61 protein-coding genes (1 of these 61 only partly in view) are annotated in these 54,288 nt (G+C 72.1%); 29 read left to right on the forward strand and 32 right to left on the reverse strand.

Annotated features, from left to right (window positions below; all coding sequences use genetic code 11):
* Positions 1-36 precede the first annotated feature (36 nt).
* Complete coding sequence (locus ASC82_RS24995; protein WP_003953493.1) at positions 37-519, reverse strand: CarD family transcriptional regulator; 483 nt, start codon at positions 517-519, stop codon at positions 37-39.
* Positions 520-1,159: 640 nt separating this feature from the next.
* Between ASC82_RS24995 and ASC82_RS25000 the strand changes: the two genes are divergently transcribed.
* Entirely contained in the window at positions 1,160-1,795 is a 636-nt protein-coding gene (locus ASC82_RS25000) for a hypothetical protein (RefSeq protein ID WP_056652199.1), read from the forward strand.
* A gap of 96 nt (positions 1,796-1,891) precedes the next feature.
* On the opposite strand, the gene ASC82_RS25005 is transcribed toward ASC82_RS25000, so the two are convergent.
* Positions 1,892-2,572 carry a response regulator transcription factor gene (locus ASC82_RS25005; protein ID WP_017242433.1) on the reverse strand — a complete coding sequence of 227 codons (681 nt, stop codon included), beginning with the start codon at positions 2,570-2,572 and terminating at the stop codon, positions 1,892-1,894.
* Positions 2,569-3,798, reverse strand: coding sequence for an ATP-binding protein (locus ASC82_RS25010; RefSeq protein ID WP_056652202.1), 1,230 nt, complete (start codon positions 3,796-3,798; stop codon positions 2,569-2,571). The genes ASC82_RS25005 and ASC82_RS25010 overlap by 4 nt, the downstream gene beginning before the upstream one ends.
* Positions 3,799-4,063: 265 nt before the next feature.
* Between ASC82_RS25010 and phoU the strand changes: the two genes are divergently transcribed.
* On the forward strand, positions 4,064-4,744 hold the full coding sequence (gene phoU / locus ASC82_RS25015) for a phosphate signaling complex protein PhoU (protein WP_024756335.1): 681 nt from the start codon (positions 4,064-4,066) through the stop codon (positions 4,742-4,744).
* Between the two features lie 92 nt (positions 4,745-4,836).
* The gene (locus ASC82_RS30715) at positions 4,837-4,989 is read left to right on the forward strand and encodes a hypothetical protein (protein ID WP_199862603.1); all 153 of its coding nucleotides are present in this window, start codon (positions 4,837-4,839) and stop codon (positions 4,987-4,989) included.
* 76 nt (positions 4,990-5,065) lie between these two features.
* On the opposite strand, the gene ASC82_RS25020 is transcribed toward ASC82_RS30715, so the two are convergent.
* The 3 genes from ASC82_RS25020 to ASC82_RS25030 all read right to left on the reverse strand — a co-directional run bounded on the left by ASC82_RS25020 (position 5,066) and on the right by ASC82_RS25030 (position 7,429).
* Positions 5,066-5,551: a GNAT family N-acetyltransferase gene (locus tag ASC82_RS25020; RefSeq protein ID WP_056652205.1), complete on the reverse strand. Its 486-nt coding sequence runs from the start codon at positions 5,549-5,551 to the stop codon at positions 5,066-5,068.
* Positions 5,552-5,654: 103 nt separating this feature from the next.
* Positions 5,655-6,008 carry a hypothetical protein gene (locus tag ASC82_RS25025; RefSeq protein ID WP_056652209.1) on the reverse strand — a complete coding sequence of 118 codons (354 nt, stop codon included), beginning with the start codon at positions 6,006-6,008 and terminating at the stop codon, positions 5,655-5,657.
* 155 nt (positions 6,009-6,163) lie between these two features.
* Positions 6,164-7,429, reverse strand: a complete 1,266-nt coding sequence (locus ASC82_RS25030; RefSeq protein ID WP_056652212.1) for a serine hydrolase domain-containing protein — start codon at positions 7,427-7,429, stop codon at positions 6,164-6,166.
* A gap of 156 nt (positions 7,430-7,585) precedes the next feature.
* On the opposite strand from ASC82_RS25030, the gene ASC82_RS25035 reads away from it, so the two are divergent.
* The gene (locus tag ASC82_RS25035; RefSeq protein WP_242427764.1) at positions 7,586-8,791 is read left to right on the forward strand and encodes a sensor histidine kinase; all 1,206 of its coding nucleotides are present in this window, start codon (positions 7,586-7,588) and stop codon (positions 8,789-8,791) included.
* Positions 8,782-9,447, forward strand: a complete 666-nt coding sequence (locus ASC82_RS25040; RefSeq protein ID WP_056652215.1) for a response regulator transcription factor — start codon at positions 8,782-8,784, stop codon at positions 9,445-9,447. Before ASC82_RS25035 ends, ASC82_RS25040 begins: the two co-directional genes overlap by 10 nt.
* A gap of 94 nt (positions 9,448-9,541) precedes the next feature.
* On the opposite strand, the gene ASC82_RS25045 is transcribed toward ASC82_RS25040, so the two are convergent.
* Positions 9,542-10,300 (reverse strand): phosphoglyceromutase, encoded by a 759-nt coding sequence (locus tag ASC82_RS25045; RefSeq protein ID WP_030222333.1) that lies wholly within the window; start codon positions 10,298-10,300, stop codon positions 9,542-9,544.
* A gap of 126 nt (positions 10,301-10,426) precedes the next feature.
* Here ASC82_RS25045 and ASC82_RS25050 point away from each other — a divergent pair, with 126 nt between their 5' ends.
* A complete protein-coding gene (locus ASC82_RS25050; RefSeq protein ID WP_056652218.1) occupies positions 10,427-11,758 on the forward strand; it encodes an MFS transporter in 1,332 nt (443 codons plus the stop codon).
* A gap of 46 nt (positions 11,759-11,804) precedes the next feature.
* Here ASC82_RS25050 and ASC82_RS25055 read toward each other — a convergent pair whose 3' ends face one another.
* Positions 11,805-12,722 carry an MBL fold metallo-hydrolase gene (locus ASC82_RS25055; protein WP_056652223.1) on the reverse strand — a complete coding sequence of 306 codons (918 nt, stop codon included), beginning with the start codon at positions 12,720-12,722 and terminating at the stop codon, positions 11,805-11,807.
* A 104-nt stretch (positions 12,723-12,826) separates the two neighbouring features.
* On the opposite strand from ASC82_RS25055, the gene ASC82_RS25060 reads away from it, so the two are divergent.
* The gene (locus ASC82_RS25060) at positions 12,827-13,849 is read left to right on the forward strand and encodes an AraC family transcriptional regulator (protein WP_056652226.1); all 1,023 of its coding nucleotides are present in this window, start codon (positions 12,827-12,829) and stop codon (positions 13,847-13,849) included.
* Here the strand turns inward: ASC82_RS25060 and ASC82_RS25065 are convergent.
* The 3 genes from ASC82_RS25065 to mshA form a co-directional block, all read right to left on the reverse strand.
* Entirely contained in the window at positions 13,836-15,548 is a 1,713-nt protein-coding gene (locus tag ASC82_RS25065; RefSeq protein ID WP_107105957.1) for a glycosyl hydrolase family 28-related protein, read from the reverse strand. The genes ASC82_RS25060 and ASC82_RS25065 overlap by 14 nt on opposite strands.
* A gap of 85 nt (positions 15,549-15,633) precedes the next feature.
* Positions 15,634-16,152, reverse strand: coding sequence for a YbjN domain-containing protein (locus tag ASC82_RS25070; RefSeq protein WP_024756327.1), 519 nt, complete (start codon positions 16,150-16,152; stop codon positions 15,634-15,636).
* Positions 16,145-17,512 (reverse strand): D-inositol-3-phosphate glycosyltransferase, encoded by a 1,368-nt coding sequence (gene mshA, locus ASC82_RS25075; protein WP_056652229.1) that lies wholly within the window; start codon positions 17,510-17,512, stop codon positions 16,145-16,147. Before mshA ends, ASC82_RS25070 begins: the two co-directional genes overlap by 8 nt.
* Positions 17,513-17,794: 282 nt before the next feature.
* Here mshA and ASC82_RS25080 point away from each other — a divergent pair, with 282 nt between their 5' ends.
* The 3 genes from ASC82_RS25080 to ASC82_RS25090 all read left to right on the forward strand — a co-directional run bounded on the left by ASC82_RS25080 (position 17,795) and on the right by ASC82_RS25090 (position 21,673).
* The gene (locus tag ASC82_RS25080; protein ID WP_056652233.1) at positions 17,795-18,589 is read left to right on the forward strand and encodes a hypothetical protein; all 795 of its coding nucleotides are present in this window, start codon (positions 17,795-17,797) and stop codon (positions 18,587-18,589) included.
* A gap of 297 nt (positions 18,590-18,886) precedes the next feature.
* Positions 18,887-19,936, forward strand: coding sequence for a C40 family peptidase (locus ASC82_RS25085; RefSeq protein ID WP_056652235.1), 1,050 nt, complete (start codon positions 18,887-18,889; stop codon positions 19,934-19,936).
* Between the two features lie 495 nt (positions 19,937-20,431).
* Positions 20,432-21,673, forward strand: coding sequence for a PP2C family protein-serine/threonine phosphatase (locus ASC82_RS25090; RefSeq protein WP_056652239.1), 1,242 nt, complete (start codon positions 20,432-20,434; stop codon positions 21,671-21,673).
* A 40-nt stretch (positions 21,674-21,713) separates the two neighbouring features.
* Here ASC82_RS25090 and ASC82_RS25095 read toward each other — a convergent pair whose 3' ends face one another.
* The 3 genes from ASC82_RS25095 to ASC82_RS25105 form a co-directional block, all read right to left on the reverse strand.
* Entirely contained in the window at positions 21,714-22,058 is a 345-nt protein-coding gene (locus tag ASC82_RS25095; protein WP_024756322.1) for a DUF2516 family protein, read from the reverse strand.
* Positions 22,059-22,162: 104 nt separating this feature from the next.
* Positions 22,163-22,762 (reverse strand): hypothetical protein, encoded by a 600-nt coding sequence (locus ASC82_RS25100; protein ID WP_056652241.1) that lies wholly within the window; start codon positions 22,760-22,762, stop codon positions 22,163-22,165.
* A gap of 31 nt (positions 22,763-22,793) precedes the next feature.
* Positions 22,794-23,234 (reverse strand): helix-turn-helix transcriptional regulator, encoded by a 441-nt coding sequence (locus tag ASC82_RS25105; RefSeq protein WP_056652243.1) that lies wholly within the window; start codon positions 23,232-23,234, stop codon positions 22,794-22,796.
* A gap of 87 nt (positions 23,235-23,321) precedes the next feature.
* Here ASC82_RS25105 and ASC82_RS25110 point away from each other — a divergent pair, with 87 nt between their 5' ends.
* The 3 genes from ASC82_RS25110 (at position 23,322) to ASC82_RS25120 (ending at position 24,995) form a co-directional block, all read left to right on the forward strand.
* Complete coding sequence (locus tag ASC82_RS25110) at positions 23,322-23,717, forward strand: helix-turn-helix transcriptional regulator (RefSeq protein WP_056652553.1); 396 nt, start codon at positions 23,322-23,324, stop codon at positions 23,715-23,717.
* A gap of 146 nt (positions 23,718-23,863) precedes the next feature.
* Entirely contained in the window at positions 23,864-24,280 is a 417-nt protein-coding gene (locus ASC82_RS25115; RefSeq protein ID WP_056652246.1) for a VOC family protein, read from the forward strand.
* 250 nt (positions 24,281-24,530) lie between these two features.
* Positions 24,531-24,995: a DinB family protein gene (locus ASC82_RS25120; protein WP_242427776.1), complete on the forward strand. Its 465-nt coding sequence runs from the start codon at positions 24,531-24,533 to the stop codon at positions 24,993-24,995.
* A 7-nt stretch (positions 24,996-25,002) separates the two neighbouring features.
* Here the strand turns inward: ASC82_RS25120 and ASC82_RS25125 are convergent, their stop codons facing one another.
* Complete coding sequence (locus ASC82_RS25125; RefSeq protein ID WP_056652250.1) at positions 25,003-25,506, reverse strand: hypothetical protein; 504 nt, start codon at positions 25,504-25,506, stop codon at positions 25,003-25,005.
* A 99-nt stretch (positions 25,507-25,605) separates the two neighbouring features.
* Between ASC82_RS25125 and ASC82_RS25130 the strand changes: the two genes are divergently transcribed.
* From ASC82_RS25130 to ASC82_RS25145, 4 genes are all read left to right on the forward strand, one after another.
* Positions 25,606-26,091, forward strand: a complete 486-nt coding sequence (locus tag ASC82_RS25130) for a MarR family winged helix-turn-helix transcriptional regulator (protein WP_056652253.1) — start codon at positions 25,606-25,608, stop codon at positions 26,089-26,091.
* A gap of 100 nt (positions 26,092-26,191) precedes the next feature.
* Positions 26,192-27,667 (forward strand): MFS transporter, encoded by a 1,476-nt coding sequence (locus ASC82_RS25135; RefSeq protein WP_056652256.1) that lies wholly within the window; start codon positions 26,192-26,194, stop codon positions 27,665-27,667.
* A gap of 10 nt (positions 27,668-27,677) precedes the next feature.
* Positions 27,678-28,688 carry a WYL domain-containing protein gene (locus ASC82_RS25140; RefSeq protein WP_056652259.1) on the forward strand — a complete coding sequence of 337 codons (1,011 nt, stop codon included), beginning with the start codon at positions 27,678-27,680 and terminating at the stop codon, positions 28,686-28,688.
* Positions 28,654-28,869: a hypothetical protein gene (locus tag ASC82_RS25145; RefSeq protein ID WP_056652262.1), complete on the forward strand. Its 216-nt coding sequence runs from the start codon at positions 28,654-28,656 to the stop codon at positions 28,867-28,869. The genes ASC82_RS25140 and ASC82_RS25145 overlap by 35 nt, the downstream gene beginning before the upstream one ends.
* 2 nt (positions 28,870-28,871) lie before the next feature.
* On the opposite strand, the gene ASC82_RS25150 is transcribed toward ASC82_RS25145, so the two are convergent.
* Together ASC82_RS25150 and ASC82_RS25155 are read right to left on the reverse strand one after the other, a co-directional pair.
* Positions 28,872-30,116, reverse strand: a complete 1,245-nt coding sequence (locus tag ASC82_RS25150) for a GNAT family N-acetyltransferase (protein WP_056652265.1) — start codon at positions 30,114-30,116, stop codon at positions 28,872-28,874.
* A gap of 108 nt (positions 30,117-30,224) precedes the next feature.
* Entirely contained in the window at positions 30,225-30,701 is a 477-nt protein-coding gene (locus tag ASC82_RS25155) for an ABC transporter substrate-binding protein (protein WP_242427777.1), read from the reverse strand.
* Positions 30,702-31,118: 417 nt separating this feature from the next.
* On the opposite strand from ASC82_RS25155, the gene dtd reads away from it, so the two are divergent.
* Positions 31,119-31,544 (forward strand): D-aminoacyl-tRNA deacylase, encoded by a 426-nt coding sequence (dtd, locus tag ASC82_RS25160; protein ID WP_056652268.1) that lies wholly within the window; start codon positions 31,119-31,121, stop codon positions 31,542-31,544.
* A gap of 14 nt (positions 31,545-31,558) precedes the next feature.
* On the opposite strand, the gene ASC82_RS25165 is transcribed toward dtd, so the two are convergent.
* From ASC82_RS25165 to ASC82_RS25190, 6 genes are all read right to left on the reverse strand, one after another.
* Complete coding sequence (locus ASC82_RS25165; RefSeq protein WP_056652270.1) at positions 31,559-32,524, reverse strand: glycine cleavage T C-terminal barrel domain-containing protein; 966 nt, start codon at positions 32,522-32,524, stop codon at positions 31,559-31,561.
* Between the two features lie 10 nt (positions 32,525-32,534).
* The gene (locus tag ASC82_RS25170; RefSeq protein WP_056652273.1) at positions 32,535-32,972 is read right to left on the reverse strand and encodes a transcriptional repressor; all 438 of its coding nucleotides are present in this window, start codon (positions 32,970-32,972) and stop codon (positions 32,535-32,537) included.
* A 42-nt stretch (positions 32,973-33,014) separates the two neighbouring features.
* Positions 33,015-33,587 carry an FABP family protein gene (locus ASC82_RS25175; protein WP_056652277.1) on the reverse strand — a complete coding sequence of 191 codons (573 nt, stop codon included), beginning with the start codon at positions 33,585-33,587 and terminating at the stop codon, positions 33,015-33,017.
* A 235-nt stretch (positions 33,588-33,822) separates the two neighbouring features.
* The gene (locus ASC82_RS25180) at positions 33,823-34,782 is read right to left on the reverse strand and encodes a hypothetical protein (protein ID WP_079039456.1); all 960 of its coding nucleotides are present in this window, start codon (positions 34,780-34,782) and stop codon (positions 33,823-33,825) included.
* Positions 34,779-35,627 carry a hypothetical protein gene (locus ASC82_RS25185; RefSeq protein WP_242427765.1) on the reverse strand — a complete coding sequence of 283 codons (849 nt, stop codon included), beginning with the start codon at positions 35,625-35,627 and terminating at the stop codon, positions 34,779-34,781. The genes ASC82_RS25180 and ASC82_RS25185 overlap by 4 nt, the downstream gene beginning before the upstream one ends.
* Positions 35,628-35,644: 17 nt before the next feature.
* The gene (locus tag ASC82_RS25190) at positions 35,645-36,382 is read right to left on the reverse strand and encodes a hypothetical protein (protein WP_107105958.1); all 738 of its coding nucleotides are present in this window, start codon (positions 36,380-36,382) and stop codon (positions 35,645-35,647) included.
* 189 nt (positions 36,383-36,571) lie between these two features.
* Between ASC82_RS25190 and ASC82_RS25195 the strand changes: the two genes are divergently transcribed.
* Entirely contained in the window at positions 36,572-36,934 is a 363-nt protein-coding gene (locus tag ASC82_RS25195; protein WP_024756301.1) for a DsrE family protein, read from the forward strand.
* Between the two features lie 94 nt (positions 36,935-37,028).
* Here the strand turns inward: ASC82_RS25195 and ASC82_RS25200 are convergent, their stop codons facing one another.
* The 7 genes from ASC82_RS25200 to ASC82_RS25230 form a co-directional block, all read right to left on the reverse strand.
* Positions 37,029-37,289 carry a DUF3099 domain-containing protein gene (locus ASC82_RS25200; protein ID WP_024756300.1) on the reverse strand — a complete coding sequence of 87 codons (261 nt, stop codon included), beginning with the start codon at positions 37,287-37,289 and terminating at the stop codon, positions 37,029-37,031.
* A 147-nt stretch (positions 37,290-37,436) separates the two neighbouring features.
* Positions 37,437-37,724: a DUF1416 domain-containing protein gene (locus tag ASC82_RS25205; protein WP_017242395.1), complete on the reverse strand. Its 288-nt coding sequence runs from the start codon at positions 37,722-37,724 to the stop codon at positions 37,437-37,439.
* 53 nt (positions 37,725-37,777) lie between these two features.
* Complete coding sequence (locus ASC82_RS25210) at positions 37,778-38,623, reverse strand: sulfurtransferase (protein ID WP_056652280.1); 846 nt, start codon at positions 38,621-38,623, stop codon at positions 37,778-37,780.
* Positions 38,624-39,060: 437 nt separating this feature from the next.
* Positions 39,061-39,747, reverse strand: coding sequence for a DUF2993 domain-containing protein (locus tag ASC82_RS25215; RefSeq protein WP_056652281.1), 687 nt, complete (start codon positions 39,745-39,747; stop codon positions 39,061-39,063).
* Between the two features lie 116 nt (positions 39,748-39,863).
* Complete coding sequence (locus tag ASC82_RS25220) at positions 39,864-41,006, reverse strand: hypothetical protein (protein WP_056652286.1); 1,143 nt, start codon at positions 41,004-41,006, stop codon at positions 39,864-39,866.
* Positions 41,007-41,016: 10 nt separating this feature from the next.
* Complete coding sequence (locus ASC82_RS25225) at positions 41,017-41,271, reverse strand: MoaD/ThiS family protein (protein WP_024756296.1); 255 nt, start codon at positions 41,269-41,271, stop codon at positions 41,017-41,019.
* A 45-nt stretch (positions 41,272-41,316) separates the two neighbouring features.
* Positions 41,317-42,096: an alpha/beta fold hydrolase gene (locus ASC82_RS25230; protein WP_242427766.1), complete on the reverse strand. Its 780-nt coding sequence runs from the start codon at positions 42,094-42,096 to the stop codon at positions 41,317-41,319.
* Positions 42,097-42,417: 321 nt separating this feature from the next.
* Here ASC82_RS25230 and ASC82_RS25235 point away from each other — a divergent pair, with 321 nt between their 5' ends.
* The 5 genes from ASC82_RS25235 to ASC82_RS25255 all read left to right on the forward strand — a co-directional run bounded on the left by ASC82_RS25235 (position 42,418) and on the right by ASC82_RS25255 (position 47,785).
* On the forward strand, positions 42,418-43,266 hold the full coding sequence (locus ASC82_RS25235; protein ID WP_024756294.1) for a response regulator transcription factor: 849 nt from the start codon (positions 42,418-42,420) through the stop codon (positions 43,264-43,266).
* Between the two features lie 24 nt (positions 43,267-43,290).
* Positions 43,291-44,316, forward strand: coding sequence for a LacI family DNA-binding transcriptional regulator (locus tag ASC82_RS25240; RefSeq protein WP_024756293.1), 1,026 nt, complete (start codon positions 43,291-43,293; stop codon positions 44,314-44,316).
* 120 nt (positions 44,317-44,436) lie between these two features.
* Entirely contained in the window at positions 44,437-45,564 is a 1,128-nt protein-coding gene (locus ASC82_RS25245; protein WP_056652291.1) for a trypsin-like peptidase domain-containing protein, read from the forward strand.
* A 44-nt stretch (positions 45,565-45,608) separates the two neighbouring features.
* Entirely contained in the window at positions 45,609-46,340 is a 732-nt protein-coding gene (locus ASC82_RS25250) for a response regulator transcription factor (RefSeq protein WP_056652294.1), read from the forward strand.
* Complete coding sequence (locus ASC82_RS25255) at positions 46,337-47,785, forward strand: HAMP domain-containing sensor histidine kinase (RefSeq protein ID WP_056652297.1); 1,449 nt, start codon at positions 46,337-46,339, stop codon at positions 47,783-47,785. Before ASC82_RS25250 ends, ASC82_RS25255 begins: the two co-directional genes overlap by 4 nt.
* Here ASC82_RS25255 and ASC82_RS25260 read toward each other — a convergent pair.
* Positions 47,750-48,604: a phosphatidylinositol-specific phospholipase C gene (locus ASC82_RS25260; RefSeq protein WP_056652299.1), complete on the reverse strand. Its 855-nt coding sequence runs from the start codon at positions 48,602-48,604 to the stop codon at positions 47,750-47,752. The genes ASC82_RS25255 and ASC82_RS25260 overlap by 36 nt on opposite strands.
* Positions 48,605-48,733: 129 nt before the next feature.
* Positions 48,734-50,587 (reverse strand): bifunctional metallophosphatase/5'-nucleotidase, encoded by a 1,854-nt coding sequence (locus tag ASC82_RS25265; RefSeq protein WP_056652302.1) that lies wholly within the window; start codon positions 50,585-50,587, stop codon positions 48,734-48,736.
* Between the two features lie 163 nt (positions 50,588-50,750).
* On the opposite strand from ASC82_RS25265, the gene mshD reads away from it, so the two are divergent.
* From mshD to ASC82_RS25290, 5 genes are all read left to right on the forward strand, one after another.
* Complete coding sequence (mshD, locus tag ASC82_RS25270; RefSeq protein WP_056652305.1) at positions 50,751-51,677, forward strand: mycothiol synthase; 927 nt, start codon at positions 50,751-50,753, stop codon at positions 51,675-51,677.
* 90 nt (positions 51,678-51,767) lie between these two features.
* A complete protein-coding gene (locus tag ASC82_RS25275) occupies positions 51,768-52,151 on the forward strand; it encodes a GntR family transcriptional regulator (RefSeq protein WP_056652571.1) in 384 nt (127 codons plus the stop codon).
* On the forward strand, positions 52,148-52,996 hold the full coding sequence (locus tag ASC82_RS25280; protein ID WP_056652308.1) for an ABC transporter ATP-binding protein: 849 nt from the start codon (positions 52,148-52,150) through the stop codon (positions 52,994-52,996). The genes ASC82_RS25275 and ASC82_RS25280 overlap by 4 nt, the downstream gene beginning before the upstream one ends.
* Positions 52,993-53,961: an ABC transporter permease subunit gene (locus ASC82_RS25285; protein ID WP_107105960.1), complete on the forward strand. Its 969-nt coding sequence runs from the start codon at positions 52,993-52,995 to the stop codon at positions 53,959-53,961. Before ASC82_RS25280 ends, ASC82_RS25285 begins: the two co-directional genes overlap by 4 nt.
* Positions 53,962-54,184: 223 nt before the next feature.
* A protein-coding gene (locus ASC82_RS25290) for an RNA degradosome polyphosphate kinase (RefSeq protein WP_056652311.1) crosses the window boundary here: on the forward strand, positions 54,185-54,288 show its 5' portion. The gene runs 2,179 nt beyond the window's last position; only the first 104 of its 2,283 coding nucleotides appear in the window; the start codon lies at positions 54,185-54,187; its stop codon lies off the right edge, out of view.

Consider the following 54,288-nt stretch of genomic DNA (forward strand, 5'->3'; position numbering starts at 1 on the left):
CCCGGAGGGATCCGGAGCGATTCAGAGCGCGCTCACTCAGGACGCGAGGACCTCGTCGAGGAGAGCCTCGGCCTTGTCCTCGTTCGTGTTCTCCGCGAGAGCCAGCTCGCTCACCAGGATCTGCCGAGCCTTGGCAAGCATCCGCTTCTCACCGGCGGACAGCCCGCGCTCGCGCTCCCGGCGCCACAGGTCGCGCACTACTTCGGCGACCTTGATGACATCGCCGGAGGCGAGCTTCTCGAGATTTGCCTTGTAGCGACGGGACCAGTTCGTCGGCTCTTCGGCGTACGGCGCGCGCAGCACCTCGAAGACCCGGTCCAGCCCGTCCTGACCGACCACGTCGCGAACACCGACGAACTCCGCATTGTCCGCCGGCACACGAACCGTCAGGTCGCCCTGCGCGACCTTGAGCACCAAGTAGGTCTTGTCCACGCCTTTGATCTGGCGAGTTTCGATGGCCTCGATCAGCGCGGCCCCGTGATGGGGATAGACCACGGTGTCGCCAACCTTGAACGTCATGTGACAGGTACCCCTTCCGTGGCTATCCAGGGTAACACGGATACTGCTTCTTCTGAATGGCGTTTTCGCAGGTCAGAGCATATCTCGGGGCTTGACAACAGCATCACGAACGTGCTGCGGAGGGCTTCCGGAAGGCGGTATTCGCAGGTCGGAGCGGCTGTGCGGACGGAGAGAAACGCGCACGTTACACGTACCTGGAGCCCCTCCAAGGAGGGGCGATGTCCCGGTTTGTCGGGTTCGGAGCGTGCTTCTTCGCGTACTCCGTTCGAGGATCGCCCACCCGTACGGATGTACGCCGGGGTGATTCCCGAATTGATCAGCGTGACGGCGGTCCATGATTTTCCGGAGCGGGGCTCCGGGGAATGCGGGGCGGCCCCCGAATTGATCAAGGCGGTTATGTGAACAACAGGTCAATGGGTCGCGATCCGGCCACGGCGAGTCGCTGAGAGCGACGGTCGGACACCCCTCGGAACCGCCCGGTAGCGGCCCGTAGGCCGCCCCTGGCGCCACCCCGAGGCCGGTTAGGGGCGGGTCGGGTGCGGGACGGAGAGTGCGGCTCGGTAACCTAAGCGCGCTGACACACCTTTAGCTCGTCCTTAGTCCTCCAGCCTGTCCGTTCGTCCTAGGAGATGCCGCCGCCGTGAGCCGCAGCCTTCGACGCGGCGCCCTCGCCGCTACTGCCATCGTGTTCTCCATCGCCGCGCTGTCCGCCTGTGCCGCGGGCAACGACGCGCAGACGCTCGGCATCAAGCCGGACAACGCAGCCGTCACGGTGGACGACGTCAAGATCCAGAACGCGCTCGTCATCACGCAGCCGCACCAGGGCGTGAAGGGCCCGGCCGCCGTCTCGGCCACCGTCTTCAACAACGGCAGCACGCCGCAGACCCTCGACGCGATCACCCTCCCGGGCACGACCGCGACGGTGAAGCTGACGCCCGCCGCGGGCGGCGCCGGCCCGATCACCATCCCGTCGCTCGGCTCCGTCGTGATCGGCGGCAAGGGCAACGCCACCGCCGTCATCGAGAACGGCACCGAGGCCACCAAGAACGGCGACGCGCAGCGGGTCGTCTTCAAGCTGAGCAAGACCGGCGACGTGGGCATCAGCGCCTTCGTCGTCCCGTCGACGAGCTACTTCAAGGAGTTCGGCCCGTCGATCGTCCCCGCTCCCCCGGGCTCCTCGCCGACCGCCTCGGCGCCGGCCGAGGGCGAGCACGGCAGCGGCGAGGGCGAGCACGGCGCCGAGCCCTCGGGCGAGGCGACGACCGCCGGTCACTGACCGCGGCAGCAGGACATGCGTGAAGGGGCGCCCCCGGCCGGGGGCGCCCCTTCACGCGTAACGCGTACCTCACAAGCCCGTGCTCACAAGCTCTTCCTACGGCTCGAACTTGTAGCCCAGGCCGCGGACCGTCACCAGGTAGCGCGGGGCGCCCGGGTCGGGCTCGATCTTGGCGCGGAGGCGCTTCACGTGGACGTCGAGGGTCTTGGTGTCGCCGACGTAGTCCGCGCCCCAGACCCGGTCGATGAGCTGCATACGGGTCAGCACGCGGCCCGCGTTGCGCAGCAGCATCTCCAGGAGGTCGAACTCCTTCAGCGGCAGGTCGACCTTGCCGCCCGAGACCGTCACCACGTGACGGTCGACGTCCATGCGGACCGGGCCGGCCTCCAGGGCCGCCGGGGTGACCTCCTCCGGCTCCCCGCGGCGGCGGAGCACCGCGCGGATGCGGGCGACCAGCTCCCGCGAGGAGAAGGGCTTCGTCACGTAGTCGTCGGCTCCTATTTCCAGGCCGACGACCTTGTCGATCTCGCTGTCCTTGGCGGTCACCATGATCACCGGGACGTTCGAGCGGCCGCGCAGCTGGCGGCACACCTCGGTACCGGGCAGCCCCGGAAGCATCAGGTCGAGGAGGACGAGGTCGGCTCCATTGCGCTCGAACTCGTCGAGGCCGTCGGGCCCGGTCGCCGCCACGGCGACCTCGAAGCCTTCCTTGCGGAGCATGTACGACAGGGCGTCGCTGAAGGATTCCTCATCCTCGACGACGAGCACTCGGGTCACGGAAGGACCTCCGGGGCGGGAAGCGGTTCGGTCATGAGATCTGGGGTGGGAGAAGAGACGGGCCGGCGGTCCCGCGCGGAGCCCGCCTCGGGCAGCCGCAGGGTGAAGGTGGAGCCCTGACCCTCGGTGCTCCATACGGTGACCTCCCCGCCGTGCGAGGCGGCCACGTGCTTGACGATGGCGAGGCCGAGCCCCGTACCACCGGTCGCACGGGAGCGGGCCGGGTCGACGCGGTAGAAGCGCTCGAAGATGCGCTCCTTGTCCTTGTCGGGGATGCCGATGCCCTGGTCGGTGACGGCTATTTCGATCAGGTCGCCGCCGGGCGCGGCGATCTTGCGTGCCGCGATGCCGACGCGGGTGTGGGCGGGTGAGTAGTTGACCGCGTTCTCGACGAGGTTGCCGAGGGCGGCGGCGAGCTGGCCGCGGCTCCCCCAGACGCGCAGGTCGGCGGCGCCGCCGGAGACCATGGTGATCTGCTTGGTGGAGGCGGTGTGCCGGGAGCGGTCGATCGCCTCGACGACGAGCTCGTCCACGGACACCGGCTCGGAGTCCTCCAGCGGGTCGTCGTTCTGCACGCGGGAGAGGTCGATGAGCTCCTGTACGAGGTTGGTGAGGCGGGTCGCCTCGATCTGCATGCGGCCGGCGAAGCGGGTGACCGCCTCGGGGTCGTCCGAGGCGTCCATGACCGCCTCGGAGAGCAGGGAGAGCGCGCCCGTGGGCGTCTTGAGCTCATGGCTCACGTTGGCCACGAAGTCACGCCGTACCGCTTCGATGCGGCGGGCCTCGGTGAGGTCCTCGACCAGGAGCAGGACCAGCCGCGAGCCCAGTGGCGCGACCCGGGCGGAGACGGCGAGGGCCTCGCCGCGTCCGGTGCCGCGCCGGGCCAGGTCCAGTTCGACCTGTCGTATCTCCCCGTCGCGGCGGGTGTCGCGGGCCATGTTGAGCATGGGCTCGACGGCCAGCTTCCCGCCCCGGACCAGGCCGAGGGCGTACGCCGCCGAACTGGCCTTGACCACGGAGTCGCTCTCGTCGAGGACGACCGCGGAGGAGCGCAGTACGGAAAGGACGGTGTCGACGCCGGGCGGAAGCACGGCGTCGGTGTGCAGGGAGGTTCGGGTGGGCCGCGCCTGGTCGCGCTCGCTCCAGCGGAACGCCAGCATGGCGATCACGCCGGTGCACACGCCGGCGATCGCTGCCAATGCGGCGACCGCCGCGTTCACGTCCATGCCCTCAAGGTTATGCGGCACGACGGACACTCTCCCAGCCGTCCGAGTGGCTCCTCGAACAGTCGTCGCCCAGAGTTCACCGTGGAGACGGTGGTGATTCATTTGCTGCGACGGCTGCGGTGGCGTGCGTCGCCCAGAGTTCACCTAGAGGAAAGTGTCGATTCACATGAGGGGGTGGAACCGGACGCGTAGGGGGCCGAACGTGGGAGCGTGGGGGTCCGAAGCCCCACCCGGACCCCGGAGCTTTGCGTAGAGAGGGACATCCATGCGGGACGCGTACCACGAGGAACTGGACTCGATCGGCGAGAGCCTGGTCGAGATGGCCCGACTCGTCGGATCGGCGATCGGGCGGGCCACGACGGCGATGCTCGACGCGGACCTGAAGCTCGCGGAGAGCGTGATCGCGGCGGACCAGAAGGTCGACGACCTCCAGCACGATCTGGAGGCCCGCGCGATAGCGCTGCTCGCGCGGCAGCAGCCGGTGGCGACGGACCTGCGGATCGTGGTGACCTCGCTCCGGATGAGCGCGGACCTGGAGCGCTCCGGCGACCTCGCGCAGCACGTGGCGAAGCTGGCGCGGCTGCGGTTCCCGGACACCGCGGTGCCGCGGGACCTGCACGCGACCATCCTGGAGATGGGACAGCTGGCGCAGCGCCTGATGGCGAAGGCGGCGGAGGTCATCATCACGAAGGACGTCGACCTGGCGCTCCAGCTGGAGCAGGACGACGACGAGATGGACCTGCTGCACCGGACGCTGTTCCAGCACCTGATGGACGACCGCTGGCGGCACGGCATCGAGACGGCGGTGGACGTGACGCTCCTCGGCCGGTACTACGAGCGGTTCGCGGACCACGCGGTGTCGGTGGCGAAGCGTGTCGTCTACCTGGTGACGGGTGAGCACGCGGACGAGCTGCAGGCGGCGGACGCGCCGGTGGAGGGCGCGTAGGCGCACGGGGCGCCGATGCGCCGTTGATGCGCCGGTCCGAGTGGGCATGCAATGGGGGGAGGCGACGCGCGCCTCGAAAGGGAGGGACCCCCATGGCCGATTCCCCTATGACGACCGACCCCCAGCAGGAGGCCCCGCGCGGGACGGAGTTCCTGCCTGTCCTCGGCGCCTGCGGCTGCGGCTCGGGCTGCGGCTGCGGCTGCCAGTCGGGCGGACCGTGCCAGTGCGGGGGCTGCTCGGGCTGACCGGTCGGGGAGGAGAGGGGGAACCCCCTCTCCTCCCCGGGCTCCGCGAACCTCCCGAACTCCCGCCCCGGGCGCCTCAGACGTCGATCACGCCGACGGTCTGACCGCCGCTGCTCTCGCCGGTCGTGCGGAAGCCGAGCTTGCGGTAGAACTCGCCGGGCCCGTCCTCGCCGGGTTCCCAGGTCACGTACAGCAGCTCCGTGCCGCGCCGGCGCAGCTCGTCGCGCAGCGACTCGACGGCGAAGCGCCCGTACCCCTTGCCCTGCCCGTCGGCGGTGATGTTGAGCCGCCAGAGCCCGCTGCGGCGGTCGGTGGGGTCCTTCTTCTCGTTCCACGGGATGTCGAGGAAGGCCATCAGGAAGCCGACGAGCTCGTCGCCGTCGAAGATCAGCCGGGGCCAGGCCGCCTCCCCGAAGGCGTACGCCTCGGCCAGGGACTTCACCACGGGGGCGACGTTGCGCTCCTGGTGGGGGTGGACGCGCAGCGCGAGGGCGGCGTCGATGTTCTCGGGGGTGACGGGCGCGAGGCGGAGGGATGTGCGGGGCGACTGTGGCGTGCTCATGACCCGGAACGGTAAGGGATCCGGCGCGCCGCCCGCCCGCGATTTTCGCAGCTCAACGGCCCCCTGGCCGGTCGGCGAGGGGGCCGTCGAAGCGCGCTCTCCCCTAGTTGGGGAGGAACAGGACCGAGCGGAGCGTGAGGCGGTCCGTGGCGGGGCGGCCGTGCGGGCGGAGGGTCCAGGTGTCGCCGGTGCAGTCGGGCCCGGTGAAGACGACCGCGTACTCGTCGGTGTCGTTGTGCGGCGCGAAGGCGGGCGCGGAGGCACCCGGGTCGGCGGCCTCGGGGATCGTGACGCACTCCGCGGTCGCCGGGTCGTACAGCGTGGCGGTCTGCACCTCGCCGCTCAGCCCGACGTACCGGTAGTGGAACTCGCCGGTGGCGGCGTGGGCGGGCGTGGCCAGGGTGGCGGTGAGGGCAAGGGCGCCGCAAGCGGCGGCGACGGAGTGCCGGATACGCACGAGGACTCTCGTTTCGTGAGAGGGAGCTGGTCACGGCAGACCTACCGCGCCGCGCGTCCCGTATGCGCCGCCCCCGAGCCGTAAGGTTTCGCCCTCACTCGTCCGGCGCAGCACACAGCCCGGTGGCCCGGAGCGGGCGGGAACGCCGCGGGCGGTCACTCTCCCCGTCTGTTGCCGGAGGTGTCGCACAGCGCGCGGTCGACGAGGTCGGCGGCGGCCTTGTGGTGCCGGAGCGCTGTGGCGAAGTCGTTGTAGCTGGTGGTCATGGAGACGGTGACGGCGCGGCCGCCGTCGCCGGTGACGCCGTTCAGGGTGATGTAGCCGGCTTCGCCCCCTTCGTGGTTCCAGTAGGTGCCGCCGCAGCTCAGGGGGCGGTTGACCAAGCCGAGGCCGTAGCGGCCGCCGGGCCAGATCACCTCGAACTGCTTGGCGACCGGGACGGTGTCCCGCATCTCGGCCATGCGCGCCTCGGACAGCAGCCTGCCGCCCAGCAGTCCCCGGAAGAACCGGTTGACGTCCGCCGTGGTGGACACGTAGCCGCCGAGGTCGGGAACGATCTGTTCGGTGACGTCGGTCCGTTCACCGGAGGCGAAGACCTGGTAGCCGCGGGCGTGCGGGCGACGGAGGGTGGGCGTGTTGCCCGACAGGTAGGTGTGGTGCATGCCGAGCGGTTTCAGGATCCGGCTCTCCACCTCCTCCCGCCACGGTCGGCCGGTGACCTTCTCCACGATCATGCCGAGGACGACGTAGCCGGTGTTGGAGTAGCTCCAGCCGGTGCCGGGCCGGAAGTCCGGGGGGTGCTTCATGGCCCGGGCGACGATCTGTTCGGGGGTGTAGGTGTCGTAGCGGTGCCGGTAGTAGTCCTGCGGGGTGTCGAAGCCGGGAAGGTCGTCGTGGAGGCCGCTGGTGTTCTGCAGGAGCTGCCGCACGGTGATCTTCCGTCCGTCGTTGCCGTTGCCGTCGATCACTCCGGGCAGCCGGCGGTCCACCGTGTCGTCCAGAGAGAGCCGCCCCTCGTCGACCAGCCGCAGGACCACGGTGGCCATGAGCGCCTTGCCGGTACTGGCGATCCGGAAGTAGCCGTCGCGGGGCACCGGGCGGTTCGTGCCCGCCACGGCGACGCCCGCGGCGGAGACCAGGTCCCGGCCGGAGGCGGTGGTCACCCGCGCTTGGACGCCGGTGATCCCCCGGGCCTGGAGGGCGGCGGTGTCCCGGCGCAGGTCCTCCTGCCGGTAGCCGGGCGCGGAGGGCGGTGCGGCCGCGGCGCCGTCCGCGGGCCGGGCGGCCGCGGCGGCGGCGACTGTGCCGAGTAAGGCCGCCGCGACGGCCGGCCACCACCGGCCGATCCGGCGATGACGCTGCGGGGAACGCTGCGGGGACGGGTGGTGCTTCGGCGCGGAGGCCGGGGTCGTGGATCTCATGGGCCTCACGCTAGGCAAGCGTGGCGTTACGGGTCGCTACCGTGGGCTGCCCCTCGAAACCTACAGCCGGCTGTAGTGCCACAGGGGGCGCCCGGCACGTACCGTGGCGCGTCCGAGGGCCCGTCCCGGTCCCGTACGACGGCCGAAGGCGAGCCAGTGCGCGGTGTGAACGGCAAGGCCCGAGCACGGTCGGTCCAGGCCTTGGTCCAGGCCCTGGTCCAGGCCTTGGTTCAGGCCTTGGTCCAAGCCGGACGCAGCGGTCGCTACCTGCTCGGCACCCTGCTGACCGCGACGGTGACGCTCGTGGCGGCGCCCCTGCTGTGCTTACCGTCGCTGACGGCTCCCTGGGCGGAGCGCCACCGTCGCCGCGCCGGGGCACTGCTGGGCCGGCCGGTGGAGCCGCGCCCGCGTTCCCCGCGCCGCGACCTCGGGTGGCTCGCGACGCAGTTGGCCACCGGGCTGCCGGCGGGCGTGCTCGCCCTGTTGTGCCTGGGCAACCTGCTCCTCGTCCTGGTCATCACCGTGGGGTGGTGGGCCTTTCCCGCGTCGGATCCGGCACGCCTGCCGCTGCTCGGTGTCCATGTCGACAGCTGGGCCCTCGCGCTGACGGCCGGTCCGGCGCAGTTCCTGATCCTGGCGGCGTCGGCGGCCATCGCCCTGCCCCCGCTCGCGCGGGTACACGCGAGGTGCTGCCTGGCGGTGACGGCGCCGACTGCCGCGGAGCGACTGGCCGCACGTGTCGGCGAACTCACCCGGACGCGCGCGGACGTCCTGCGGGCGCACGGCGCGGAACTCCGCCGGATCGAACGCGACCTGCACGACGGCACCCAGGCCCGGCTGGTGGCCATCGCCATGCGTCTCGCCGTGGCCGGGGAGATCCTCCCCCGGGACCCCGAAGCGGCCGCCGTGCTCGTACGGCAGACCCGAGCCGAGACCGAGGAGGCCATGACCGAGCTGCGTTCCGTCATCCGCACCGTCTACCCTCCGGTCCTGGCCGACCAGGGCCTCGTCGGCGCACTCCGCGCCCTGGCCACCAGGGCCGGCGTGCCGACCCGCATCGACATCGGCGAGCTCGGTGAGGTCCCTGCCGCGGTCGAAGCGGTCGCCTACTTCGCGGTCACCGAGGCGCTGTCGAACATCGCCCGGCACAGCCGGGCCACCGAGGCCGCCGTCCGCGTCACCCGTGACGGAGCACTGTTGTCCGCGGAGATCACCGACGACGGGGCCGGCGGAGCGGACGCGTCCAGAGGCAGCGGCCTGGACGGAATCCGCCGCCGCGCCGCCGCCCTGGACGGCACCATGAGGCTCGGCAGCCCGCCGGGCGGGCCGACCGTCGTCACCGTGGAGCTGCCGTGCGTGTAGTCATCGCCGAGGACAACGTCCTGCTGGCCTCCGGACTCGAACTCCTGCTGGGCTCCCAGGGCTTCGAGGTCGCCGCGATCACGGTCGACGCCACCGGCTTCCTCGCCGCCGTCGAGACCCACCGGCCGGACGTCACCATCGTCGACGTGCGGCTGCCCCCGACCTTCCGCGACGAGGGCATCCGCGCCGCCCTCCGGGCCCGCCGCGACCGCCCCGGACTTCCCGTCCTGGTCCTGTCCCAGTACGTCGAGCAGGAATACGCCGGCCGTCTCCTCTCCGACACCCGCGGCGGCATCGGCTATCTGCTCAAGGACCGGGTGAGCCGCATCGCCGAGTTCACCGACGCCCTGCGTCGCGTGGCCGCCGGCGGCACCGCCATGGACCCCGAGGTCATCGCCCAGCTCCTCGCCGTCCGCGGCGATCCCGTCGACGCGCTCACCCCCCGCGAACGCGAGGTGCTGGCCCTGATGGCCGAAGGGCACGACAACACCACGATCTCCCAGCGGCTGTTCGTCACCGACAACGCCGTCCACAAGCACATTGGCAGCGTCTTCCTCAAACTCGGCCTGTCGGCCGGCGACAGCGGCCACCGCCGCGTCCGCGCCGTCCTGGCCTACCTCCGCCGGCACGGCGGCCCCGAACCCGGCCCCCCGTGACACGAAGGAGCCCCCTGCCTGCGGTTTCTCCGCAGGCAGGGGGCTCCTTCGTGTCAGAGCTCAGTCAGGGCCACAGCAAGGGCCAGGGCAAGGGCTACTTCTTGCCCTGGTTCTTCACGGCCTCGATCGCCGCGGCGGCGGCGTCCGGGTCGAGGTAGGTGCCGCCCGGGTTGAGGGGCTTGAAGTTCTCGTCGAGCTCGTAGGACAGGGGGATGCCGGTCGGGATGTTGAGGCCCGCGATGTCGGCGTCCGAGATGCCGTCGAGGTGCTTGACCAGGGCGCGGAGGCTGTTGCCGTGGGCCGCGACCAGGACCGTACGGCCGGCGAGGAGGTCCGGGACGATGTTGTCGTACCAGTACGGGAGCATCCGCTCGACGACGTCCTTGAGGCACTCCGTCTGCGGGCGCAGCTCCGGCGGGATCGTCGCGTAGCGCGCGTCGTGGGCCTGCGAGTACTCGTTGTCGTCGGCGAGGGCCGGCGGCGGGGTGTCGTACGAGCGGCGCCACAGCATGAACTGCTCCTCGCCGAACTCGGCGAGGGTCTGGGCCTTGTCCTTGCCCTGGAGGGCGCCGTAGTGGCGCTCGTTCAGCCGCCAGGAGCGGTTGACCGGGATCCAGTGGCGGTCCGCGGACTCCAGCGCGAGCTGCGCCGTGCGGATGGCGCGCTTCTGGAGGGAGGTGTGCAGCACGTCGGGCAGCAGGCCGGCGTCCTTGAGCAGCTCGCCGCCGCGCGTCGCCTCCTTCTCGCCCTTCGCGGTGAGGTTCACGTCCACCCATCCGGTGAACAGGTTCTTCTCGTTCCACTCGCTCTCGCCGTGGCGGAGGAGGATCAGCTTGTACGGTGCGTCGGCCATGCGTACGAGCCTAATAGACCGCCGACGATTGACGCGCGTCGTCAATTCGCTGGCGTCCGGCACCTGAGATACGTAAGTTACGAGGGCCGTGATAGGGGCTTACAAGTAGCAAGGGGCCGGCCACACATGTCCATCGATTCGCTCAGACGATCAGCTCGCGCGACGGTTTCCGGGTTCCCCCGGGGCTTCTGGTGGCTCTGGCTGTCGACCTTGGTCAACCGGACCGGGGCCTTCGTCCTGACTTTCCTCTCCTTGTACCTGACGCAGGAGCTCGGGCACTCCGCCTGGTTCGCCGGGCTCGTCGTCGCCCTCCACGGCCTCGGCGGCGTCGCCGGCTCGCCCCTCGGCGGCGCGCTCACCGACCGCTGGGGCCGCCGCCCCACCATGGTCACGATGCACCTGGCCGCCGCCGCCTGCGCCGCCGCCCTCGCCGTCGTCACCAGCGCCTGGGCCGTCGCCACCGTCGTCCTCCTCATGGGCGTCGCCATGCAGGCCGTCCGGCCGTCCATCAACGCCACGATCGCCGACATGGTCCCCGCCCACGACGTGCGCCGGGCGTACGCCCTCAACTACTGGGCCCTCAACCTCGGCTTCGCCATCGCCTCCATCGCCGGCGGCGCCGCCGCCTTCCTCGGCTACCGCACCCTCTTCGTCGTCGACGCCGTCGCCACCGTCCTGTGCGCCGTCATCGTCTTCCTGCGCCTCCCCGAGACCCGCCCCGAGGCCGCCGTCGACAAGTGCGGCGAGCCCGTCGCCGAAGAGAAGGTCAGCATGCTGACCGTGCTCCGCGACGCCCCCTTCCGCACGCTCGTCCTCCTCAACCTCCTCGTCTGCGTCGTCTTCACCGCCCCCTGGATCGGCCTCCCGCTGACCATGGCCGGCCAGGGCCTGCCCCCGTCCTCCTTCGGCATGGTCATCGCCGTCAACGGCATCGTGATCGTCGGTTTCCAGCTCCTCGTCAACAAGCTGACCGACAAGCGCTCCCCCGTCGTCCTCCTCACGCTCTCCGCGCTCCTCTTCGCCCTCGGCACCGGCGCCACCGCCCTCGCCGGCTCCTCCGTGGCCTTCGCCGCGACCGTGATCGTCTGGACCGTCGGCGAGATGATCCACGTCCCGACGAACGCCGCCGCCACCGCCCGCCTCGCCCCCGAGCACGCCCGCGGCCGCTACCAGGGCGTCATGGGCATGTCCTGGGCCGTCGCCGGGTTCATCGCCCCCATCGCGGCCGGCGCGATCGTCGGCGGTCCCGGCCCCGACGTCCTGTGGACGGCGACCGCCGTCATCGGCGTCCTCGCCGCCGTCGGGTACTCCCTCCGGCTGCGGAAGGCCCTCGCGGACGACGACGAGACCACGGAGACCGAGATCCGTACGGCAGTTACGACAGTTACGGCGGTTACGGCGGTGAAGAGCGCCGACCCCTCGGACGCCGCCGCCGGGCAGGCCTCCGTCAACGCCTGACCCCCGCCCCGTACACGGCGCCTCACCCCGCCCCGTACACGGCGCCTCACCCCGTCCCGTACGCCGCCCACCGTACGAGGCCGAACCCCTCCCCCTCCCTGCGCACTTCGGCGGCACCGGCCCCGCCGAAGTGCGCGGGCACGACCAGCTCCCGCTCGTCGGCGGCCCGTTCGAGGATCCGGCGGCGGCTGACCGCCGCCCCGCCCGGGTCCAGGCAGAAGCAGCTGGCGCAGGACGGTTCGAGGATCTGCACGGGGCTGTGCAGCAGGTCGCCGACGAAGACCGCCCGGTCTCCCCCGGACGCGAGCCGCAGGACCGCCGAGCCGGGCGTGTGGCCCGGCGCCGCCTCCAGGGTCAGGTTCCCGTCGACGCGGTGCACGCCCTCCCACAGCCGCACCTGCCCCGCACGGTGGACCGGCGCGACGCTCTCCTCGTAGACGAGCCGGTCCTCCTCCTGGAGGCCGTTGCCGTAACCGTTCCGCGGGCCGTAGTGGAAGTCGTCGGCGGCCGGTACGAGGTACTCGGCGTTCGGGAAGGTCGGCACCCACTCCCCCGCCACGTCCCGCGTGTTCCAGCCGACGTGGTCGGCGTGCAGATGGGTGTTGACGACGACGTCGACGTCCTCGGGGCGGATCCCCGCCCGCTCCAGCCGGCCCAGGAAGCCGTCCCGCCGCCGGTGGAAGTGCGGCGAGTCCGGCCGCTCCCGCCCGTCGCCCACCCCCGTGTCGACCAGCACCGTCCGGCCCCCGCTCCGCAGCACCCAGCTCTGCAGCGCCATGACCGCGCTGTCGCTGTCCGGCGCCCAGTGGTCCGGCGCGAGCCACTCCTCGTTGTCCTTCCACACCTCCGCCCCGGCCCCCGGGACGATGCCCCGGGCCGGACCGAACGGGCCCTGCCACTCGACGACCCGGATGACCTCGACGTCTCCCAGCACCATGCGCTGCGCGCTCTCGCTGCTCTTCATGGTGACGAGCCTAGGGAGAGGAGGTGAGCCGATCGATGCCTCTTCTGCTCGTTCCGATACGCAATCAGCTCAACGGGGAGGCCGTGGGGCTAATCTGACGCCTCATGGATCTGGTGAGCGACGCGATCTCGGCCGTACGCGTCGGGCGGCCCTCCTCCGACCGCGTACGGGTCGGCGGCACCTGGTGCGCCCGGCTGGACCCGTACGACGGCGCCGGCTTCCACGTCGTCCTGAAGGGCGGCTGCTGGCTGCTGCCCGACGGCGGCGAGCCGGTCGCGCTCGGCGCCGGGGACGCGGTGCTGCTGCCGCACGGCACGGGGCACGTCATCGCCGACTCGCCCGCCGACGCGGCGACCGTGGCGCGGGCTGTGCCGTTCACCCGGTGGGCCGACCGGGCCCTGCCGCAACCTCCACTGCCGGAGCCCGCCCTGCCGCGAGCGCCCCTCCCGCAGCCTCCACTGCCGGAGCCCGCCCTGCCGCAGCCTCCCCGCCCCGCTTTCCAGACAGGCGAGCGCGAGGTGGAGATGCTCTGCGGCAAGTACCGCCTCGACCACGGCCGCGCGCACCCGCTCCTGGCCGAGCTGCCCCCGCTCGTCCACCTGCCGAACCGCGTCGGCCGCCACCCCGAGCTCCGCGCCGCCGTCGACCTGCTCGGCGGCGAGCTGGGCGAGCCGGCCGAGCGGCGGCCCGGCTCCGCCGTCGCGCTGCCCAGCCTGCTCGACCTGCTGCTCGTCTACATGATCCGGTCCTGGCTGGCCGAGGCCACGGACGGCGCCTGGCCGGCCGCGCTCGGCGACCCCGTGACCGCCGCCGCCCTGCGGGCGCTGCACTCCGACCCGGCCGCGCCCTGGACCAACGACCGGCTCGCCGCCGAGGCGGGCGTCTCCCGGCCCACCCTGGCCCGCCGCTTCACCGCCCTGGTCGGCCGGCCCCCGATGGCGTACCTGACGTGGTGGCGCCTCACGCGCGCCGCCGCCCTGCTCCGGGACACTCCGGACCCGCTGGCGACGGTCGCCCGCCGCGTCGGCTACGCCAGCCCGTACGCCCTCTCGCACGCCTTCCTCCGCGAGTTCGGCACGACCCCGGGCCGGTACCGGAGCGGCGCGGAGGCCGCTAGCTCCGGCTGAGCGCCCGCTGGGCCTCGTACAGGTTCCGCGGACGCACCGACTCCGGGCTCCCGTACGCCTCCACGCGCGCGTGCAGGTCGCCCGCGAAGTCCGGGACGTCGGTCTGGTCGAACTCGCGCACCTCGCTGATGCCGACCGTGGCGCTGTACGGGGCGACGGTGTCGAGCTTCACGAGGCCGGCCCGGCCGTTGGTCACCGTCACGTTCCAGTGGGCGAACCGGGCGCCGTAGAGCGGTCCTGCGGAGGCGTCGCCGCCGTGCCGGCCGTTGTTCTCGACGGTGATCTCGGTCCGTACGTTCGCGAAGGGCATGCCCCGGTGGGTGTCGAAGGTGCCCATCTCCATGACCCCGCGCGACCAGACGTTGTGGCTGGACAGGCCCTCGACGTTGATGCCGTGGAGCTGCGTGCCCGCCGGGGCCGGGACCGTACGGGCCGCGATCCGGAAGTCCTCGACCAGGTTGTCGTGCGCGCCCTCCCGGCAGAAGTACGGGTGGTGGGAGCCGCGCCCCTCGACGCGCGTGCGGCGCAGGGTGCAGGCGGAGGCGGCGACGAGCCCGAAGCCGTTGTCGACGTGGCGGACGACGACGTCCTCGGCCCAGCAGTCGTACGCACACTGGAAGGTGACGCCGTTGAAGCCCTTGTCGAGGAGGTGCGGCGACTGGGCCAGCAAGGGCGCCTCCAGGGTCAGGCCCACCACCCCCGAGCCGGTGAGGGGCGCGGCCCCGGAGACGAGTCGGGGGTCCCACTCGGGGCGGAGGTCCAGCGGCAGGGGCCGTTCGAGGGTGACGCGGCGGCCCGCGATCCCGGTGATCCGTACGGGCCACTCGTGGGGGACGTAGGAGGTCAGCTTGGTCTTGTCGTCCCAGGTGTACGCCTCCGGGCCGGGGCCGCCGCCCGCCATGTGCTCCAGGAGCGTGTGGCCGGGGTCGTCGGCGAGGCGGAGGACGACCAGCTGTCCGCGGGCCAGGCCCGACGGGTCGTCGACGGTCACCGACCGGTCGCCCCGGCGGGCCGGGCGGAGGGTGGTGAGCGTGGTCCATTCGTCGCGCCGGTTGCCGGTCCAGCCCTCGAAGGGCCAGGCCCGGTCCCGTATCGCGGCGACGAGGGAGGCGTGCCGGGCGTGCGGGGAGAGCCAGACGAGGCCGCCGGCCCAGGACCAGGAGGACTTGTCGCCGCCGTAGCGGGAGCCGTACGGGCCGATCAGTTCGGTGAGGCTCCGGGTCGCGAGCAGGGTCGTACGACCGGAGCCCGCGCCGCGCAGGACGACTCCGCTGTGGCCGATCCGGAGGTAGTCGTCGATCCGGTACGTGCCGGGCGGCAGCAGCACCGTGCCGCCGCCCCGCTCCCCCGCGTCCGCGAGGGCGCGGTTGATCGCGGGGGCGGAGTCGGCCGAGCCGTCCGGTGCGGCCCCGTAGGTGACGGCGTCCGCCACGACCCGGGGGCGCGGGAGGCGCCGGGCGCCGCCGTGGGCTCCCGCGCGGGCCACGTAGGGGATCTGGGGGTGGGTGGTGGGGGCGGCCTCGAACTCCCGCCAGAGCTGGGCGGGGCGGGTGGGGGGAGGGGACCCCGGCGTACCCCTTGTGGCTCCCGTGGCTCCGGTCGCTGCCGTGGCTCCGGTCGCTCCGGTCGCTCCCGTGGCTCCCGCCGCCCCCACGACCGCCACCGCACTGCCGACGAACTGCCTTCTGCTGAGTGCCATGCCCCTGAACCTTTCACGTATATGAATGGTGTTCAGATCTGCGCCGGGCGCGAGCATGGCAGGGGAAAGCCCTTGCCGGAAGGGGTCAGCGGGTGGGTTTCTGGGTCAGGTTCTTGAACGCGTCGAGGTTGCGGGTCGACTCGCCGCGCGAGACCCGCCACTCGTACTCACGCCGGATCGCCGACGCGAACCCCAGCTCCAGGAGCGTGTTGAAGTCGCCGTCCGCCGCTTCGAGGACCGAGCCGAGCAGCCGGTCCAGCTCCTCGGGCGTGACGGCGGCGAGCGGGAGCTTGCCGGCGAGGTAGATGTCGCCGAGGCCGTCGACCGCGTAACTCACCCCGTACAGCCGGAGGTTGCGTTCGAGCAGCCAGCGGTGGACACCCGGCTCGTTCTCGTCGGGGTGCCGGATGACGAAGGCGTTGAGGGAGAGCGAGTGGCGGCCGGCGCGCAGCGAGAGCGTCGTGAAGAGCTTGCGCGTGCCCGGGAGTTTGACGACGTACGAACCGGGCTCGGGGGACTCCCACTCCAGTTCCGCGTCGTCGAAGGTCGACTCGATGATCCGCCGCACGTCCCCGACCGGGGTCTTGACCTCGTCCTCAGCCATGGTGGGAGCGTACGCGACGGCGGTTCTCCCGGACCCGGTGGTCGTGCATGGCGGCCGTGTACACGTCGGCCGTGCCCGAGGCCGCCGTGTCCCAGCCGAACGAGCCCGCGTGCAGCGCCGCCGCCGCGCCCATCCGGTCCGTCAGCGCAGGATCGGCGACGAAGCGGCCGAGCGCGCGGGCGTAGTCCGCCGGGTCGTGCCCCTGGACGAGGAAACCGGTCACGTCGTCCCGTACGGCGACGGGCAGACCGCCCACCGCCGCCGCGACGACCGGGGTGCCGGCCGCCTGCGCCTCGATGGCGACCAGACCGAAGGACTCGCTGTACGAGGGCATGACGAGGACGCTCGCCGCGCGGAACCAGTCCGCGAGCCGGTCCTGCCCCACCGGCGGGTGGAAGCGCACGATGTCCGCGATCCCGAGCCGGGCCGCGAGCTTCTGGAGGCCCTCCGGCTTGGCCAGGCCGCTGCCGCTCGGGCCGCCGACGACCGGGACGACCATGCGCGAGCGCAGCGACGGGTCCTGGTCCAGGAGCCGGGCGGCGGCGTGCAGCAGGATGTCCGGGGCCTTCAGGGGCTGGATCCGGCCGGCGAACACCGGGATGAAGGCGTCCTGCGGGAGCCCGAGGCGGGCGCGGGCTGCGGCGCGGCCGTCGGCGGGCCGGAAGTGGTCGAGGTTGACGCCCGGGTGGACGACCGCGATCTTGCCGGGGTCCGCCTCGTAGAAGCGGGCGAGCTCGTCGGCCTCCTCGGCCGTGTTGGCGATCAGCCGGTCGGCGGCGGAGACGATCTGGGTCTCGCCGATGACGCGGGCGGCGGGCTCGGGCGTGTCGCCCTCGGCGAGCGCCGCGTTCTTGACCTTCGCCATGGTGTGCATCGCGTGGACGAGCGGGACGCCCCAGCGCTCGGCGGCGAGCCAGCCGACGTGGCCGGAGAGCCAGTAGTGGGAGTGGACGAGGTCGTAGTGGCCGGGGCGGTGGCCCGCCCACGCCTGCATCACGCCGTGCGTGAAGGCGCAGAGCTGGGCCGGCAGCTCCTCCTTGGCCAGGCCCTCGTAGGGGCCCGCGTCGACATGCCGGACGAGGACGCCGGGGGTGAGCTCGACGACCGGCGGGAGGCCGCCGGTGGTGGCCCGGGTGAAGATCTCCACCTCGATGTCGATGGCGGCGAGGCGCTTGGCCAGCTCGACGATGTAGACGTTCATGCCGCCCGCGTCGCCCGTGCCCGGCTGGTGCAGCGGGGAGGTGTGGACGCTGAGCATGGCCACCCGGCGCGGGGTGCGGTTCCGGCCGGGGAGCCGGAGCCGGGTCGGCGCCTGGTGCCGGTGCCGGGTACCGGCGAACCGGGACACGTACTGGCTCACGTCGGCGGTCCTTCCGCTCGGGGACTGAGCTGAACACGGTGGAGCTGGACACTGCGGGCTGAGCACGGTGGAGCTGAAAGCGGTCCGGCATGGCGGCCGAGCCGCGTCGGGCATGACGGCTGAAGGACGGGTCGCGCCCTTCAGCCCCCACAACAGCGGAATGCTCCCTTTCATTTCCGACGCCCCCGGCGCTTTGCCAATTCATTACCGGTCGCGAGCGCTCAGGAACGGTCGTACCTGGTCACGACCGGTCCCCCGCACCCCACCCCGTACGCTCGTGTCATGGCCCCGCGCACCACCCGCCCCGTCGGCACACCGACCCGCGGGACCACCAACCCCAACCGTCTGCGCCGCATGGACCGCTGGATCGCCGCCGTCCACGGCCCCGCCCTGCGCCGCTCCCCCGAGCCGCCGCTCGCCGTCGACCTCGGTTACGGGGCCGCTCCCTGGACCGCCGTCGAGCTCCTCGCCCGGCTGCGGACCGCCGAGCCCCGCACCCGGCTCTACGGCATCGAGATCGAGCCCGCCCGCGTCGAGGCCGCGAAGCCGTACGAGCACGAGGGCCTCGCCTTCCTGCACGGCGGCTTCGAGGTGCCGGTGCCCGGCGCGGTCGCCCTGATCCGCGCGGCGAACGTGCTCCGCCAGTACGACGAGGAGCAGGTCGCGGCCGTCTGGGCCCGGCTGTGCGGGCGGCTCGCGCCCGGCGGACTGCTCGTCGAGGGCACCTGCGACGAGATCGGGCGGCGGCACGTGTGGGTGGCCCTCGACTCGGACGGGCCGCGGACGGTGACCTTCGCGACCCGACTCGGCTCGCTGGAGCGCCCCTCGGACCTGGCGGAGCGGCTCCCGAAGGCCCTCATCCACCGCAACGTCCCGGGCGAGCCGGTGCACGCCTTCCTGCGGGACTTCGACCGGGCGTGGGCGGCGGCCTCCCCGTACGCCTCGCTGGGCGCGCGACAGCGCTGGATCCGTTCCGTACGCGAACTGGCGGCGGACTGGCCGCTGACGGACGGTCCGCGGCGGTGGCGGCAGGGCGAGGTGACGGTGCGGTGGGAGGCACTGGCGCCACGCCCCTGACGGCGCCCCCACCGCTCCCCTGACGGCGGCCCCGCCTCGCCCCTGACGCCGACCCCGTCGCTCCTCTGACGGCGCCCCCGCCCTCCCCCCTTCCCCCGCTTTCCCCAACTCCCGCTGAATTTCGCGTACGTCGGGAACGCCCCTCGCGTATCGCTCGTCCCCCTGAGGGGAACCGGCCCGGCAGGCCCAGGTTTCCCCTGTTGTTTTGCGGTTTCGCATGGCACTATCGCCAAGGTCACCGCTAAGTTACTGACGGTAAATCAGATAGAGACGCGGGCCGTTTACGAGGGGGAGCTTGTGAACCGACGTCGCCACACCACCGCCGCGATCACCGTGATCTGCGCCCTGGCGGTGCTGGCCTCACCGGCTTTGACCCTTCAGGCCGCCGCCGCGCCCCTGCCGCCTCCCCCGCCGAAGAAGAGCCTGGAGGAGGTGCGCAAGGAGATAGACGTCCTGTACCGGCAGGCCGCCGTCGCCACCGACGCGTACAACCTCGCCGAGGAGAAGACCAAGGAGCAGTCCGCCGAGATCGTCCGGCTCGCCCGGATGATCGTCGAGGGCCGCGAGAAGGTCGAGGACCTCAAGGCCAAGGCGGGCGCCGCCGCCCGCGCCCAGTACCGCAACGGCGGACTCCCGGACGGCGCGCAGCTCGTCCTCACCGACGACCCGCAGCTCTTCCTCGACACCGCGGGCCGGCTCAAGGCCGGGGCGAAGGCCACCACGGACCTCCTCGGCGAGATGACCCGCGCCCAGGCCGAGTTGGGCGTCTACGCGAAGGACGCCGGCGACAACTGGACCAAGCTGGAGGCCCACCGGGTCAAGCAGGCCCAGGCGAAGAAGGAGATCAACGACAAGATCGCCGCGGCCAAGAAGCTGGAGTCCACGCTCGCCGCGGAGGAGCGGGAGCGGCTGCGCCGCCTCGAGGAGCAGGCGCAGTACCGGGCCCAGACGACGTGGCTCGACACGGGCATCCTCGGCGACCTCACGACCGGGGCGACCGCGCGGGGCAAGAAGGCGGTCGAGTTCGCGACGGCGCAGGTCGGCAAGCCGTACATCTGGGGAGCGGAGGGCCCGGACTCGTACGACTGCTCCGGCCTCACCCAGCTCGCCTGGGGCAAGGCGGGGCTCCCGATCCCGCGCACCTCGCAGGAGCAGTGGCGGCTGCTGCCGCGCGTGGACATCAAGGACATGCGGCCGGGCGACCTGATCGTCTACTTCAAGGACGCGAGCCACATCGGGATGTACATCGGCAAGGGCGCGATCGTGCACGCGCCGCGCCCCGGCCGGAACGTGACGATCGCAGGGGCGGGCTCGATGGAGATCCTGGGAGTCGTACGCCCGGGGTAGTGGGTGACGGGGTGGCGGGCCCCTGCACGGCTCCTGCATGGCCCCCCGCACGACTCCTGCACGACCTCCTGCATGGCTCCTGCACGACCTCCTGCATGGCTCCTGCACGACCTCCTGCATGGCTCCCGCACGGCCCCCTACATGGCGGGATTGCACCCCGACCCTGTGACCGGAATCATCCGTCCGACCTGACGGACATCCCGGCCCGGCGTGACCTTTCTCATTGCCGCCCGGCCCCTCCCGCGGCCGCTCGCGGGCCTTCCGGTGACAACTACCTCCCCTTCCGCGGCATATGCCAAGTCCGGGGAGGCCACTCGCGGACTGATCACCATTCCGCTGCGCACCGACCTACCGCTAGGGTCCGGGACGGGCGGGGCGCCACCCGGCGCCCTGCGCACCCTCGGGGGGAGGGAAGGAAGCTCCGGACCGATGCCCGTATCCGTACCCCGCCAGAGAATCGTCTCTGCTGCCGCGGGAACCGGCGACGCCACCGCTATGGACGCCACCGTTATGACTGGCACAGGCACAGGAACCGACCGCGATCGCACCGATCTCACCCTCCTGGTCGTCGAGGACGACCCGGCGGGTGCCCTTGCCGTACCCGAACTCCTCGACGCGGCGGACGCCGCCGGCACCCGCGTCCGCATCCGGACCGCGCGCAACCTCACCGAGGCCGAGCGGCTCCTCACCGACGACGTCCACTGCGTCCTCGTCGACCTCTCCCTGCCCGGCCCCCGCGCGGCCGCGGGGGACGACCCGCTCGCCCCGCTCCGCCACATCCTGCGCCTCGCCCCGCGCCACGCCGTCCTCGCCCTCGCGGCCTCGGCGGACGCGGAGCTCGCGGCCGAGGCGGTACGGGTCGGCGCCCAGGACCACCTCTTCCGCGAGGAGCTCGACGGGCGGCTGCTCAGCCGCGCCATCCGGTACGCGGTCGAACGCAAGCGCGCCGACGCCGTCCAGGTGAAGCTCGCGGAGTCCCGGCTGCGGGCCCAGGAGAACGCCCGCCTGGAGCGGGGACTGCTCCCGACGCCCCTCCTGGAGGGCTCCGACCTGCGGTTCGCGGCCCACTACCGGCCCGGCCGCTCGCGCGCGCTGCTCGGCGGCGACTTCTACGACGTGGTCCGTACGCCCGACGGCACGGTCCACGCCATGATCGGCGACGTCTGCGGGCACGGGCCCGACGAGGCGGCCCTCGGGGTCGAGCTGCGGATCGCCTGGCGTGCGCTGACCTTCGCGGGGCTGTGCGGGGACGAGCTGCTCTCGACGATGCAGCAGGTCCTGGAGCACGAGCGGGAGAGCGAGGAGATCTTCGCGACCCTCTGCACCGTCGACATCGCGCCCGACGGACGCCGGGCGGGCCTCTGCCTCGCCGGCCACCCGTCACCGCTGATCGCCCGGCAGGGACGGGTCGCCCGGCTGCTTCCGTACGAGGACGGCGGCCCGGCCCTGGGCCTGCTGCCGCGCGCCCGCTGGCCGCGCCGCCAGGTGGAGCTGGGCGGGGCGTGGAGCCTGCTCATGTACACGGACGGACTGATCGAGGGCCGCTCGGCCGGCCCCGGCTCGCCGCGGCTCGGTCAGGACGGGATGGTCGAGATGATCAACCGGCAGCTGTCCGAGGGCCTGCGGGGCGACGAGCTCCTGGAGGCGGCGGTGACGGAGGTACGGGCGCTGAACGGCGGCGAGCTGACGGACGACGTCGCCGTCCTGGCGCTGGAACGGGACAGGGCCCGGGGATGACCCCAGGCCCTGCCGTCACTGTCTCTCCGTACGGTTTCCGCTACCGGCCGCCGTTGTAGGGGCCGTACGGTCCGTCGCTACTGGAGCCGCCGCCCCGGCGGCCCCGGCCTCCGCCGGACACCTGCGCGAGCGCGGGGCGCACGTCCACCATGAAGACGATGGCGGCGATCAGCCCGGCGATCTGCAGGAACAGCATCGGCACCAGCAGGTTCAGGGCGATGTTGATGCCCAGGATGATCAGCCAGAACTTCTTCGTCTGCTTCTCGGCGGCGCGGTAGGCGTCCTCGCGCGCCATGGCGGCGAAGACGAGCGCGGCGACGGCGAAGCCGGTGAAGATCAGGAAGGTCACCAGGGTGAGAAGGGAGTCGAATCCCGCGCGCAACATGCTGAGCACCGCCTAGTGGTGATGTGGAGAAAGCGCCTCGCGGTCAAGGTACCCGTTACAACGCATCGGGTACCCGTATTGGTGCCCGACCCGTCCCCGGCCCGCTACTCCGTCGCGGCAGCGGTCGCCTTCTTGGCGGAAGCCTTGCGGGCGGCGGGCTTCTTGGCGGGCGCCTCGCCGGCGTCGGCCACCGGGCTCTCGTCCGAGGTCTCCGCCACCGGCTCGGACACGGGCCCGGACACCGCCTCCGCCTCCGACCCGGACTCCGCCTCCGGCTCGACGACGACGGCGATCTCGGTGATCTGCTCGGCGGCCTCGCCACGCCAGGCCTTGACGGCCTCCTCACCGTGGGCGGCGACCTCCTCGTACTTCTCGCGCGCCTTCACCGCGTACTCGGCGGCCACGCCGACGCCACGGAGGGCGAGGTCCTGAGCGGTCTCGCCGAGCTTCTTGAGGTCCGTGTCGAGACCGCCGACGACCTCGGCGAACTTCGACTGCACGGTGACCTGGGCCTCCTTGGCCTGCGCGGTCACCTTCTCCTGTACGGCCTTCGGGTCGGTCTTCCGCACGGCCTCGATACGGGCGGGCGCCTCGGCGGCGATCTGCTCGATCAGGCCGGGAACCTTCCGGGCCTGCCGTACGGCGAGGTCGGCGGTGCCGGCGGCGAAGAAGAGAGGGGTACGCAGTTCGTCGATGATGGCCATGCTGGTGGTCCTCCCGGGTGTGGCGTACGTACTAGAGGGTGTCGGCGGCCGGGGCATCGGCCCCGTCGCCGCCGTTCGCCGCAGCGGCGGCGGAAGCGGATGCGGCGGCGGAAGCGGCGGCCGCCTCGGCGGCGTTCTCCTTGCGGAACGAGTCGTAGATCTGGAGCAGCACCTGCTTCTGCCGCTCGTTGATCGAGGGATCGGCGAGGACGACGGCGCGCGTCTCCAGCTCCTCCCGCTCCTTCTCGTCGAGGATCCCGGCCCGCACGTAGAGCGTCTCGGCGGAGATCCGCAGCGCCTTGGCGACCTGCTGGAGCACCTCCGCGCTGGGCTTCCGCAGCCCCCGCTCGATCTGGCTCAGATACGGATTCGACACGCCGGCCGCCTCGGCGAGCTGCCGCAGGGACAACTGCGCGGTCCGCCGCTGTTCGCGGAGGTACTCACCGAGATTGCCGACGTTGAGCGATGCCATGCCCCGACCATGCCAGCCTTTGCTAACTATTGCAAGCAGGCGCTTGCAAGAGTGTCGCCGTCGGTGGGCCGTGCCATGCTGGGCAGGGTGAGGCTGGAGGATCTGGTGCGGCTGCGGCGCGCGCGGGACGTGATGGACCGCGATTACGCGCTGCCGCTCGACGTACCCGCGCTGGCCAGGGTCGCGCTCATGTCGGCCGGGCACTTCTCGCGCAGCTTCCGTGCCGCGTACGGCGAGACTCCGTACAACTACCTGATGACCCGGCGCGTCGAGCGGGCGAAGGCCTTGCTGCGGCGGGGCGATCTGAGTGTGACCGAGGTCTGCTTCGCGGTCGGCTGCACCTCGCTCGGGTCGTTCAGCTCGCGCTTCACGGAGCTGGTGGGCGAGACGCCGAGCGCCTACCGGGCCCGGCGCAACGAGGCGGGTGCCGTGATCCCGGCGTGCGTGGCGAAGGTGCTCACGCGCCCGGCCAGAAACGGGTGAGGACGGCGGAGGACGGCCGGCGGAGGACGGCCGGTGAACGCCGGGGACCGGCTGACGGAGGGCCGACGGAGGGCCACTGCACCGCGTGGCCGAAGCGGTCACGATCGGAGAAGCGGATTCCGGGTGCCCGTCGTAGCGTCGAATCCATGAACGTCACACTCTCCCAATGCTTCATCGCCGTCGACGACCACGACAAGGCGCTCACCTTCTACCGCGACGCCCTCGGCCTCGAGGTCCGCAACGACGTCGGGTTCGAGGGGATGCGCTGGGTGACCGTCGGTGCGCCCTCGCAGCCCGACGTGGAGATCGTCCTCGAACCGCCGCTCGCCGACCCCAACGCCTCGGCCGCCGACCGCCAGGCCATGGCGGAACTCCTCGCCAAGGGCATGCTGCGCGGCGTGATCTTCTCCACCGACGACGTCGACGCCACTTTCGAGCAGATCCGGGCGGCGGGCGGCGAGGTCCTTCAGGAGCCGGTCGACCAGCCGTACGGCGTCCGCGACTGCGCCTTCCGCGACCCGGCGGGCAACATGCTCCGGTTCTCCCAGCCCCGCTCCGCCTGACCGAGTCCGCGTACGAGTACGAGTACGAGTACGAGTACGAGTACGAGTACGAGTACGCGTCCGATTAGCCCACCTCCCTCCCGCCCCCGCATGGCAGCATGTCCGGAGGTCAACAGGGAGGTTCGGCATGACAGTTGAGACGCAGACCCCGGAAGCGGCGGGCCCCCGGCGGCGCGCGGACGTCCTCGAGGAGGCGGCGCACGCGGGGCCCCGCCGCTTCACCCGTCCCGCGACCGGGGACGAGCGGCAGATGCTCGTCGGGTTCCTGGCGGACCAGCGCGCGACCCTGGTCCTGAAGTGCGCGGGCATCACGGACGACCTGGCCCGCCGCGCCGTCGAACCGTCCACGCTCTCGCTCCTCGGCCTGGTCCGGCACCTCGCCGACGTCGAGCGCCACTGGTTCCGCGAGATCCTCGCCGGCCAGGCCGACGCCGCCCCGCTCTTCTCCTCCCCCGCCGACCCGGACGGGGACTTCGACGGCGCCACTCCCGACGCGGCGACCGTCACCGCGGCCTGGGACGCCTGGCACGCGGCCGTGGACTTCGCCGAACGCTTCACGGCCGAGGCCCCCGACCTCGACATCTCGGCCCACGACGCCTGGCGCGGAACCGTCTCCCTGCGCTGGGTCCTCATCCACATGATCGAGGAGTACGCCCGCCACAACGGCCACGCCGACCTCCTGCGCGAGCGCATCGACGGCGCCACCGGCGTGTGAGCGGCGCTCACCCCGCCCAGGCGGCGAGCGCCGCGTAGTCGGCGTCGCCGAGCCCGCGCCGGGGATCCACCCGGTGGAGGAGCGCCCGGCCGGGGTGCCGGGCGGCGACCCACACCCGGTCGGCGCCCCCGATCTCGTCGTCCACCCAGGCGAACGCCCGCCCCGCCGCCCACTCCACCAGCGCCGGCACCTTCCAGTGGACGCCCGGCTCCTCGGGACCGTCCGGCCAGGGGACGACGGGCAGATCGGGCAGCCCGAGACGCGGGGCGACCCAGGCGTTGGCGTCCTCCCCCCACGTCGTCGCCCACACCAGCTCGTACGGGAGCGCGGCGAGCCGCGCCCCGTGCACCGGGTCGAGCCGCGCGAGGAGCGGACTCACGGACGGGGGCGGCGCGGGCGGATACGTCGGGTACGCCTCTTCCCCCGTGCCGCCGAAGGGGATCAGCGGCCCGTCCACGTCCAGGAAGAGCAGGGGTGACGCTGCGCCGGTCGCTCCCGTAAGGCCTGCCATGCCCCCATCGTGCCCGCCCCCGCACGCCTCCGCTCCGCCCCGAAGTCATTCACTTCCAGACGATCCGCGACGGATCGACTTCTCGTTACCCTGGCAGGCATGACAGCCATGGCGCCCACCCGTACCGAGCCCGACCTCTCCTACCTCCTCGACCACACCAGCCACGTCCTGCGCACCCGCATGACCGCCGAGCTCGGCGAGATCGGGCTCACCCCCCGCATGCACTGCGTCCTCGTCCACGCCCTGGAGGAGGAGCGCACACAGGCGCAGCTCGCCGAGATCGGGGACATGGACAAGACCACGATGGTGGTGACCGTCGACGCCCTGGAGAAGGCCGGTCTCGCCGAGCGGAAGCCGTCGAGCACCGACCGGCGCGCGCGGATCATCGCCGTCACCAAGGAGGGGGCGAAGGTCGCCGCGGAGAGCCAGAAGATCGTCGACGGCGTCCACGAGAAGGCCCTCGGCTCCCTTCCCGACGACGAGCGCGAGGTCCTGCTGCGCGCGCTGAACCGCCTGGTCACCGGCCATCTGGAGACCCCCGTCGAGGGCCCGAGGGCCGCCCGCCGGGCACGGCAGCGCGGCTGAGGGCGCCCTGCCCCGCCAACTCCTCCCGTAAAAAATAGTCTGCAACAAAACCATCTGTTAATGTCTCTCCTGTTGCCTCCACGAACAGGAGAGAGCCCTCATGTCTGCGCCCGCCCGCCCCAGCCCCCACGCCTCCCGCCCCCGTGCCTCCCGCCGGCTCGCCCTCGGCGTCCTCGCCACGAGCATGCTGATGACGGTCCTCGACGGCAGCATCGTCACCGTCGCGATGCCCGCCATCCAGAGCGACCTCGGCTTCACCCCCGTCGGCCTCAGCTGGGTCGTGAACGCCTACCTCATCGCCTTCGGCTCGCTCCTGCTCCTCGCCGGCCGCCTCGGCGACCTCATCGGGCGCAAGCGGATGTTCCTCCTCGGCACGGGCCTCTTCACCGCCGCCTCCCTCCTCGCCGGCGCCGCCGCCTCCCCCGAGGTCCTGATCGCCGCCCGCTTCCTCCAGGGCGTCGGCAGCGCGATGTCCGCCGCCGTCGGCCTCGGCATCCTCGTCACGCTCTTCGCCGAACCCCGCGAACGCGCCAAGGCCATCGCCGTGTTCAGCTTCACCGGCGCCGCCGGCGCCTCCCTCGGCCAGGTCCTGGGCGGAGTCCTCACCGACGCCCTCGCCTGGAACTGGATCTTCTTCATCAACCTCCCCATCGGCATCGGCGCCCTCCTCCTCGCCCTCCCCGCCCTGCCCGCCGACCGCGGCCTCGGCCTGAAGGCCGGCGCGGACGTCCTCGGCGCGCTGCTCGTGACCTCCGGCCTGATGGCGGGGATCTACGCCGTCGTCACCATCGAGGAGTACGGGGCCGGTTCGGCGCACACCCTCGGCTTCGGCGCCCTCGCCGCCGCCCTCCTGGCCGGCTTCCTCGTCCGCCAGACGAAGGCCGTCACCCCGCTCATGCCCCTGCGGATCCTCCGCTCGCGCAGCGTCTCCGGCGCCAACCTGGTCCAGATGCTGATGGTCGCCGCGCTCTTCTCCTTCCAGATCCTCGTCGCCCTCTACCTGCAGAAGGTCCTCGGCTACGGAGCCGCCGAGACCGGCCTCGCGATGCTGCCCGCCGCCGCCGTCATCGGCGTCGTCTCGCTCGGCGTCTCGGCCCGCCTCATCGCCCGGTTCGGCGAGCGGAACATCCTCCTCACCGGCCTCCTCCTGCTCGTCGGCGTCCTGGGCCTGCTGACCCGCCTCCCCGTCCGGGCCGACTACGTCACCGACCTGCTCCCCGTGATGCTGCTCGCCGCCGGCTTCGGCCTCGCGCTCCCCGCCCTCACCTCGCTCGCCATGTCGGGTGCCGAGGAGAAGGACGCGGGCCTGGCCTCCGGCCTCTTCAACACGACCCAGCAGATCGGCATGGCCCTCGGCGTCGCGGTCCTCTCCACCCTCGCCGCCTCCCGCACCGAGTCCCTCACGGCGGCCGGCCGGCCCACCGCCGAGGCCCTGACCGGCGGATACCACCTGGCCTTCGCCGTCGGCACCGCGCTCGTCCTCGCCGCCCTGGCCGTCGCCTTCACCCTCCCGCGCCCCACCCGGAAGCAGCCGGAAGCCCCGGCGAAGCCCGAACCCGTACCCGCCGCACGGTGACAATGGCGCCATGAGAGCCGACCGACTCGTCGCCGCCCTGCTCTTCCTCCAGACCAGGCAACGCGTCACCGCAGCCGAACTCGCCGCGGAACTGGACGTGTCCGAACGGACCGCCCGCCGGGACCTCGAAGCGCTCGCGAGCGCCGGGGTCCCGGTCCGTTCCCAGGCGGGCGTGGGCGGCGGCTGGTCGCTGGTCGGCGGCGCCCGCACCGATCTGACCGGTCTCACCGCACCCGAAGTCCGCGCCCTGTTCCTCCTGATGGACACCTCGGCGCCGAGCCCCCAGACCCGTACCACCCTGCGCAAGCTCGTACGGGCCCTCCCCTCGCCCCTCCGTGCGGACGCCGAGGCCGCCTCCCGGGCCGGGGTCGCCGACGGCACCGACTGGGCAGGCGGCGCGGACCCGGAGGAGCCCCGACTGGCCGCGCTCCAGCGGGCCGTGGTCGAGGCGCGCGAGCTCAGGATCGGGTACGCCCGCCCCGGCCGGGAGCCGAGCGAGCGCACCGTCCACCCGCTCGGGATCGCCACGAAGACCGGCGTCCGCTACCTCGTCGCCGGCACGGAGCACGGCCTGCGGGTCTTCCGGGTCGGCCGGATCACCTCCATGGCCGAGACGGGCGCCCCCGCCGTCCGCCCCGAGGGCTTCGACCTCCCCACCGCCTGGCGCGCGCTCGCCGCCCGCATGGAGGGCCGCATGGTCGCCGCCACGGTCCGCGGCAGGGCGGCCCCCGGCACGGAAACCGTCCTCGAAGGCCTCCTCGAAGGGCGGATACGGTACGGGGAACGCGGCCCCGACGGCTGGGCGGCCATCGAGATCGACGGCCCGTCCCCCGAGGTCGTCGCCGCCCGACTGGCGGGCCTGGGAGCCCGCGTGGAGCTCCTCGACCCACCCGAGGCCCGCGCCGCACTCGCCCGCATCGGCACCGAACTCACCGCGCTGTACGGGACGAGGCAACCGCCCCCAGACACTCCGGAAGCCCCTCCGCGTGCACCAGCGCCGGCCGCGAGACGGCCCGGGTGAGCACCACGTACAACCGGTTCGTCCCGCGCGCCTCGGCCGCCGAGCGATCAGCCTCACCGGCCGGTTCGCCGCCGTCGACGAGACCCGGACCGGTGCCGGGAACCTGTGGACGGCGGCCCGGCTCTCCGGCCTCTCCCGGCCCGCCGCCGCCGGCTTCCTCTTCCGCCTCCGTACCCGCTGAGGTCAGAAGATGTCGGGCGAGAACGGCCGCAGCGGCGTACGGAACAGCAGGTCGGCGCGGGTGCTCGCGCCCGGCGTGAGCTCCTCGACGCGGCCGAGGCGGGTGAGTCGTACCGCCGACTCGTCGCCGAACGCCAGCGTCCCCAACTCGGCGATGTCGAAGGCGAGATCGGCGGACTCGGTGGTACGGGCACAGGTCGCGCCCGCCGGGGAGGCGTCGAGGCGGTAGCGACCGCCCGCCAGACCGGCCGCGTCCCGCAGGTCGAGGACGAGGCTCCCCTCCACCGGATACGTCCGGCTCTCCAGGACCCGGACGACGTCGAGGACCCGCACCCACAACATGTCGACGTGCGTCAGCGTCTTCGCCGCGCGCGGGTCCGGCAGGAGCAGCGGCAGCGGGTCGTCGGGCGCCCGGTAGCCGGAGCGGACCGTGGTGACCCAGTCGATCGAGCAGACGTACCGCCAGAGGGCCCGCTCGGCGGCAGGGGTGACGGCGATCAGGTCCCGCACGGACGCCGTGTTCACCGGCTGCTTGGCGTCGTCCCACTTGTCGTCGGCGGAGTAGGCGACGAAGCCCTCCACCTCACCGGACGCGGAGCGGTAGACCGCGTAGAAGGGCTCCTTCCACGGGTCGAGCTGGTACCCGAGACCGGTGCCGAGCTCCCAGCCGCGGGTGGTGCGGTCGGTGACCCCGGCACGGACCCCGGCGAGCCGGCGGTGCAGCGCGGGCCCGATCTTGCGGATCTCGTCGCCGTCGGTCAGCTCGATCCGGCCGCCGTCCTCCGGACGGCCGGTGCGGCGCGGGTCGAGCCCGGCCCGCGCCACGTCCACGCTCCACTCGGTGGCCCAGCTCGCGGGGCCGAAGCCGTACCGCCCGTAGATCGGGTACTCGGCGGCGATCAGCGTGGCGATCGCGTCGCCCCGCTCCTTCGCGGCGGCGAGGTCGGCGCTCATCATGCGACTCAGGAGGCCCTGCCGGCGGTGCGTCGGGGAGACGGTGACCTGGGTGACGGCGTCGGCGGTGAGGCTGCCCCCGCCGACCGTGCTGACCTCCTGCCGGAACGACCGGAAGGTGGCGACGATCCGGTCCCGGTCGTAGGCGGCCAGGGTCCGCGTGAGGTCCGAGTTCGCGAGCCGGTCGGCGAGCAGCCCGTCGGGGACGTGGGGCGGGCGGAGGAAGCCCGTCTGCAGGGCACGGAGCCAGTCGGAGAAGTCGGGTTCCGTCACCGCGCGCACGTCGACACTCATCCCTCGACCCTACGCAGCGCCGCGCCGGACCCGCATCCGGATTTCCCGGCGCCCGGGCCCCTCACTGGCCCGAGCCCTCACGCCCGTACTCCCGCAGACCTTCGGACCTCACGCCAGCAGGTCGTCGACCTGTGCCTCGCCCTCCCGGTAGCGGCGGGCGATCTCCCCGCTGCAGTCGTCGGCGGTCCGCTGGAGGTGCTGCCGCCGGCGCGAGATCTGCTGCTCGTAGCCCGCGAGCCGCCCCATCGCCGTGTGCAGCTCCTCGTCCGTACGGGCCGTCAGGTCCGACAGCTCGACCTCCGACAGCATCTCGGACGCCAGCCGCCGGTACTCCTCGCCGCGCGGCGTCGACAGCGTCACGTGCCGCGCCGAGGTCCGGTGCCGCGAGGGCGCGTCGGCGAGGATCTCGGAGAGCCGGTCGAGGACCGGGGCCTCCGGGTCGGTCCGCCGCGCGAGTTCGGCGCGCAGGATGTCGATCCGGCCCTGGAGCATCCGCCGTACGTAGCTCAGGTCGGCCTCGTCGCTCTGGGCCTCCCGGCGCAGCGCGCGCAGCTCGGGCAGCCGCAGCGTGCCGAGGTCCGGCATGGCCCGGTCCGCCAGGGCGGACTCGCCGGTGCGCTGCACGGGCGGACGGCCGATCGGGCTGCCACCCAGACCTGCGCTCACGCTTCCGCTCACGCCTCCGCCCAGACTCCCGCTCACGCCTCCGCCCAAGCTTCCGCTCACGCTTCCGCCCAAGCTCCCACTCACGCTTCCGCCCAAGCTCCCACTCACGCTTCCGCTCACGCTTCGTCCCCCACCTCCCCCCGCACTTCCGGCGCGGAACAGCGGTACGGGGCCGGACGGCGTCGGCCCGGTGCCAGGTGCACTCATGAGAATCGTCCCCTCGACCGGTGCGGAACCGCACCGCCTGACAGGCATCGTGCCACTCCCACCCGTGCACGTGCAGGCGCTCTGCACCCGTTCGGCCCCCCGCGATTCCCGGCCGGTACGTTGGGACACATGCGAGCTGTGGTGCAGAGAGTGGACGGCGCGAGCGTCGTCGTCGCAGGGGAGACCGTCGGAGAGATCGTCGGCGAGGGGCTGTGCGTCCTGGTCGGGGTGACCCACGACGACACCCCGGAGAAGGCCGCCCAATTGGCCAGAAAGCTCTGGTCCGTCCGGGTACTGGACGGCGAGAAGTCATGCTCCGACGTGAACGCGCCGCTCCTCGTGATCTCTCAGTTCACCCTCTACGGAGACGCCCGCAAGGGCCGCCGCCCCACCTGGAACGCCGCCGCGCCGGGCCCGGTCGCCGAGCCCCTCGTCGACGAGGTCGTCGCTCAGCTGCGGGGCCTGGGCGCGCGCGTGGAAACGGGCCGCTTCGGAGCGGACATGCGCGTCTCGCTCACGAACCACGGCCCGTTCACGGTCCTGCTGGACGTGTAGTCGGCGGTCAGGCCCTACGGCTCGACGACCGTCTCCTGCGCGGCCGCCGTGTTCCCGACGAGCAGCGGGGCGTCCACCGGGACGTTCCGCTTCACCAGGGCCAGGGCGATCGGCCCCAGCTCGTAGTGGCGGACGGCGCTCGTCACGAAGCCGAGCTGCCGGCCCTCCTCGCCGTCGGCGGCCAGCCGGATCGGCGCACCGTGCCCGGGCAGCAGCACCTCGCTGCCGTCCAGGTGCAGGAAGACCAGGCGGCGCGGCGGCTTCCCCAGGTTCTGCACGCGGGCGACGGTCTCCTGCCCCCGGTAGCAGCCCTTCTGGAGGTGGACGGCGCTGCCGATGAGGCCGACCTCGTGCGGAATGGTCCGGTGGTCGGTCTCGAAGCCGAGCCGCGGCCGGTGCGCCTCGACGCGCAGCGCCTCGTACGCGAGGATCCCGGCGGCCGGACCGTGCGAGGCGGCGAAGGACTCCAGGTCGGCGCGGGGCAGGAACAGGTCGCGGCCGTGCGAGGTCTCCCGTACGACGGCGCCTTCGGGGACCTCGGCGATGGAGCCGGCCGGGAGGTGGACGACCGCGATGTCGTCCGTACGGTCGGCGACCTCCACCCGGTAGAAGAACTTCATCGACTCCAGGTACGCGACGAGCTCCTCCCGCGTCCCCGGCTCGACGTGCGCCCACAGCGTCTCGCCGTCGTCGACGAGGTAGAGGGCGTGCTCGATGTGCCCGTTCGCGGAGAGGATGAGCGCCTCGGTCGCCTGGCCGGGCGGCAGGTCGGTCATGTGCTGGGTGACGAGCAGGTGCAGCCAGCTCAGCCGGTCGTCACCGGAGACGGCGACGACACCGCGGTGGGAGAGGTCGACGAAACCGGAGCCGTCGGCGAGGGAGCGCTGCTCGCGGAACAGGTCGCCGTAGTGGGCGGCGACGCCTTCGTCGCGGCCTTCGGCGGCGACGGCGCCGGGCAGGGACAGCAGAGGGCTCTTCATAAGGGAAAGCCTACGACTCGGCGTCCGTGGCCTTCCTGGTGCACTCCGCACACCGCCCGAAGATGGCGAAGTGCTTCATGTCCGTCTCGAAACCGAAGGTCTCGCGGAGCTTCCCGGTGAACTCGGCGGCCACCGAGACGTCCGCCTCGATCACCTCCGTGCAGTCCCGGCACACCAGGTGCAGATGGTGGTGCCGGTCGGCGAGGTGGTACGTCGGAGCCCCGTGCCCCAGGTGCGCGTGGCTCACGAGCCCGAGCTCCTCCAGGAGCTCCAGGGTCCGGTACACGGTGGAGATGTTCACCCCGGACGCGGTCCTGCGGACCTCGACCAGGATCTCGTCGGGCGTCGCGTGCTCCAGCGCGTCGACGGCCTCCAGGACAAGCTGGCGCTGCGGCGTCAGCCGGTAGCCGCGCTGCCGCAGGTCGCTCTTCCAGTCGGTGGTCACCACGCCCTCCAGTGTAGGAGGGCGCGGTGCGCCACCCCCAGGTGTCTAGCGGAAGAAGGCGATGCCGTCGTCCGGCAGGTCGCCGAGGTTGCGGGCCATCTCCGCGACCTCTTCGGGCGTCACGACCTTCTTCAGGTGCGCGGACATGTAGGGGCGGAGCGGGACCTCGGGGGTCGCCTTCTCGCCGACCCACATGAGGTCGCTCTTGACGTAGCCGTAGAGGCGCTTGCCGCCGCTGTACGGGCCCGAGGCCGCCGTCCGGGCGACGGCGTCCGTCGCGAGGTCGATCTGCGGCTTCTGGTCGGCGAGCTCGCCGTACCAGATCTCGACGATGCCCTCGTCGCGGACCATGACGACCTCGACCTTGCGGTCCTTGTCGATGCGCCAGAAGCCGCTCTCGCTCTCCAGCGGACGGACCTTGTTGCCGTCCTTGTCGAGGACCCAGGAGTGCGAGTGGTACTCGATGAAGTCCCGGCCGTCGTGGCTGAAGGTCACGGACTGGCCGAAGTTGCACTTCTCGGCGCCGGGGAAGTCGGAGACACCCGCGCCCTCCCACGTACCGAGCAGGAACGCGAGGGGGACGAGGTCCGGATTGAGGTCGGACGGGATCTCGATCATGAGCAGCTCTGGCGTTCTCTAGAGGTGGGTTAGCGCTGGCCCTGGTACAGCTTCTTCACGGCCAGTCCGGTGAAGGCGAGCACGCCGACAGCCACGAGGACCAGCAGAGTTTCGAAGAAAATGATCACGGGGTGCTCCTCGACTGAGCGGTGAAGGCGGAACGGGCCGGACCCCAGCTTAGTGGGCGGGGGCCCGGCCCACTCTGTGAGGTGGGTCTAGCGACACACGGTGGCGATCAGCCGAGGAGCTGCGCCTGGAGGGCGACGGTCTGCTGGAAGGGCACGACGAGCGCCTCGCCCTTACGGGTCTGGGTGACCAGCCCGAGGGTGTCGCCCGCCTGGATGTACGCCCACCGGGTCTGCTCGGGCCCGTACGGCTTCCGCTCGTCGAAGGCGTACAGGGAGAGGAAGGGCACCCGGACGTCCTTCAGGACGGTGTCCGCCATCTCGCCGTCGACGCCGGCCGGGAGCCTGCTGCCACGTACGCCCGTGTCCAGGACGTCGTCCTTGAACGCCTCCGCGAACGCGACCGACGTGAACCGCATCAGGTACACCCGGGTGGTCGTGCCGTCCGGCGTCGTCCAGCCGCGGGCGGCGATGTGCCGCAGGGCGGAGTCGGCCAGGGCCTCCTTCACCGCGACCCGGTCGTCGGCGTGGAAGTGCGCGAGGTAGGTGTCGAGGCCGATCCAGCCGCCGTTCAGGCGGGGGTCGACCGTGGCGCCCTCCGGGGCGGGCAGCACGAGCTTGCGGAGGTCGGCGTGGTGGACCTCCCCGTCGTTGCCGTCGGAGTACGGGCGCAGGACGCCCTCGGGCAGCGCCGGCAGGGCGATCTCGGGGTAGGTCCAGCGGCCGTCGGACTCGGTCGCGAGACCGGGCACCTCGGTGCGCTCCATGGACGTCAGCCCCAGGGCCGTACCGGCACCGACGCCGCCGCACACGAGAACGGCGGCGGTCCAGCGGGCGATGGCCGCGAGCAGCGGCCGCCGGGACTTCTTCGGCGCGGGCGCGGGTGCGGGATCGGGCGCGGGTGCGGGTACGGGTACGGGTACGGGTACGGCTTCGGCCTGAGGCGCGGACGGCGCGGGGATCAGGGGCTCGGCCTGGGCTTCGGCCTGGGCCTCGGTCCGCGGCTCGACCGACGGCTCGCTCTGTGGCTCGGTCCGGAGCTCGCTCTGGGTCTGGGTCTGCTCGGTCATACGTACTCCCCCGGGGACTCGATGTGGTCGAGCTGCTGCTTGAGCAGGTCCGCCACGGCCGCCCGGTCGAACGGCCTGGCGCCCGCCGCCGTGACCGAGACCATGACCTCGGAGTCGTAGGCGACGCAGACCATGCCGTCGAGCTGCTCCTCCCGTTCCTTCTTCTTCAGCGACTTGTCTTCGGGCATGAGGTAGCAGGCGGCGTTCCGGTGGTCCTTCACCTTGGGACCCTTCGGGAACTCCAGGACCTCCAGGACCTCCTTGCGGAGCCTGAAGCTGTCCTTGATCCGCCTCTTGTCCTTCATCCGCGTGATCTGGACGGAGAGGACGGCGGCGTCGGTCAGGTCCGTGAAGGAGCGGACCGCGATGCCCTGGATGCCGAGCCGGTCGACGTCCTTCTCGTACGCGCGCCGCTTCTTGCCGGAGAGGCCTTCGCCCTCCCGCTTCATCTGCGCGACGGCCTCCGCCTCGCTCAGCTCGCCGTCGTTTCCGAACAGCTCGTGGTCGGGGCCGAGCTCGTACCCGGGCGGCACGGGCAGCAGCAGCTTGCTCAGCGGCGTGTCCGCCTTGCCGCGCGCGGCGGACTCGGCGGCCGGGTCCGTGTCGTTCGCGGTCGTCCCCGCCGGGCCCCACACCTCCGTCGGCGCGGTGCGGTCGGCGGAGGAGACGGTGACGGCGGTGTACGTCACGCCGCCGCCCGCCGCGCCGAGGACCAGCACGGCGGGCAGGACGACCCCGAGCAGGGTGCGGCGCACGCCACGCTTCGGCTGCCGCGGGCCCTCGGCGGCGGCGTCACCGAGCTGCGTGGGTTCTATGGGTTCTATGGGTTCGATGGGTACGTTCACGTCGTTCCGGTCCTCAGTCACAGGCGCCCCAACTGTCGCTCGGCCAGCGAACGGATGTCCTTCTCCGCGATCTTCTTCGAGTCGAAGATGAAGATCTCGACCGCGATGTCGCCGCGGTGGAAGTAGGCCCTGGCCTCGTAGAAGTCGAGGTACCCGGCCTCCCGCCGCACGGGGAAGACGTAGTAGCGGCCGTCGCCGGAGCCCTTGAGGGCCTCGCCCTCGCCCTCCGCGTACTCCTCTTCGGTCATGTAGCCCTGCTGGTCCTCGACGTGGTCCTGCGCGCCGAGTTCGTCACCGGGGCGGTACTGGATCAGGCGGACCTGGCTCAGCCGGTTCTCGCCCGTCTTCCAGGACGTGACCGCGACGCGCCGGATGCCCAGATCCAGCTGGTAGCTCAACGCCTCCCCGGCCCGCTCGAAGTCGGAGGCGTACTCGCGAACCGACATCCAGCCGTCGCGGTCTCCGAACTCGTCCTTCTTCGCGCCCGCGGGCTTCGGGACCAACAGCTTCCGCAGGTCGCCCTGCGCCTTGGCCTGATGGTCCTCCGAGGCGGGGAGCGGATCCGGCGCCTTGCCCTTCGGGAGAGGCTTGGGATAGGCGAGAGCCGGCTGGTTCAGCGGCGGGAGAGGCGTCGGTTCGCGCTGTGACTGGACGCCGTATCCGACCGCCGTGCCGCCGACGAGGCCGAGGACGGCGGCGACGGCGATCAGCCCGACGGTACGGAGCGCGCGGCGGCGCGGTCGTGCGTCCGGCAATGCGACCGGAGGTGCGGTTTCCGGCACCGTCTCCGGCACCGGCGGCGGTGCCGTATCCGGATTTGGATACTTTCTTCGTTTCTCAAGAGTCCCCCCACGAGACCTGAAGCGCGGATTCCGATCACCGCGCACCCTGCTGACACGTGGGGGACGCAGGGGGTTGCAGCCCCGCGCATTACAGTTCGGCATATGGCGAAGAAGCTCGTGATCAAGGTGACCGCAGGGGCCGACGCCCCCGAACGCTGCTCGCAGGCCTTCACGGTGGCCGCCGTCGCCGTCGCCAGCGGCGTCGAGGTGTCGCTCTGGCTGACCGGCGAGTCCTCGTGGTTCGCCCTCCCGGGCCGCGCCGCCGAGTTCGAGCTGCCGCACGCCGCGCCCCTGCCGGACCTGATCGACTCGGTCCTGGCGGCCGGCCGCGTGACGCTGTGCACGCAATGTGCGACCCGCCGCGAGATCACGGAGAAGGACGTCCTGGACGGCATCCGCATCGCGGGCGCACAGGTCTTCGTCCAGGAGGCCATGGCCGACGAGACGCAGGCCCTCGTCTACTAGCGGCGGAGCACTGGCGGGGGCGTACTGGCGGTGGCGTACCAGCCGCAGCGCCCTGACGGCGGCGCACCAGCCGCAACGCCCTAGCGGCGGCGTCCTAGCGGTGCCGCTTCTTGCCGTCGAGTTCGTCCCACCACTCGTCCGACTTCGGGTCCCCCGAGGGGTCGTCCCACCAGCGATCCTCCGGGCCCCGCCGGTTCGCGACCATCGCGGCGACCGGGGGGATGACCATGGCGACGACGCACATCCCGATGGCCACCGGCATGGAGAAGAGCCGCACGACGGCCCAGGCGCCCACGAAGAGGACCAGGCAGGCGCCCATCAGCCAGAAGTAGACGTGGCGACGGCGTGCGTACACCCCTTCAGCGTACGTCCGGGCGGGCCGCCCGGCGCGGACGGAACAAGCCGAAGGGCCGTGCCTCAAGTCCTGGAAATGGCGTCCAACCCCCCAGGAGGCACGGCCCTCCGGCCGTTCGGTGTCGCGGTCGGTCGACCGCGTCGCGGATCAGACCGCGATGGCGACCTCCGCGAGGCCACCCTTCTGCGCCACGACCTGGCGGTCGGCGGTGCCGCCGGGGACCAGGGCGCGGACGGTCCAGGTGCCCTCGGCCGCGTAGAAACGGAACTGTCCGGTGGCGGAGGTCGGGACCTCGGCCGTGAACTCGCCGGTCGAGTCCAGGAGGCGGACGTAACCGGTGACGGGCTCGCCGTCCTTGGTCACGAAGCCCTGGATGGTGGTCTCACCGGGCTTGATCGTCGAGGCGTCGGGGCCGCCGGGCTGCGCTCCACACATGGTGTTCTGTCCTTACGGTCGAGGGGTCCGGAGAAGGGGGAGGTCCGGAGGGCTTACTTGTTGGCGCCGAGCTCGATCGGCACGCCGACGAGGGAGCCGTACTCGGTCCACGAACCGTCGTAGTTCTTGACGTTCGTGACCTCCAGCAGCTCGTGCAGGACGAACCACGTGAGCGCGGAGCGCTCACCGATGCGGCAGTACGCGATGGTGTCCTTCGCCAGGTCGACCTGCTCGTCCTCGTAGAGGGCCTTGAGCTCGGCGTCCGACTTGAAGGTGCCGTCGTCGTTGGCGTTCTTCGACCACGGGATGTTGCGGGCGCTCGGCACGTGGCCGGGGCGCTGCGACTGCTCCTGCGGGAGGTGCGCCGGGGCGAGCAGCTTGCCGGAGAACTCGTCGGGCGAGCGGACGTCGACCAGGTTCTGGGCGCCGATCGCGGCCACGACGTCGTCGCGGAAGGCGCGGATCGAGGAGTCCTGGGCCTGGGCCTTGTACTCGGTGGCCGGGCGGGCCGGCACGGCGGAGCCGTCGACCAGGTCGCGGGAGTCGAGCTCCCACTTCTTGCGGCCGCCGTCGAGGAGCTTCACGTCCTGGTGGCCGTAGAGCTTGAAGTACCAGTAGGCGTAGGAGGCGAACCAGTTGTTGTTGCCGCCGTAGAGGACGACCGTGGTGTCGTTCGCGATGCCCTTGGCCGAGAGGAGCTTCTCGAAGCCCTCCTGGTCGATGAAGTCGCGGCGGACCGGGTCCTGAAGGTCCTGGGTCCAGTCGATCCGGATGGCGTTGCGGATGTGGTTCTTCTCGTAGGCCGAGGTGTCCTCGTCGACCTCGACGATGGCGACCTGCGGGTTGTCGAGGTTGGCCTCGACCCAGTCCGCGTCGACCAGGACGTCGCTGCGAGCCATGCTGTTCTCCTCCGGGGCAGTGTGCGGCGGTGTGGTGCGGTTGGTGCGGGTTTGTGATCCGGTACGCGTCGTCGCGTGGCGTACGACGTGCGTACGGCTGCACAGGTCGGCCCCGACCGCGGTCGAAGGGCCTGAAGGAATACGGGAGTCGGTGCTCCCGCTCAGACTGAGCGACAGAGCATGGCGGCGACGCGGCACAGGTCTACTGCCCGCCGCTTCGTGAGATCCGCCTGTCGCTTCATGCCCTCGATCGTAGGGACGGACAGGCGGCCGTGTCACCGGTGTGTCGTATTTTGAGACGCGATCGTCCGAGATGCGAGACGCGATCACCGCACGGGTCGCCTCCGGACGCCTCCGCACCGAGGTGTCCGGTTCGCTTTCTACGGATCGGACGGCGCCGTCTCAGCATGTGACCAAGGGCGCCGTAAAGGGGGCTTTCAGCCCGTCAGGGCGATGTCCTTGCCCGTCACCGCGACGGCGAGGCCGTCCGGCCTGGCCTCGACCTTCTCCACCTTCATGCCGGCGATCAGCCCGATCGGCCGCTCGAAGTCGGTCCGCTTGCGGATCAGGTCCTCCACACCGGGAATGCCCTCGCCCGGCACCTCGTCCGCCCGGACCTTGATGGTGTCGCCGTTCACGACGGTCACGGTGGACAGGACCGAGCGGGTCAGCTTGCGGCCCATGATCTCGACCCCGCCGGTGACCTTCACCTTCCCGTCGCCCCCGTAGGCGACGGTGGCCTCGCGGTCGGAGGCGGCGGTGAGGTCCGCGTACGAGATGAGGGCGGTGCCGGAGGCCGAGCCCGCCCGCGCGCCCGCCCAGTCCCCGGTGACGGTCACGTCCCGGAGCGCGGCCGTCAGCTCGGCGATGGTGATCTGCTTGCTGCCCGCCGTCGCCTTGACGCCCTTCGCCACCACGTCGACCTCGTCGAACCGCTTGTCGGCGACCTGCGTGAGGAACGGGAAGCCCTTGATGTCGACGTCGATCGAGTCGCTGCCCGTCCCCGAGAGCTTCACCCGGCTCGCCGCCTCCGACTCGGCGTACGCCACGGCGAGCCGGTCGATCCCGACGAGCACCCCGCCCAGGACGACGGCCAGGATCAACAGAATCCGCAGTGCTCGCATGGGCTGTGCGTCCCCCCGATAGACAAAAGAATGCGTCCGGACAAGTATTCGGCCCCCCGACACGAAGATCGACGTGTCGAGGGGCCGGTTGGTTCCCCTGCCGTTCCCGGCCCGGCTCAGGCCAGGGCGCGGCCCAGCAGGTAGACGGCGGGCGCGGCGGCCGTCAGCGGCAGCGCGACGCCCGCGGTCATGTGGACGAAGCGCGACGGGTAGTCGTAGCTGGCCACCCGCAGGCCGACCAGCGCGCAGACCCCGGCCGCGAGGCCGATCAGCGCACCGGAGCCGCCCAGGTCGTTCAGGCCGCCGGCCGCGATCCCGGCGCCCGCGCCCGCGAGGAGCGCGACGATCAGGGAGACCGGGCCGGGCAGCGGGAGCGCCCGGGCGACGACGGTCGCGGCGACGGCGATCCCGCCGACGACGACCGCGTCGGGGGCGGCACCGAGGTGCCCGGCGGCGACGACCGTGAGCGCGGCCGAGGCGACGCCGGCCATCAGGCCGTACATGCGCTCGTCCGGGTCGGCGTGGCTGCGGAGCTGGAGGACGAGGCAGAGCAGGACCCAGGCGCCGAGCGTGCCGAGGATCGCGGCGGCCGCGTGCTCCCGGCCGGTGGCGAGCAGGGCGGCGTCGGCGACGAGGCCGCCGGCGAAGGCGAGGGCGATGCCCTGCCGGGCGGGCCACATGCCGTTGAGCCGGAACCAGCCGGCGGCGGTGAGGCCCTGGAGCAGGACGAGCGGGACGAGCAGCCCGTACGGGCCGACGGCAGCGCCGCCGGCGAGCAGCAGGCCGAGGACGGCGGTCAGGGCCGCCGGCTGGAGGCCGGGCTCGATCACGGGCGAGCGGCCTTCGGCACGCGCGCGCTGGGCGTCGGTGATCCGGGTGTTCCCGGAGGTGGTCGGCGAGGAGTAGCCCGCGGCGGGGGCGGCGTGCGCGGCCTCGGCCATGGGCTCCGGTACGTACGCCGGTACGGGCGTGTCGTACCCCACGGGAGCCGCCGGAGCAGCCGCGTACGGCTGCTGCTGGTGCTGGTGCTGCTCGTACGCCACGGCGCCCTGCGGCGGCGAATACGCGGTGTTGTCGTAGGAGGGCTCGTACGCGGGCTGCGCGTACGGATCCTGGTAGGGCGCCTCGTACGTCACGGGCGGCTGCTGCTGGACCACGGGCTGGAACTGGGTGTCCCAGGTCTGGCCCTCCCACGTCTGCGTGACGTCGGGTCCCTGCTGCCCGTTCGCGTACGGGTCGTACTGCGGGTCGTTGCTCATGCTGTGGGGTTCACCCTCCTGCGAACGGGGGGAGCACCTCGACCGTGCCGCCCTCGGCAAGCCGTACGGTCTCATGGCTCCGGGTGCCGACGGGGTCCCCGTCGATCAGGAACGAGCACCGCTGGAGGACCCGGACGAGCTCGCCCGGGTGCTTCTCGCGGGCCGCGTCCAGGGCCTCCGCCAGGGTCTCGGCGGTGTACGGCTCCTCGGCGACACCGGCGGCGGCCTTGGCCGCGGCCCAGTAGCGGATGGTTCCCGCTGCCATAGCGGCGCTCCCTTCGTTCGTGTGCGCGCCGCCCCCCATGATGGGCTATCGGCGCGTGAGCCAGTCCCCCAGCCGGACGAGCAGCTCGTCGCCCGCCGCGTTCTCGGCGTGGCCCATCCCCGGCTCCAGCCACAGTTCGGCGTCGCCCGCCCCGGCCAGCATCCGCGGGTGGTCGAGCGGGAAGTACGCGTCCCGGTCGCCGTGCACGATCAGCAGCGGGACCGGCGCGATCAGCGGGACCGCTTCCACGGGCGAGAGGGGTACGGGGTCCCAGGTCCGCCCGTCGATGCGGGTGTGGAGCCCGTACCGGCCGACCAGCCGGCCCGTGGGGCGGGTGACGAGCCAGTGGAGGCGGCGCATCGGGGCCGTACCCCGGTAGTACCAGCGTGCGGGGGCGGAGACGGCGGCCACCGCGTCCACGCGTCCGTCCGTGTCGCGCTCCAGGGCCGCGTGGCGCAGGACGACGGACCCGCCCATGGAGAAGCCGACCGTCGCCACGCGCGCGTGGCCGAGCTCGCGGGCCCAGCGGACGGCGGCGGACAGGTCGAGGACCTCCCGGTCGCCGACCGTGGAGAGGCCGCCGGAGCCGCCGTGCCCGCGGAAGGAGAAGGTCACGACGGCGGCGCCGCGCTCCGCGAAGGCGCGGGCGGCGCGGCGGACGGCGGGCCGGTCGGCGGATCCGCTGAAGCCGTGGGCGACGACCACGGCCGTGCCGGCGAGGGCCGTACCGGTGACCGCCGTACCGGTGACCGCCGTTTCGGTGACACTTGCACCGGAGGGTTCGTAAACCGCCTCGATACGGACACCGTCATCCGTACGCAACATCACACGCCGCGGATCACGCGGATGGACGGAAGTGAGCGACGAGACATCCACCATATGAAATCGGCTCTCTCCCTCTGAACTCATGTGGGCTATTCTGCTGGGCAGAGGATCCGGGCGACGCAGCCCCCGGGTCCTTTTGCGTTTTCCGACCGTTGTTACGGATAGGTGAACAAAAGCTCTCAGGGCGCGAGAGCCGTCGGTGATCAGCGATCACCGACAAGTGATCTGTACGAAGCAGTGCACGTCCTCGCAGGGACCGAGGAGGAACCGCGTGATGAGCGAGCGAACGAAGCACGACCGACCGATGGCAGGTGGCGCGGTATGAGCTCTCTGCTGCTCCTGACCAACGCCCTCCAGCCGTCGACCGAGGTGCTGCCCGCACTCGGCCTGCTGCTGCACAACGTCCGGGTGGCTCCGGCCGAGGGCCCGGCCCTCGTGGACACCCCCGGCGCGGACGTGATCCTCGTCGACGGCCGGCGCGACCTCCCGCAGGTCCGCTCGCTCTGTCAGCTGCTGCGCTCCACGGGGCCCGGCTGTCCGCTGATCCTCGTCGTCACGGAGGGCGGCCTCGCGGCCGTCACCGCCGACTGGGGCATCGACGACGTCCTCCTGGACACCGCCGGACCGGCCGAGGTCGAGGCGCGGCTGCGGCTCGCGATGGGCCGCCAGCAGATCGTCTCGGACGACTCCCCGATGGAGATCCGCAACGGCGACCTGTCGGTCGACGAGGCGACGTACAGCGCGAAGCTCAAGGGCCGGGTCCTGGACCTGACCTTCAAGGAGTTCGAGCTCCTCAAGTACCTGGCCCAGCATCCGGGCCGGGTCTTCACGCGTGCCCAGCTCCTCCAGGAGGTGTGGGGGTACGACTACTTCGGCGGCACCCGTACGGTCGACGTCCACGTCCGGCGGCTGCGGGCGAAGCTGGGCCCCGAGCACGAGTCGCTGATCGGCACCGTGCGCAACGTCGGCTACCGCTTCGTCACCCCGGAGAAGGTCGAGCGCGCCGCCGAGGAGGCCCGGGCGAACGAGGCGAGGGCGAAGGACACCCGGACGGACCCCCGTTCGGAGGAAGCCGCCCGCACCGCCCGTGTCAAGGAGGCGGACCGGGAAGTCACCCCGGCGGAGGACAGGAACGTGGTGGACGCCACAGTGCGACCTGCCGGTAGGTAGGTCACCCCGCGTAGACTGCCGCGCGTGGCCAAGGTGACGCGGGATGACGTAGCTCGACTGGCAGGTACTTCGACCGCGGTCGTGAGCTACGTCATCAACAACGGACCCAGGCCGGTCGCCCCGGCCACGCGCGAGCGTGTCCTCGCCGCCATCAAGGAGCTGGGCTACCGCCCCGACCGGGTGGCCCAGGCGATGGCGTCCCGGCGCACGGACCTCATAGGCATGATCGTCCCGGACGCCCGGCAGCCGTTCTTCGCGGAGATGGCCCACGCGGTCGAGCAGGCCGCCGCCGAGCGCGGAAAGATGGTGCTCGTCGGCAACTCCGACTACCGGACCGAGCGCGAGGTCCACTACCTGCGGGCCTTCCTCGGCATGCGGGTCTCCGGGCTGATCCTCGTCAGCCAGGGCATGAGCGAGCAGGCCGCGAGCGAGATCGAGGCCTGGGACGCGCGCGTGGTGCTGCTGCACGAGCGCCCCGAGGCGATCGACGACGTGGCCGTCGTGACGGACGACATCGGCGGCGCCCAGCTCGCCACCCGTCACCTCCTGGAGCACGGCCACCCGTACGTGGCCTGCCTGGGCGGCATCCCGAACACCCCGGCCGTCGGCGACCCGGTCGCCGACCACGTCGAGGGCTGGCGGCGCGCCATGGTGGAGGCGGGCCTCCCGACCGAGGGCCGGCTCTTCGAGGCCCCGTACAACCGCTACGACGCCTACCAGGTGGCCCTGAAGCTGCTCGCGGGCCCGGACAGGCCGCCGGCGATCTTCTGCTCCACCGACGACCAGGCCTTCGGCGTCCTGCGGGCCGCGCGCGAGCTGCGCATCGAGGTGCCGTCGGAGCTGGCGGTCGCGGGCTTCGACGACGTGAAGGAGGCGGCGCTCACCGACCCGCCGCTGACCACGATCTCCTCGGACCGCCCGGCGATGGCCCGGGCGGCGGTGGACCTCGTCCTGGACGACGGTCTGCGGGTCGCGGGCTCGCGCCGCGAGCGGCTCAAGCTCTTCCCGTCGGCCCTGGTGGTCCGCCGCTCCTGCGGCTGCGGCGAGTAAGGCGAGCAGCGAGCAGTCCTCCCGCACCCCGGGGCTCTTTATATAGGGCATACAGGGTTCTGTCGGGCTTCTCAGCCGGTCCTCAGACGGCTCTCATGTACGGCTCCGAGAGTCGTAGGCATGACGGACTTCCAGGAGCAGCAGCCGCAGCAGCAGCCGTACTACCCGCCGCAGCCCCCGAGGCCCCCGTACGCCCCGACGCAGCCGTACGAGGCGACGCAGCCGATCACCACCGAGCCGGGCACCACGATCTGGCCGTCCGGTGGGCACGTCCCGCCTGCCGGTGGGCACGTCCCGCCGCCCGTCGACCCGCCGGTCGCCGTCGCCGCGGCCGGCGCTCCGGGCGCTGCGGCCCCCCGCCGCCGCGCCAAGCGCGGGGTCGGGCTCCTCGCGGCCGTGGCCATCGCCGCCGCGGCCGTCGGCGGCGGCACGGCGACCCTCGTCCAGCAGCTCACCTCCGACACCCCCGCCACCGCCCTCTCCGGCGTGAACGGCACGAACGTCTCCGCGAGCAACGTGGGCACGGTCGCCGGCGTCGCCCAGGCCGTCTCCCCCTCCATCGTCGAGATCTCCGCGAGCTCGAACTCCGGCAAGTCCACCGGCTCGGGCGTGATCATCACCTCCGACGGCGAGATCATCACCAACAACCACGTGATCTCCGGCGCCTCCCAGATCACCGTGCAGCTCAGCGACGGCAAGTCGTACGAGGCCGACGTCGTCGGCACGGACCCCGACAAGGACCTGGCGCTGATCAAGCTCAAGGGCGCCTCCGGCCTGAAGGCCGCCTCGCTCGGCGACTCCTCCAAGGTGAGGGTCGGCGAGGAGGTCGTGGCGATCGGCTCCCCCGAGGGCCTGACCGGCACGGTCACCAGCGGCATCGTCTCCGCGCTCGACCGGGACGTGACCGTCGCCAAGGACGACGACAGCTCCGGCCAGGGCCAGGGACAGCAGCAGTACGACCCGCGGCAGGGCTGGCCGTTCGAGTTCGGTGGACAGCAGTTCAATGGCGACACCGGCACGTCGAAGACGACGTACAAGGCGCTCCAGACCGACGCCTCGCTCAACCCGGGGAATTCCGGCGGCGCGTTGATCAATATGAGCGGCGAGATCATCGGAATCAATTCGGCCATGTATTCGCCCAGTTCTTCGAACGGTTCCACGGCCGGAAGTGTCGGCCTCGGATTCGCCATTCCGATCGACACCGTGAAGGCCGACCTCGACAGCCTGCGCTCCGGCGGCGACAACTGAACGGCACACCCCCTGGTGAAGAGAGCGCGTGCGAGGCTGGTGCCATGACTGGCCAGGTGAACGAAGGCGCCCGCGAGCGCATCCTGATCGTCGAGGACGAGCCCGCCGTGCGGGAGGCCCTGCGCCGCAGCCTCGCCTTCGAGGGGTACGAAACGCAGGACGCCGTCGACGGGCTCGACGCGCTCGCCCGGATCGAGGCGTACGCCCCCGACCTCGTCGTCCTCGACGTGCAGATGCCCCGCATGGACGGGCTGACGGCGGCCCGGCGGATCAGGGCGTCCGGCTCGACCGTGCCGATCCTGATGCTGACCGCCCGCGACACCGTCGGCGACCGGGTCACCGGCCTCGACGCGGGCGCCGACGACTACCTCGTGAAGCCCTTCGAGCTGGACGAGCTCTTCGCCCGCATCCGGGCGCTGCTCCGGCGCAGCTCGTACGCCTCCGCCGCCGTGCCCGCGGCGGACGCCGACGCGCTGTCCTTCGAGGACCTGCGGATGGACCTGGCGACGCGCGAGGTGACCCGGAGCGGGCGGACGGTGGAGCTGACGCGCACCGAGTACACGCTCCTGGAGATGTTCCTGGCGCACCCGCGGCAGGTGCTGACCCGGGAGCAGATCCTCAAGGCGGTGTGGGGCTTCGACTTCGAGCCGAGCTCGAACTCGCTCGACGTGTACGTGATGTACCTGCGGCGCAAGACGGAGGCGGGCGGCGAGCCGCGCCTCGTGCACACGGTGCGGGGCGTCGGATACGTCCTGCGCGGAGGAGGCGGAGAGTGACCGGTTCGCCCCTCGCGTGGTTCCGGTCGCGGCCCCTGCGGTCGCGGCTCTCGCTGCTGACCGCGTTCGCCGTGGCGGTCGCCGTCGCGGCGGTCTCGCTGGCCTGCTGGTTCGTGACGCGGGCCCAGCTGGAGGCGGAGATGGACTCCTCGCTGCGCAACAGCAAGCTGGACGACGCCTCCGTGGAGAGCCTGCTCAACCTGTGCCGCCTGGGCACGACGCCGCCGCCGGTGGGGGGCTCGTACACGGTGCAGGTGATCGTCCCCAACGGCAGCGTGTGCACCTCCGGCAAGGCCCCGATCCCGGCGGGCCCCGCCGACCTCGCGGTCGCGCGCGGGCAGCTGTCGCACGCGCTGCACACGGTGAAGGACGACGACGGCCGGGAGATGCGGGTCTACACCTACCCGCAGAGGGGCCCGCTCGGGATCGCGGTCGCGGTCTCCGTCGCCCGCCCGGTCGCCGAGATCGACAACTCGATGTCCACGCTGCGCTGGGTGCTGCTCCTGGTCTCCGGGATCGGCGTCGTCGGCGCGGGCGCGGCCGGCCTGTGGGTGGCGCGGACCGGCCTCGAACCGGTGAACCGGCTGACCGGCGCGGTCGAGCACGTGGCCGCGACCGAGGACCTGACCGTCCGCATCCCGGTGGAGGGCGAGGACGAGATCGCCCGCCTGTCACGCTCCTTCAACGCGATGACGGCGGCGCTCGCGACCTCCCGCGACCGGCAGGCGCAGCTGATCGCCGACGCGGGCCACGAACTCCGCACGCCCCTCACGTCCCTCCGTACGAACGTCGAACTGCTCGCGCGGAGCGAGGAGACCGGCCGGGCGATCCCGCCGGACGACCGGCGGGCCCTGATGGCCTCGGTGAAGGCGCAGATGACGGAACTGGCGGCGCTGATCGGCGACCTCCAGGAGCTGGCGCGCCCGGACACGGTCCGTCCCGGGCCCCTCGAAGTGGTCCCGCTCCACTCGCTCCTCCGCTCCGCCCTGGACCGGGCCCGGCTGCGCGGCCCGGAGCTGACCTTCGTCACGGACCTCGCGCCCTGGTACGTACGGGCGGAACCGGCGGCGATCGAGCGCGCCCTCGTCAACGTCCTGGACAACGCGGTGAAGTTCTCGCCGCCCCGGGGCACGGTCGAGGTGACCCTGATGCGGGGCGAGCTGACGGTCCGGGACCACGGTCCCGGCATCCCTCCGGACGAGCTGCCCCACGTCTTCGACCGCTTCTGGCGCTCCCCGTCGGCCCGCAGCCTGCCGGGCTCGGGCCTGGGCCTCTCGATCGTCGCCCGTACGGTCCACCAGGCCGGCGGCTCGGCGAGCCTCGCGCCGGCCCCGGGCGGCGGCACGGTGGCGACGGTCCGGCTGCCGGGCGCGCCGACACCGCCGCCCGGATCGTCGGCCGCGCCGGAGTCAGTTGTGCCGGAGAAGGGCCTCGACGAGTCCTGACCGGGTGTTCGGGTAGTCCATGGGGACGATCCCGAGCCCGGTGCGCCCGGCGGCCTCTGCGCCGTCGAGCCAGGAGTGGACGCGGGGGTTGAGCCGGTCGGCGTTCCAGCGGGGCGGGAGTGCGGCGGCGGTCGAGACGTAGTTGACGTACAGCTTTCCGGGCTGGGCGATCGCCTTGCGGAAGTGGGCCTCGATCTTGGGGTACTTGCCGAACGGCTCGGCCATGTAGTCGTCCTGGATGTCGAAGAGCGAGCCGTCTCCGTAGCGGACGCCGGGCAGTCCTCCGTTGTCGGCGAGCAGGACGACGCGGCCGCGGGCCTCGCCGAGGAGCGGCAGGCCTGCGCCGATCCGGAAGAGGGAGCGCCAGCCGCGCGCGTCGAGGTAGTCGTCGAAGACCGCGCGGAAGGTGGCGTCGGACTCCTCCGAGTACTCCTGCTTGACGCGCATGAGGACGGTCTCGGAGGGGTGGGCGGCGAGGAAGGCCCGGCAGGCGACGAGGACGTCCCCGAACATCATGTTCTGGTACGCGGCGCCGTGGTGGATCGCGAAGGACCCGCCGGTCACCCGGCACCGGATGTCCAGGAACCGGATCCCGCTGTCCAGCTGCTGGGCGATGGTGCTGTTCTGGCACTCGGTCCAGGGGCCGCCGTACCGGGCGCCGGAGTCGTGCGTCCCGGGGATGGTCAGCTGCCGCAGGGCGGTTCCGTCGCCGTGCGCCGCCATCCAGGCCCGTACGTCCACGGCGGAGGCGGCGGGCGCCCCGAGCATCACTCCGGCCCCGGCGGCGAGGGCCCCCACGAGAAAACGTCGTCGCTCCATGAGCCGGATGATGTCAGGGTCACGACAAACACACCAGGGTTCTTCCGGACCTACGCGAAAAGGGGCGGCGGCCCGTCGGAACGGTCCGCCACCCCCTCGCTCAGGGGCCCGGAGAAGGGCTGCCCAGGGCTACTTGATGACCGTGATGCGGCCCGTCGCCGGCGGAGCCAGCGGCGCGGTGGCCGAGGAGTGCGCCCCCAGGTAGGCGGTGAACATGTCCAGGTCGGACGCGCCGACCAGCTTGTTCTTGTGCTCCTTCAGGACCGCGAAGCCGTCGCCGCCACCGGAGAGGAACTCGTTCATCGCGACCCGGTAGGTCTTCGCCGGGTCGATCGCCTCACCGTTCAGCCGGACCGAGCCGACCACGATCCGGTCGGCGCCGGTCTTCGTCATGTCCAGGGTGTACGTGAAGTTCCTCGACACCTGGAGGATCTTCGGGGCCGCCAGGTTGAGGCCGCTGACCTGCTGCTGGAGCGTGGTGACGAGCTGGGCGCCGGTCAGGTCGACCGCCGTCATCATGTTGGTGAACGGCTGGACGGTGTACGCCTCGCCGTAGGTCACGACCCCGTCGCCCTCGGCGCCGGACGCCTTGTGGGTCAGCGGGGCGCGGACGCCGCCCGGGTTCATCAGGGCGAGCTGCGCACCTCCCTTGTCCGCCGGGGCCATGCCCTCCAGCTGCGCGTCCGCGATCAGGTCGCCCAGCGGCTTCTCGTACGCCGTCGCATCGAGGGGGTTCTCGATGTCGGCGGAGATGTGGCCGACGGGACGGCCGGCGATCGGCGCGGCCAGGTCCTTCCAGCGCTTGATCAGGGTGCTCATGTCGTCGGCCGGCTTCACGTCACGGGTGACGACGTGGTTCGCGGAGGCGACGGCGGTGCGGACGATGTCCTTCGTACGACGGTCGTAGGTGAGCGTCGTGTCGGTGTAGAGCCGGCCGAAGGAGGCCGCCGAGGTGACCGTGCGCGGCTTGCCCGCCGGGTCAGCGATGGTGCACGCGTACGCCTGGTGGGTGTGGCCGGTGACCAGGGCGTCGACCTGCGGGCTGACGTTCTTGGCGATGTCGACGATCGGGCCGGAGATGCCGTTGCCGGGGCCCGGGCTGTCGCAGTCGTAGTTGTACGCGCCCGAGGCGGGCATGCCGCCCTCGTGGAGCAGGGCGACGATCGACTTCACGCCCTTGCGCTCCAGCACCTTGGCGTACTTGTTGATCGTCTCGACCTCGTCGCCGAACTTCAGGCCCTTGATGCCCTCGGCGGACACGATGTTCGCCGTGCCTTCGAGGGTGACGCCGATGAAGCCGATCTTGACGCCGTCGCGCTCCCAGACGAAGTACGGGTCGAGCAGCGGCTTGCCGCTCTTCTCGTCCGTCACGTTGGCCGCGAGGTAGGGGAAGTCCGCCCCCTTGAAGGTCTTGCCCTCCTCGAAGCAGCCCTCGGTCGGGTGACAGCCGCCGTTCTGGATGCGGGCCAGCTCGCGGGCGCCCTCGTCGAACTCGTGGTTGCCGACCGAGCTCACGTCGAGCTTCAGCTTGTTCAGCGCCTCGATGGTCGGCTCGTCGTGGAACAGCCCGGAGACCAGCGGCGAGGCGCCGATCATGTCGCCCGCGGCGGCGGTGACGGAGTACCGGTTGCCCTGGCGGGCCTGCCGCAGGTGCGTGGCCAGGTACTCGACGCCGCCGACGTCGTTGACGGTCTCGGTCGTGCCGTCTTCCTTGAGGCGGGTGAGCCGGCCGGAGGAGCCGGTCGGCGGCTCCAGGTTGCCGTGGAGGTCGTTGAAGGACAGCAGCTGGACGTCGACCATCCGGCCCCAGCCCTTGCCGTTCCCGTACCCGCTCCCGTCCCCGGCGGCGAACTCGTCCCCGGCGGCCCCCGCCGACGACGGCATCGCGGCGAAGAGCGCCCCGACGGTCGCCAGCCCGGCCCCGGCGGCCAGAATTCGCCGCCCGGTCTTGTTCTTCCGCTTCTTCCCCGGTGTCGCTGCCATCTCTCCCCTTTGCCCCTTGCCCCTTTTGCGGCGTTGATCTACTCCCCCGTCTGCCGGTGCAGCCTAGAGTCAACGCGCGTAGCGCAACAGGGGGTAGCGGGTTACAAGACAGTTGCCGCCGCCTTTCCCCGGGGCGGCGGCACGTCACCGTAGGCTCGTACCCATGACTTCCGACGCGGCGCCGGCCATCGAACCCGGACGGCAGATCCACACGTATGACGAGCTCTCCCCCGAGCAGGTCCAGGACGTACTGGAGCTCCTCGAGGCCGCCGACCGGGCCGACGGGCTGCACGCCGTGTCCGAGCAGGGGCGGCTCTACCTGCGACACGGCCGCCGCGAGGGCGTGCGTCACTTCCTGCTCTCCGTCGGCCCGCACCTCTACGGGTACGCCCAACTGGAGGAGACCGACCCGATCGAGGCCCCGGCCGCGGAGCTCGTCGTCCACCCGGGGCACCGGGGCCGCGGCCACGGCCGGGCGCTCGGCACCGCCCTGCTCGGCGCGTCGGGCAAGCGGCTGCGCGTCTGGGCGCACGGCGGCAAGGCGGCGGCGCGGCACCTCGCGCAGGTCCTCGGCCTCACGCTCTTCCGCGAACTGCGGCAGCTGCGGCGGTCCCTGACGCCGCTCGACATCCCGGAGCCGGTGCTGCCCGAGGGCGTCACCGTGCGTACGTTCGTCCCGGGCCAGGACGACGAGGCCTGGCTCGCCGTCAACGCGACCGCGTTCGCGCACCACCCCGAGCAGGGCTCGCTGACGCAGCGGGACCTGGACGACCGGATGGCCGAGCCGTGGTTCGACCCGAAGGGCTTCTTCCTCGCGGAGAAGGACGGGAAGCTGATCGGCTACCACTGGACGAAGACGCACGCGGAGGAGCAGCTCGGCGAGGTGTACGTGGTCGGCATCCTGCCCGAGGCGCAGGGCGGCGGCCTCGGCAAGGCGCTCACGGCGATCGGCCTGCGGCACCTGGCGGCGCAGGGGCTGCCGACGGCGATGCTGTACGTGGACGCGGACAACACGGCGGCGGTGACGGTCTACGAGCGGCTCGGCTTCGTGACGCACGAGGTGGACCTGATGTACCGCACGGAGTCCTGAACACCCGAGTGACAGGGGGCGGTTGACACCGCCCCCTTCTTTGCACCACCCTTTCACTACTTGATTAGTGAAAGGGTGGTGGAAGGGAACGTGGTCGAGTACCGCATCGACCGGCGCAGTGGCGTCGCCACCTACCTCCAGATCGTCCAACAGACGAAACAGGCCCTCCGGATGGGCCTCCTGGAACCGGGCGACCGACTGCCCACCGCACGCGAGGTCGTCGAAGCGACGGCCATCAACCCCAACACGGTCCTCAAGGCCTACCGCGAGCTCGAACGCGAAGGCCTCGTCGAGGCCCGCCGAGGCCTGGGCACCTTCGTCCGCACCACGCTCGGCACCGGCCCCGCCGACTCGCCCCTCCGCGGCGAACTCACCGACTGGGCCCGCCGCGCGCGGGCCGCGGGACTGGACCGCGAGGACGTGTCCGCGCTCTTCACATCCGTACTGAAGGAACACTTCGAGGGGGACGAATGACCGACCCGGTCATCCAGGCCGAGGAGCTCGGCATGCGCTACCGACGGCGTAGCGAGGTCTGGGCTCTGAAGGACTGCAGCTTCACTCTGCGCGCCGGCCGGATCGTCGCCGTCGCCGGCCCCAACGGGGCGGGCAAATCGACGCTCCTCACCCTGGCCGCAGGGTTGTTGCGCCCCACCGAGGGCCGGATCCTGACGCCTCCGCGCGAGCGCGTCTCGTACGTCGCCCAGGACAAGCCCCTGTACGGACGGCTCACCGTCGCCGAGACGCTGCGACTGGGCCGGGAACTCAACCCGGACCGCTGGGACCCGGGCGTCGCCGACCGTGTCGTCGAGGCCGGACCGCTGGACCGGAGCGCCCGGGTCGGCTCCCTCTCCGGCGGCCAGCGCACCCGCCTCGCGATGGCCCTCGCCCTCGGCAAGCGGCCCGAGGTCCTGCTCCTCGACGAGCCGATGGCGGACCTCGACCCGCTCGCCCGGCACGAACTCATGGGCGCGCTCATGGCCGATGCCGCCGAACACGGCACCACCGTCGTCATGTCCTCGCACATCCTCACCGAGCTGGAGGGCGCCTGCGACCACCTGCTCCTCGTCCAGGACGGCCGGATCCGCCTCGACGGCCCGATCGACGACCTGATCGCCGCGCACACCCTGCTGACCGGCCCGGTCGCCGACCTCGCCCCGCACACCGTCGTCGACTCCCGCACGACGGGCCGTCAACTGACCGCGCTGGTGCGCAGAGACGGCCCGATCGAAGGCCCGTGGAAAACCTCTGAGCCCTCCCTCGAAGAGCTGCTCCTCGCCCATCTCCGCGCCTCGCGCACCCCGGAAGGAGCCTCCGCATGACCGCCCTCGCCCTCAAGGGCCCGTACTGGGTGACGTTCCGCCAGCACCGGCGGGCCCTGTGGTGGTCGCTCGCTCTCGCCGCCGTCGGGATCGCTCTCCTGATCACCTCGCGCGCATGGTCCGACAGCGCCGTGGAGGCGCTGCGGGCGGCGGGCTGCACCGTCGACAGCACGGACCGGTCCTGCTTCCAGTCCGCCCGCAACTACGCCGACGACCAGTGGATCGCCCGCGATCTCGTCCGGTACGCGTCCCTGGGCATGCTCGTCCTGCCCGGCCTACTCGGAGCGTTCGTCGCAGGTCCGATGCTCGCCCGCGAGCTGGAGACGGGGACGTACAAGCTGGCGTGGACGCAGTCCATCAGCCCGGCGCGCTGGCTCGCGGCCAAGGTGGCGGTGCCCGCCGCACTCGTCCTCGTGGGCGTCACCCTCCTGAGCCTGGCCTTCGCCTGGTCCTGGTCGTCCGGCCCCGCCAACGACTACCCCACCTACTGGTACGAGCCGATGATGTTCGTCTCGTTCGGCATCGTGCCGGTGGGGCACGCGCTCCTGGGGCTGGCCCTGGGCACGGTCGTCGGCCTGCTCGTCCGGCGCACCGTCGTCGCGATGGCGGCCGCCGCCCTGGTCACCGGCATCGCCGTGGCGGTCCTCGCCTGGCTCCGCGACGGCCTCTGGCCCATCCAGACCCTGACGGGCCACGAGCTGCAGCCCAAGGGCGAGGTCTGGCAGCTGGACAGGGGCATGCTCACCGCGTCCGGTGAGCGCCTCTCCTGGAACGACTGCTTCGCCACCCGGCCGGACAAGGCCGCGCAGTGCATGGCCGACCGCGGCGGGGTCGTGGAATTCATCGACACCCACCCCGCCTCGCACTTCTGGCCGATCCAGCTCGTCGAGACCGCGATCTGCCTCGCCCTCGCCGCCCTCGCGCTGTACGCCGCCTTCCGCGTCCTGCGTGCCCGACACGCGTAGACCCGCACGCCGCACGCCCGGGGCGGGGCCCAGACACGGCCCCGCCCCCGATTCCCGAACGACATGTCGTCGTTACCGGCCATTCAGACGCGCTTGCGACGCTCACGCAATGAAGCGCTCCGTGACCACGCCCGGCAGGGCGGTCCTCCCCAAAGGGAGACTTCCCTCCCCCACGGCCCGCTCCGACGCGCCCGATGACCTCTTCGCGCGGAAGAATGGGGCCATGAGCCAGCAGCCCGCCGAGGTCCCGGTCCAGTCCTCCGCCACGCCGTCCGCCCAGACGCCCTCCCAGACGCCCGCGTCCCCGTCCGGCACGGCGTCCTCGTC

The organism is Streptomyces sp. Root431 (genome assembly GCF_001426585.1).
GTDB classification, from domain to species: Bacteria; Actinomycetota; Actinomycetes; order Streptomycetales; family Streptomycetaceae; genus Streptomyces; species Streptomyces stackebrandtii.

Coding starts and splice junctions, on each gene's coding strand:
- ASC82_RS25030 (WP_056652212.1), bottom strand. CDS start 7,429: ATGAGATCCACGACCCCGGCCTCCGCGCCGAAGCACCACCCGTCCCCG.
- ASC82_RS25280 (WP_056652308.1), top strand. CDS start 52,148: ATGACCGACCCGGTCATCCAGGCCGAGGAGCTCGGCATGCGCTACCGA.
- ASC82_RS25175 (WP_056652277.1), bottom strand. CDS start 33,587: ATGATCGAGATCCCGTCCGACCTCAATCCGGACCTCGTCCCCCTCGCG.
- ASC82_RS25125 (WP_056652250.1), bottom strand. CDS start 25,506: ATGGCAGGCCTTACGGGAGCGACCGGCGCAGCGTCACCCCTGCTCTTC.
- ASC82_RS25285 (WP_107105960.1), top strand. CDS start 52,993: ATGACCGCCCTCGCCCTCAAGGGCCCGTACTGGGTGACGTTCCGCCAG.
- mshD (WP_056652305.1), top strand. CDS start 50,751: ATGACTTCCGACGCGGCGCCGGCCATCGAACCCGGACGGCAGATCCAC.
- ASC82_RS25165 (WP_056652270.1), bottom strand. CDS start 32,524: ATGAAGAGCCCTCTGCTGTCCCTGCCCGGCGCCGTCGCCGCCGAAGGC.
- ASC82_RS25100 (WP_056652241.1), bottom strand. CDS start 22,762: ATGGCCATCATCGACGAACTGCGTACCCCTCTCTTCTTCGCCGCCGGC.
- ASC82_RS25045 (WP_030222333.1), bottom strand. CDS start 10,300: ATGGCCGACGCACCGTACAAGCTGATCCTCCTCCGCCACGGCGAGAGC.
- ASC82_RS25055 (WP_056652223.1), bottom strand. CDS start 12,722: ATGAAGAGCAGCGAGAGCGCGCAGCGCATGGTGCTGGGAGACGTCGAG.
- ASC82_RS25105 (WP_056652243.1), bottom strand. CDS start 23,234: ATGGCATCGCTCAACGTCGGCAATCTCGGTGAGTACCTCCGCGAACAG.
- ASC82_RS25235 (WP_024756294.1), top strand. CDS start 42,418: ATGAGCTCTCTGCTGCTCCTGACCAACGCCCTCCAGCCGTCGACCGAG.
- ASC82_RS25130 (WP_056652253.1), top strand. CDS start 25,606: ATGACAGCCATGGCGCCCACCCGTACCGAGCCCGACCTCTCCTACCTC.
- ASC82_RS25060 (WP_056652226.1), top strand. CDS start 12,827: ATGGATCTGGTGAGCGACGCGATCTCGGCCGTACGCGTCGGGCGGCCC.
- ASC82_RS25250 (WP_056652294.1), top strand. CDS start 45,609: ATGACTGGCCAGGTGAACGAAGGCGCCCGCGAGCGCATCCTGATCGTC.
- ASC82_RS25155 (WP_242427777.1), bottom strand. CDS start 30,701: ATGCCGGACCTCGGCACGCTGCGGCTGCCCGAGCTGCGCGCGCTGCGC.
- ASC82_RS25050 (WP_056652218.1), top strand. CDS start 10,427: ATGTCCATCGATTCGCTCAGACGATCAGCTCGCGCGACGGTTTCCGGG.
- ASC82_RS25215 (WP_056652281.1), bottom strand. CDS start 39,747: ATGCGAGCACTGCGGATTCTGTTGATCCTGGCCGTCGTCCTGGGCGGG.
- ASC82_RS25220 (WP_056652286.1), bottom strand. CDS start 41,006: ATGAGCAACGACCCGCAGTACGACCCGTACGCGAACGGGCAGCAGGGA.
- ASC82_RS25140 (WP_056652259.1), top strand. CDS start 27,678: ATGAGAGCCGACCGACTCGTCGCCGCCCTGCTCTTCCTCCAGACCAGG.
- ASC82_RS25260 (WP_056652299.1), bottom strand. CDS start 48,604: ATGGAGCGACGACGTTTTCTCGTGGGGGCCCTCGCCGCCGGGGCCGGA.
- ASC82_RS25080 (WP_056652233.1), top strand. CDS start 17,795: ATGGCCCCGCGCACCACCCGCCCCGTCGGCACACCGACCCGCGGGACC.
- ASC82_RS25010 (WP_056652202.1), bottom strand. CDS start 3,798: ATGGACGTGAACGCGGCGGTCGCCGCATTGGCAGCGATCGCCGGCGTG.
- ASC82_RS25180 (WP_079039456.1), bottom strand. CDS start 34,782: ATGACCGAGCAGACCCAGACCCAGAGCGAGCTCCGGACCGAGCCACAG.
- phoU (WP_024756335.1), top strand. CDS start 4,064: ATGCGGGACGCGTACCACGAGGAACTGGACTCGATCGGCGAGAGCCTG.
- ASC82_RS25205 (WP_017242395.1), bottom strand. CDS start 37,724: ATGTGTGGAGCGCAGCCCGGCGGCCCCGACGCCTCGACGATCAAGCCC.
- ASC82_RS25095 (WP_024756322.1), bottom strand. CDS start 22,058: ATGTTGCGCGCGGGATTCGACTCCCTTCTCACCCTGGTGACCTTCCTG.
- ASC82_RS25120 (WP_242427776.1), top strand. CDS start 24,531: ATGCTCGTCGGGTTCCTGGCGGACCAGCGCGCGACCCTGGTCCTGAAG.
- ASC82_RS25090 (WP_056652239.1), top strand. CDS start 20,432: ATGGACGCCACCGTTATGACTGGCACAGGCACAGGAACCGACCGCGAT.
- ASC82_RS25065 (WP_107105957.1), bottom strand. CDS start 15,548: ATGGCACTCAGCAGAAGGCAGTTCGTCGGCAGTGCGGTGGCGGTCGTG.
- ASC82_RS25265 (WP_056652302.1), bottom strand. CDS start 50,587: ATGGCAGCGACACCGGGGAAGAAGCGGAAGAACAAGACCGGGCGGCGA.
- ASC82_RS25150 (WP_056652265.1), bottom strand. CDS start 30,116: ATGAGTGTCGACGTGCGCGCGGTGACGGAACCCGACTTCTCCGACTGG.
- ASC82_RS24995 (WP_003953493.1), bottom strand. CDS start 519: ATGACGTTCAAGGTTGGCGACACCGTGGTCTATCCCCATCACGGGGCC.
- dtd (WP_056652268.1), top strand. CDS start 31,119: ATGCGAGCTGTGGTGCAGAGAGTGGACGGCGCGAGCGTCGTCGTCGCA.
- ASC82_RS25245 (WP_056652291.1), top strand. CDS start 44,437: ATGACGGACTTCCAGGAGCAGCAGCCGCAGCAGCAGCCGTACTACCCG.
- ASC82_RS25115 (WP_056652246.1), top strand. CDS start 23,864: ATGAACGTCACACTCTCCCAATGCTTCATCGCCGTCGACGACCACGAC.
- ASC82_RS25135 (WP_056652256.1), top strand. CDS start 26,192: ATGTCTGCGCCCGCCCGCCCCAGCCCCCACGCCTCCCGCCCCCGTGCC.
- ASC82_RS30715 (WP_199862603.1), top strand. CDS start 4,837: ATGGCCGATTCCCCTATGACGACCGACCCCCAGCAGGAGGCCCCGCGC.
- ASC82_RS25020 (WP_056652205.1), bottom strand. CDS start 5,551: ATGAGCACGCCACAGTCGCCCCGCACATCCCTCCGCCTCGCGCCCGTC.
- ASC82_RS25210 (WP_056652280.1), bottom strand. CDS start 38,623: ATGGCTCGCAGCGACGTCCTGGTCGACGCGGACTGGGTCGAGGCCAAC.
- ASC82_RS25070 (WP_024756327.1), bottom strand. CDS start 16,152: ATGGCTGAGGACGAGGTCAAGACCCCGGTCGGGGACGTGCGGCGGATC.
- ASC82_RS25225 (WP_024756296.1), bottom strand. CDS start 41,271: ATGGCAGCGGGAACCATCCGCTACTGGGCCGCGGCCAAGGCCGCCGCC.
- ASC82_RS25195 (WP_024756301.1), top strand. CDS start 36,572: ATGGCGAAGAAGCTCGTGATCAAGGTGACCGCAGGGGCCGACGCCCCC.
- ASC82_RS25230 (WP_242427766.1), bottom strand. CDS start 42,096: ATGTTGCGTACGGATGACGGTGTCCGTATCGAGGCGGTTTACGAACCC.